Origin of the sequence: Micromonospora sp. WMMD964 (assembly GCF_029581455.1) — a bacterium.
In the GTDB taxonomy this organism is placed as follows: Bacteria; Actinomycetota; Actinomycetes; order Mycobacteriales; family Micromonosporaceae; genus Micromonospora.
This window is the reverse complement of sequence record NZ_CP120860.1, coordinates 1,479,148-1,536,818: the sequence shown is the minus strand read 5'-3', so window position 1 is coordinate 1,536,818 and position 57,671 is coordinate 1,479,148. Positions and strand designations below refer to the sequence as shown.

The 57,671-nt window shown below is 71.2% G+C and carries 52 protein-coding genes, 1 tRNA gene and 1 pseudogene (2 of these 54 only partly in view); 21 read left to right on the top strand and 33 right to left on the bottom strand.

Going from position 1 to position 57,671, the window contains the following annotated elements:
- Positions 1 to 64, bottom strand: the 5' portion of a protein-coding gene (locus O7616_RS07225) for an Hsp20/alpha crystallin family protein (protein WP_282306126.1). The gene continues 488 nt to the left of window position 1, outside the view; only the first 64 of its 552 coding nucleotides appear in the window; its start codon is at positions 62 to 64; its stop codon lies off the left edge, out of view.
- Positions 64 to 567 (bottom strand): DUF2231 domain-containing protein, encoded by a 504-nt coding sequence (locus O7616_RS07220; RefSeq protein WP_282306125.1) that lies wholly within the window; start codon positions 565 to 567, stop codon positions 64 to 66. Before O7616_RS07220 ends, O7616_RS07225 begins: the two co-directional genes overlap by 1 nt.
- Positions 568 to 734: 167 nt before the next feature.
- On the opposite strand from O7616_RS07220, the gene O7616_RS07215 reads away from it, so the two are divergent.
- Positions 735 to 1,352: a pyridoxamine 5'-phosphate oxidase family protein gene (locus O7616_RS07215; protein WP_282306124.1), complete on the top strand. Its 618-nt coding sequence runs from the start codon at positions 735 to 737 to the stop codon at positions 1,350 to 1,352.
- 1 nt (position 1,353) lies between these two features.
- Here the strand turns inward: O7616_RS07215 and O7616_RS07210 are convergent, their stop codons facing one another.
- The gene (locus O7616_RS07210; protein WP_282263027.1) at positions 1,354 to 1,671 is read right to left on the bottom strand and encodes an antibiotic biosynthesis monooxygenase; all 318 of its coding nucleotides are present in this window, start codon (positions 1,669 to 1,671) and stop codon (positions 1,354 to 1,356) included.
- A 76-nt stretch (positions 1,672 to 1,747) separates the two neighbouring features.
- On the opposite strand from O7616_RS07210, the gene O7616_RS07205 reads away from it, so the two are divergent.
- On the top strand, positions 1,748 to 2,392 hold the full coding sequence (locus tag O7616_RS07205) for a class I SAM-dependent methyltransferase (protein ID WP_282306123.1): 645 nt from the start codon (positions 1,748 to 1,750) through the stop codon (positions 2,390 to 2,392).
- A 26-nt stretch (positions 2,393 to 2,418) separates the two neighbouring features.
- Here the strand turns inward: O7616_RS07205 and O7616_RS07200 are convergent, their stop codons facing one another.
- Together O7616_RS07200 and O7616_RS07195 are read right to left on the bottom strand one after the other, a co-directional pair.
- Complete coding sequence (locus O7616_RS07200) at positions 2,419 to 2,745, bottom strand: hypothetical protein (protein ID WP_282306122.1); 327 nt, start codon at positions 2,743 to 2,745, stop codon at positions 2,419 to 2,421.
- A gap of 483 nt (positions 2,746 to 3,228) precedes the next feature.
- Positions 3,229 to 4,071, bottom strand: coding sequence for an SGNH/GDSL hydrolase family protein (locus tag O7616_RS07195; protein WP_282306121.1), 843 nt, complete (start codon positions 4,069 to 4,071; stop codon positions 3,229 to 3,231).
- Positions 4,072 to 4,482: 411 nt separating this feature from the next.
- Here O7616_RS07195 and O7616_RS07190 point away from each other — a divergent pair, with 411 nt between their 5' ends.
- The 4 genes from O7616_RS07190 (at position 4,483) to O7616_RS07175 (ending at position 6,751) form a co-directional block, all read left to right on the top strand.
- Positions 4,483 to 4,878, top strand: coding sequence for a helix-turn-helix transcriptional regulator (locus tag O7616_RS07190; RefSeq protein ID WP_282306120.1), 396 nt, complete (start codon positions 4,483 to 4,485; stop codon positions 4,876 to 4,878).
- Positions 4,879 to 5,070: 192 nt separating this feature from the next.
- Positions 5,071 to 5,397 carry a hypothetical protein gene (locus O7616_RS07185; RefSeq protein ID WP_282306119.1) on the top strand — a complete coding sequence of 109 codons (327 nt, stop codon included), beginning with the start codon at positions 5,071 to 5,073 and terminating at the stop codon, positions 5,395 to 5,397.
- Positions 5,394 to 6,488 (top strand): hypothetical protein, encoded by a 1,095-nt coding sequence (locus O7616_RS07180; protein ID WP_282306118.1) that lies wholly within the window; start codon positions 5,394 to 5,396, stop codon positions 6,486 to 6,488. Before O7616_RS07185 ends, O7616_RS07180 begins: the two co-directional genes overlap by 4 nt.
- A 2-nt stretch (positions 6,489 to 6,490) precedes the next feature.
- Entirely contained in the window at positions 6,491 to 6,751 is a 261-nt protein-coding gene (locus O7616_RS07175; RefSeq protein WP_282306117.1) for a hypothetical protein, read from the top strand.
- Positions 6,752 to 7,085: 334 nt separating this feature from the next.
- Here O7616_RS07175 and O7616_RS07170 read toward each other — a convergent pair.
- Positions 7,086 to 7,162 (bottom strand) — tRNA-Thr (locus tag O7616_RS07170).
- 144 nt (positions 7,163 to 7,306) lie between these two features.
- On the opposite strand from O7616_RS07170, the gene O7616_RS07165 reads away from it, so the two are divergent.
- Positions 7,307 to 9,058 carry a metallophosphoesterase gene (locus O7616_RS07165; RefSeq protein ID WP_282306116.1) on the top strand — a complete coding sequence of 584 codons (1,752 nt, stop codon included), beginning with the start codon at positions 7,307 to 7,309 and terminating at the stop codon, positions 9,056 to 9,058.
- Between the two features lie 172 nt (positions 9,059 to 9,230).
- Here O7616_RS07165 and ricT read toward each other — a convergent pair whose 3' ends face one another.
- The 6 genes from ricT to tmk all read right to left on the bottom strand — a co-directional run bounded on the left by ricT (position 9,231) and on the right by tmk (position 15,176).
- On the bottom strand, positions 9,231 to 10,070 hold the full coding sequence (ricT, locus tag O7616_RS07160) for a regulatory iron-sulfur-containing complex subunit RicT (protein WP_282263042.1): 840 nt from the start codon (positions 10,068 to 10,070) through the stop codon (positions 9,231 to 9,233).
- A 309-nt stretch (positions 10,071 to 10,379) separates the two neighbouring features.
- Positions 10,380 to 11,060 (bottom strand): hypothetical protein, encoded by a 681-nt coding sequence (locus tag O7616_RS07155; protein WP_282306115.1) that lies wholly within the window; start codon positions 11,058 to 11,060, stop codon positions 10,380 to 10,382.
- Complete coding sequence (locus tag O7616_RS07150; RefSeq protein WP_282306114.1) at positions 11,060 to 11,365, bottom strand: type VII secretion target; 306 nt, start codon at positions 11,363 to 11,365, stop codon at positions 11,060 to 11,062. Before O7616_RS07150 ends, O7616_RS07155 begins: the two co-directional genes overlap by 1 nt.
- 1 nt (position 11,366) lies before the next feature.
- Positions 11,367 to 11,696 carry a YbaB/EbfC family nucleoid-associated protein gene (locus tag O7616_RS07145; RefSeq protein WP_007454690.1) on the bottom strand — a complete coding sequence of 110 codons (330 nt, stop codon included), beginning with the start codon at positions 11,694 to 11,696 and terminating at the stop codon, positions 11,367 to 11,369.
- 121 nt (positions 11,697 to 11,817) lie between these two features.
- Positions 11,818 to 13,086: a DNA polymerase III subunit delta' gene (locus O7616_RS07140; protein ID WP_282306113.1), complete on the bottom strand. Its 1,269-nt coding sequence runs from the start codon at positions 13,084 to 13,086 to the stop codon at positions 11,818 to 11,820.
- On the bottom strand, positions 13,086 to 15,176 hold the full coding sequence (gene tmk / locus O7616_RS07135) for a dTMP kinase (RefSeq protein ID WP_282264692.1): 2,091 nt from the start codon (positions 15,174 to 15,176) through the stop codon (positions 13,086 to 13,088). Before tmk ends, O7616_RS07140 begins: the two co-directional genes overlap by 1 nt.
- Before the next feature lie 317 nt (positions 15,177 to 15,493).
- Here tmk and O7616_RS07130 point away from each other — a divergent pair, with 317 nt between their 5' ends.
- A complete protein-coding gene (locus O7616_RS07130; protein WP_282306112.1) occupies positions 15,494 to 16,702 on the top strand; it encodes an amino acid deaminase/aldolase in 1,209 nt (402 codons plus the stop codon).
- A gap of 53 nt (positions 16,703 to 16,755) precedes the next feature.
- Here the strand turns inward: O7616_RS07130 and O7616_RS07125 are convergent, their stop codons facing one another.
- Positions 16,756 to 17,352, bottom strand: a complete 597-nt coding sequence (locus O7616_RS07125; RefSeq protein ID WP_282307553.1) for a TetR family transcriptional regulator — start codon at positions 17,350 to 17,352, stop codon at positions 16,756 to 16,758.
- A gap of 226 nt (positions 17,353 to 17,578) precedes the next feature.
- Here O7616_RS07125 and O7616_RS07120 point away from each other — a divergent pair, with 226 nt between their 5' ends.
- Entirely contained in the window at positions 17,579 to 18,895 is a 1,317-nt protein-coding gene (locus tag O7616_RS07120) for a D-arabinono-1,4-lactone oxidase (protein ID WP_282306111.1), read from the top strand.
- A gap of 69 nt (positions 18,896 to 18,964) precedes the next feature.
- On the opposite strand, the gene O7616_RS07115 is transcribed toward O7616_RS07120, so the two are convergent.
- The 10 genes from O7616_RS07115 to O7616_RS07070 form a co-directional block, all read right to left on the bottom strand.
- Positions 18,965 to 20,065 carry a GDSL-type esterase/lipase family protein gene (locus tag O7616_RS07115; protein ID WP_282306110.1) on the bottom strand — a complete coding sequence of 367 codons (1,101 nt, stop codon included), beginning with the start codon at positions 20,063 to 20,065 and terminating at the stop codon, positions 18,965 to 18,967.
- Between the two features lie 18 nt (positions 20,066 to 20,083).
- Entirely contained in the window at positions 20,084 to 21,064 is a 981-nt protein-coding gene (locus O7616_RS07110; RefSeq protein ID WP_282306109.1) for an NADPH:quinone reductase, read from the bottom strand.
- Positions 21,064 to 21,363, bottom strand: a complete 300-nt coding sequence (locus tag O7616_RS07105; RefSeq protein ID WP_282306108.1) for a hypothetical protein — start codon at positions 21,361 to 21,363, stop codon at positions 21,064 to 21,066. The genes O7616_RS07110 and O7616_RS07105 overlap by 1 nt, the downstream gene beginning before the upstream one ends.
- A 6-nt stretch (positions 21,364 to 21,369) precedes the next feature.
- Positions 21,370 to 21,993, bottom strand: coding sequence for a TetR/AcrR family transcriptional regulator (locus tag O7616_RS07100; protein ID WP_282306106.1), 624 nt, complete (start codon positions 21,991 to 21,993; stop codon positions 21,370 to 21,372).
- A gap of 235 nt (positions 21,994 to 22,228) precedes the next feature.
- Positions 22,229 to 25,084, bottom strand: a complete 2,856-nt coding sequence (gene topA / locus O7616_RS07095) for a type I DNA topoisomerase (RefSeq protein WP_282306105.1) — start codon at positions 25,082 to 25,084, stop codon at positions 22,229 to 22,231.
- A 381-nt stretch (positions 25,085 to 25,465) separates the two neighbouring features.
- On the bottom strand, positions 25,466 to 26,188 hold the full coding sequence (locus O7616_RS07090) for a hypothetical protein (RefSeq protein ID WP_282263051.1): 723 nt from the start codon (positions 26,186 to 26,188) through the stop codon (positions 25,466 to 25,468).
- Positions 26,179 to 26,721, bottom strand: coding sequence for a hypothetical protein (locus O7616_RS07085; protein ID WP_282263053.1), 543 nt, complete (start codon positions 26,719 to 26,721; stop codon positions 26,179 to 26,181). Before O7616_RS07085 ends, O7616_RS07090 begins: the two co-directional genes overlap by 10 nt.
- 102 nt (positions 26,722 to 26,823) lie before the next feature.
- On the bottom strand, positions 26,824 to 29,184 hold the full coding sequence (locus tag O7616_RS07080) for a sodium-translocating pyrophosphatase (protein ID WP_282263054.1): 2,361 nt from the start codon (positions 29,182 to 29,184) through the stop codon (positions 26,824 to 26,826).
- 317 nt (positions 29,185 to 29,501) lie between these two features.
- On the bottom strand, positions 29,502 to 29,939 hold the full coding sequence (locus O7616_RS07075; RefSeq protein ID WP_030334228.1) for an ATP-binding protein: 438 nt from the start codon (positions 29,937 to 29,939) through the stop codon (positions 29,502 to 29,504).
- Positions 29,936 to 30,292: an STAS domain-containing protein gene (locus O7616_RS07070; RefSeq protein WP_282263055.1), complete on the bottom strand. Its 357-nt coding sequence runs from the start codon at positions 30,290 to 30,292 to the stop codon at positions 29,936 to 29,938. The genes O7616_RS07075 and O7616_RS07070 overlap by 4 nt, the downstream gene beginning before the upstream one ends.
- A gap of 188 nt (positions 30,293 to 30,480) precedes the next feature.
- Between O7616_RS07070 and O7616_RS07065 the strand changes: the two genes are divergently transcribed.
- From O7616_RS07065 to O7616_RS07055, 3 genes are all read left to right on the top strand, one after another.
- Positions 30,481 to 32,865 (top strand): DEAD/DEAH box helicase, encoded by a 2,385-nt coding sequence (locus O7616_RS07065; protein ID WP_282307552.1) that lies wholly within the window; start codon positions 30,481 to 30,483, stop codon positions 32,863 to 32,865.
- Positions 32,866 to 32,961: 96 nt separating this feature from the next.
- Positions 32,962 to 33,171 carry a hypothetical protein gene (locus O7616_RS07060; RefSeq protein WP_282306104.1) on the top strand — a complete coding sequence of 70 codons (210 nt, stop codon included), beginning with the start codon at positions 32,962 to 32,964 and terminating at the stop codon, positions 33,169 to 33,171.
- Positions 33,172 to 33,307: 136 nt separating this feature from the next.
- Positions 33,308 to 33,886, top strand: coding sequence for a hypothetical protein (locus O7616_RS07055; protein WP_282263057.1), 579 nt, complete (start codon positions 33,308 to 33,310; stop codon positions 33,884 to 33,886).
- A 309-nt stretch (positions 33,887 to 34,195) separates the two neighbouring features.
- Here the strand turns inward: O7616_RS07055 and O7616_RS07050 are convergent, their stop codons facing one another.
- From O7616_RS07050 to ssd, 7 genes and pseudogenes are all read right to left on the bottom strand, one after another.
- Positions 34,196 to 34,603, bottom strand: coding sequence for an Rv3654c family TadE-like protein (locus O7616_RS07050; RefSeq protein WP_282306103.1), 408 nt, complete (start codon positions 34,601 to 34,603; stop codon positions 34,196 to 34,198).
- Positions 34,603 to 34,959 (bottom strand): TadE family type IV pilus minor pilin, encoded by a 357-nt coding sequence (locus O7616_RS07045; protein WP_282306102.1) that lies wholly within the window; start codon positions 34,957 to 34,959, stop codon positions 34,603 to 34,605. Before O7616_RS07045 ends, O7616_RS07050 begins: the two co-directional genes overlap by 1 nt.
- Before the next feature lie 116 nt (positions 34,960 to 35,075).
- On the bottom strand, positions 35,076 to 35,243 hold the full coding sequence (locus O7616_RS07040) for a DUF4244 domain-containing protein (protein ID WP_076470820.1): 168 nt from the start codon (positions 35,241 to 35,243) through the stop codon (positions 35,076 to 35,078).
- A gap of 21 nt (positions 35,244 to 35,264) precedes the next feature.
- Entirely contained in the window at positions 35,265 to 35,864 is a 600-nt protein-coding gene (locus O7616_RS07035; RefSeq protein WP_282306101.1) for a type II secretion system F family protein, read from the bottom strand.
- A gap of 146 nt (positions 35,865 to 36,010) precedes the next feature.
- A pseudogene (locus tag O7616_RS07030) lies at positions 36,011 to 36,577 on the bottom strand (hypothetical protein); the annotation flags it as partial.
- Positions 36,578 to 37,260: 683 nt separating this feature from the next.
- Complete coding sequence (locus tag O7616_RS07025; protein WP_282306099.1) at positions 37,261 to 38,472, bottom strand: TadA family conjugal transfer-associated ATPase; 1,212 nt, start codon at positions 38,470 to 38,472, stop codon at positions 37,261 to 37,263.
- Positions 38,469 to 39,572: a septum site-determining protein Ssd gene (gene ssd, locus O7616_RS07020; RefSeq protein WP_282306098.1), complete on the bottom strand. Its 1,104-nt coding sequence runs from the start codon at positions 39,570 to 39,572 to the stop codon at positions 38,469 to 38,471. Before ssd ends, O7616_RS07025 begins: the two co-directional genes overlap by 4 nt.
- A gap of 380 nt (positions 39,573 to 39,952) precedes the next feature.
- Here ssd and O7616_RS07015 point away from each other — a divergent pair, with 380 nt between their 5' ends.
- From O7616_RS07015 to O7616_RS06995, 5 genes are all read left to right on the top strand, one after another.
- Positions 39,953 to 41,002 carry a hypothetical protein gene (locus O7616_RS07015; protein ID WP_282306097.1) on the top strand — a complete coding sequence of 350 codons (1,050 nt, stop codon included), beginning with the start codon at positions 39,953 to 39,955 and terminating at the stop codon, positions 41,000 to 41,002.
- 737 nt (positions 41,003 to 41,739) lie between these two features.
- Entirely contained in the window at positions 41,740 to 42,546 is an 807-nt protein-coding gene (locus tag O7616_RS07010; RefSeq protein WP_282263075.1) for an HAD-IB family hydrolase, read from the top strand.
- Between the two features lie 269 nt (positions 42,547 to 42,815).
- Positions 42,816 to 43,712, top strand: a complete 897-nt coding sequence (locus tag O7616_RS07005) for a hypothetical protein (RefSeq protein ID WP_282306096.1) — start codon at positions 42,816 to 42,818, stop codon at positions 43,710 to 43,712.
- Positions 43,709 to 45,073: a methyltransferase gene (locus O7616_RS07000; protein WP_282306095.1), complete on the top strand. Its 1,365-nt coding sequence runs from the start codon at positions 43,709 to 43,711 to the stop codon at positions 45,071 to 45,073. Before O7616_RS07005 ends, O7616_RS07000 begins: the two co-directional genes overlap by 4 nt.
- A complete protein-coding gene (locus O7616_RS06995; RefSeq protein WP_282263079.1) occupies positions 44,968 to 45,600 on the top strand; it encodes a TetR/AcrR family transcriptional regulator in 633 nt (210 codons plus the stop codon). The genes O7616_RS07000 and O7616_RS06995 overlap by 106 nt, the downstream gene beginning before the upstream one ends.
- 104 nt (positions 45,601 to 45,704) lie before the next feature.
- Here the strand turns inward: O7616_RS06995 and O7616_RS06990 are convergent, their stop codons facing one another.
- On the bottom strand, positions 45,705 to 46,451 hold the full coding sequence (locus O7616_RS06990; RefSeq protein WP_282306094.1) for an oxidoreductase: 747 nt from the start codon (positions 46,449 to 46,451) through the stop codon (positions 45,705 to 45,707).
- Positions 46,452 to 46,794: 343 nt separating this feature from the next.
- Here O7616_RS06990 and acs point away from each other — a divergent pair, with 343 nt between their 5' ends.
- From acs to O7616_RS06970, 4 genes are all read left to right on the top strand, one after another.
- On the top strand, positions 46,795 to 48,816 hold the full coding sequence (gene acs / locus O7616_RS06985) for an acetate--CoA ligase (protein ID WP_282306093.1): 2,022 nt from the start codon (positions 46,795 to 46,797) through the stop codon (positions 48,814 to 48,816).
- 221 nt (positions 48,817 to 49,037) lie between these two features.
- Positions 49,038 to 51,833, top strand: a complete 2,796-nt coding sequence (locus O7616_RS06980; RefSeq protein WP_282306092.1) for an immune inhibitor A domain-containing protein — start codon at positions 49,038 to 49,040, stop codon at positions 51,831 to 51,833.
- A gap of 332 nt (positions 51,834 to 52,165) precedes the next feature.
- Positions 52,166 to 54,607 (top strand): immune inhibitor A domain-containing protein, encoded by a 2,442-nt coding sequence (locus O7616_RS06975; RefSeq protein ID WP_282307551.1) that lies wholly within the window; start codon positions 52,166 to 52,168, stop codon positions 54,605 to 54,607.
- Between the two features lie 167 nt (positions 54,608 to 54,774).
- Positions 54,775 to 55,707, top strand: a complete 933-nt coding sequence (locus O7616_RS06970; RefSeq protein ID WP_282263084.1) for an alpha/beta hydrolase — start codon at positions 54,775 to 54,777, stop codon at positions 55,705 to 55,707.
- A 4-nt stretch (positions 55,708 to 55,711) separates the two neighbouring features.
- Here the strand turns inward: O7616_RS06970 and O7616_RS06965 are convergent, their stop codons facing one another.
- Both O7616_RS06965 and O7616_RS06960 read right to left on the bottom strand, forming a co-directional pair.
- On the bottom strand, positions 55,712 to 56,077 hold the full coding sequence (locus O7616_RS06965; RefSeq protein WP_282263085.1) for a hypothetical protein: 366 nt from the start codon (positions 56,075 to 56,077) through the stop codon (positions 55,712 to 55,714).
- On the bottom strand, positions 56,074 to 57,671 hold the 3' portion of the coding sequence (locus O7616_RS06960) for an SseB family protein (protein ID WP_282306091.1). It continues 1,240 nt past the right edge of the window; the window shows 1,598 of its 2,838 coding nt (coding positions 1,241-2,838); the start codon falls outside the window, past its right edge; it ends in the stop codon at positions 56,074 to 56,076. The genes O7616_RS06965 and O7616_RS06960 overlap by 4 nt, the downstream gene beginning before the upstream one ends.

Below are 57,671 nucleotides of genomic sequence, written 5' to 3'. Positions count from 1 at the left end.
CCCAGCCCTGCTGCCGGCCGCCTCGCCATCCCCGGCCGAAGCCGCCGGTCTGCTGCTCGCTCATCACACGTCTCCGATCCGCTGAGCGGCCGCAGGCGGCCGTAGTGAACTGGGCGCGTCCAGGTTGGCGTCGCGGTCGACGCCGACACCGAGCCGGTCGACCAACTCGCCGCCGAGCCAGGCGCTGATGCCGAGGATCGCCACCGCGACCACCTCGATGGCGATCAACGCGCCGCCGGCAGCCCGCGAGTCCGCGTTGAGCCGGACCGCCCAGACGGCCGCGAAGAGCAGCACCACTGCCACGTTGGCGCCCGCGTGCAGCAGCCCCACCCGCTTGGCGCGGGTGCCGGTCGGGATCGCCAGCAGGTCGAACGAGCCGGCCGCGGCGGCGAGGAGGCCGCCGATCAGACCCACCGTGATGTTCCAATACGCGACCTCACCCAGGAAGTCGGGGCCGCCGACGGTGTCCACCACGTCGAACAGCACCGCCGTGACCAGCAGCGCGACCGGGAACATGACCAGCATCGGGTGGACTGGGTGGCCCAGCACCTTGAGTCGGCTCTCCATCTCTCGGCCTCCACTGGTCGGCGTCCTGCGGAACGGTCTCGTTGCGGCGGGCGCTCAGATCAGGCCCTACCCCCGACAACCGGGCACAAACCTCGTGCTGGTCAGGGCGGCCTAGGCTGGCGAACGGTGCTACCCGCCAACGGGTCAACGCCTGAGGGAGGAGCAACGTGACGGTGGAGATCACTTCCCACGAGGAGTTGCGCGCCCTGCTCGGTACGCCGAACGCACGGGCCGCCGACAAGGAACGCACCCGCCTGCACGAACGGGACCGCGAATGGCTCGCCGCCTCGCCGTTCTGCCTGGTGGCCACGGCCGGCGCGGACGGCAGCTGCGACGTCTCCCCCAAGGGCGACCCGGCGGGCTTCGCCCTGGTGCTGGACGACACGACGATCGCGCTACCCGAGCGGCCGGGCAACAAGCGGGCCGACGGTTATCACAACATCATCGACAACCCGCACGTCGGGCTGCTCTTCGTCATCCCCGGGCGGACCGACACGCTGCGGATCAACGGGCGGGCCCGCCTGGTCAGCGACGCGCCGTGGTTCGACGACATGGTGGTCAAGGGGCACCGGCCGGTGCTCGCCGTGGTGGTGGAGATCGAGCAGATCTTCTACCACTGCGCGAAGGCGTTCCTGCGGTCCGCGTTGTGGAAGCCGGACACCTGGCAGCCCGACCTGCTGCCGTCCCGCGCACGCCTGATCAAGGAGGTGGAGGCGCCGTCGGAGAGCCTCGAAGACCTGGAACGACACTACGGCCCCGACTACGCGCAGACCATCTACGCCTGAGTCACGGGCGCACACCCCCGTCCACGCCCAGGCCGCCCACCACTGTGGTCTCCTGACCCGTGAACTCACCGGTGAGCATCGGCATGGCGCGGCCGATGGCCGCCCTCGTCTCGGGAAGCCGCAGGGAGGCGGCGTGGTGCTCCTTGCTCTGCCACACCTCGCTGACCCAGATGGTGGCGTCGTCGGTCGCCGAGACACTCACCAGGTAGAGGTCACAGCCCGCTTCCCGAAGGCCGTCCGCGCCACTCATCAGGATGGCCACGACGTCATCACGGCGACCTGGCTTCGCCTTCATCGAGGCGATGTACCCGTACGACACGACAACTCCCCGTTCTCGGTGACTCTCGTGAGGTCACCGTAGAACGCAGGAGGTGCCGTGATCTAGCGTTGCCGCCGTGGACGGTGACGACTGGTTGGCAGACACCCGCACCTCGTACGACAGGGTCGCGGTCGACTACGCCCGTCTGGTGCACGACCTCCTGGCGCAGTCACCACACGAACGGGCGGCTCTGGCGTTGTTCGCCGAACTCGTCGGCGCGGCCGGAGGCGGGTCGGTCGCCGACGTGGGCTGCGGAACCGGGCGCATCACCGCCCACCTGCGCACACTCGGCATCGACGCCTTCGGGATCGACCTCTCACCCGGGATGATCGCGGTGGCCCGCCGGAATCATCCCGGCCTGAGATTCGAGGTCGGCTCGATGACCGACCTCGACCTGCCCGACGGTTCGGTCACCGGCCTGATCGCCTGGTACTCACTGATCCACATCCCGGACGACCAGCTCGGCGCGGTCTTCGCGCACTTCCGGCGGGTGGTGCGTCCCGGTGGTCCACTGCTGCTCGGCTTCCACGTGGGCGACGAGACGACGGTCAAGACGGAGGGCTACGGCGGCCACCCGATGAAGGTCGACGTGCATCGTCGCCAGCCCGCCCAGCTGGCAGGCCGGCTGCAAGCGAGCGGTTTCCGGGTCGAGTCGCAGACGACTCTCACCTCGCCCGAGAGCAGACTCGGAGGGATCGTCCTCGGGCGGCGCGAGACCTGACCCGGGCACTTCCTCCGTCGGTCAGATCAGGAACTGATGCCCATCAGGTCGGGAGCGTCGTCGTCCCCACCGGAGCTGACGTCGGTGCCGCGATCGTGGTAGCCACGCCAGTACGCCTGCTGCGGTGCCCGCGCCACCGATACCACCACCACCCTGATGCCGCCGGCCAACTGTCGGCTGTTGACGATCAGGGCGGCCACCGAGGCAGCGGCGGCGATCGCACCGACGGCGAAGGCCCGACCGGACACCGCGCCGTCCCAGTCGATCGCGGCGACCAGCACGGTGGCCAGCCAGCAGAGTCCGGCAACGGCGATGACGAGATTCGCGGCCTTTGACTGAATGCGAGTATCCACGAGGGGCTCCGATCTGTGCTGGGCGGCGTTACGAGGGGATCTGGGCCGGGTCACCTCTGATGTCGCCTGCGGCACATCCGAACGGGGCAGCAGTTGGTCAAGGCGGTCGTTGACAAGACGGCACGGTCGCGGCGGTCCGGACACCCGGCACCGTGACGAGACCGCCACATGGGCAAGGACGGCGTGGGCGATGCCCTGCTCGAGCCACACAAAGCCTCCCCCCGGTAGGCGTCGTTCCGATCCGAATGCGGTTGTGGGCTGCCGCGCTGACCTGCCGGCGTTCGGCCGGAGGAAGATCGGCAGAGGGACATGATCTCGCACCGATCGGGCTGATGGGTGCCCGCCGTACAGGCAGACGCTTTCCTGTGAGGGTTGGTTGCGACCGCCCGTGGACGACAAGGCCGGCCCCGCCCGGGACGGGCGGAGCCGGCAGGAGGAAGTCGCCTGTTGGCGCGCCGGATCACTCCGACGACCGGACGCGCCTCACGGATTGAGGTTCATCGTCGCGCAGGGGACCCAGTGCCCGACCGAGTAGCCCGGTCGACGGCCCACCAGTCCGCACGGCAGCGGTGCCAGCGGAACACCCAGCTTGGGCGCGATGGTGTTGTACGCCAACCGACCCATCACGTCGTAACCGCCGGGTGTCGGGTGCACCCCGCACTGGTCGAGGTAACCCTCCGGGATGGACTGATAGTCGATCCAGGTCGGTACGCGATCGCCGTACTCGTCGATGACCAGCATGCTGCGATAGATCGCGTCGTTGACCTTGGCCTCGCTGGCGGGAAGCCAGCTCGGGCTCGGGCCCGGCGGTGTCGTGCAGCCATTGGTGCCGTGCCCGGAGCTGTACTGCACCCAGGACGGATACATGATCACGTCCGGGTCCAGGTCCAACGCCGTGTCGAAGAGTGCCCGGTAGGTGCCCTCGAAGGCGCTGATCTGCGCGGCCGTGGCGGTCGACAGGTTGTTGTTGGTCCCGCAGTTCAAGAGGATCAGGTCGGGTTGGTGGGTGGTCACCAGCCCCGCCATCCGCGATGACCAGTAGTTGCAGGTCACCCCTCCGACGGCCGCGACGGCGAACTCGTGGGGGACGCAGCTCTGGTCGAGCAGGCGCCCCAGCTCGGCGCGGTAGCTTTCGCTCACCGACCCGGTCATCGTGGCGCCCGCGGTGATGGAGTCCCCGACGGTCAGGATCTTCATCGTGGGTCGCCCCGGCGTGGGGCAGGCGGCGGCGGCCTGGGCGGCGACAGGCGCCCGGTCAGGGATAGACAGGCCGATCGCCACGAGAGCGACGAGAACGGCACCCGACAGCACGGGACGCAGCTTCATCATCAGCCCTCCACCGCCACCGAGACGGCACCTTGCTCGTCCGGGATCGCGGCGGCGCCGGTTGGTGTGGCCACACGCGAGCGCAGGGAAGCCCCGGAACGACCGTGCAGCGGACGGCGGGCCTCGCCCGGCGGGCGGGCGTGCGCAAGGAGCAGGGGAGGAAGACCATACCTGGCACTACCGTTGCCATTCATGGCACTGACGGTATCGCGCTCGTCGCTCAGTGCCAAGGATGGCAACGGTAGTTACTTTCGGCTCATGATGACGATCCCGGCAAGTCGCGCAGGCCGGGGTCATTCCACCCGGGTCGGCGGGACGATCGGCCCTCTGGCCGGGAAAGCGCGAAGCCATATCTGGCACTGAGTGCGAGTCTGGCAACGGAGTCCCACGAACGGCACTTACGATCAGCCGGTGCCACTCAGTGCCAGCCAAGACCCCCGAGTCATCGCGTTCGCGCGATTCATCAAACGTGCTCTCGACGAGGCCGTACGAGAGCGCGCCATGTCCATCGAGGACGTCGAGCAACGCACCGGCATAGGTCGCTCCACGATCTACCGGTGGCGCCGCGCCGAGATAGCCAATCCGCAGCGCACCCAGGTCCAACAGTTCTGCGACGGTCTCGGCATTCCGCGTGCGGTCGCCGCACAGATTCTGGGCTGGGACGGCGCGCCACCCTCACCCGACCCGGACCCGAGCACGGACCCCGACCTGAGGGCGATCGCGCGCATCCTGATGGACCCCGGCGTCGCCGAGGAGGAGAAGACGGTCATTCGCGCGACCCTGCAACACCTGGCCCGCCGGAGGTAGCCCCGCCAGACCGACGGAAGGCCCCAGGTCGCGTCACGTGGCGACCTGAGCCGGCCGCCCGCCCCGGTCCTCTCTCGCCGTCATTGTCGATCAGCTGATACTACGGAGGGCGTCGATATCGTGACCGTCATTGGTATCTTCGCCGACATGAGTCGCAGGGTGCGAAGTGGCGGTCGGTTGAAGCGGCGGCCGGTGTCCGAGGCGGAACGCGCGAAGGCGGTGGAGGGGTACGGCGAAGCGGTCGGTCGCCTGCAACATTCGGCCTTCCGAAACCTGCGTACCTCGATCGCGAACGTCGCGATCTTCTTCGGAGTGGTGTCGGGCTGGATGATCGTGACCGGCGACGCCGAACCTGCTGCGCTCGTGCCCATGTCGGTGTCCATCCTCGGCGGCGTACTCGGGGCGGCCACCTACGCCGTGAAGCGGCAGCCTCTCGCTCGGCATCTACTCGTCGGCGCAGTCGTGCTTGCTCTGGTGGGCTTGGCCGGCACCGTCATCGCGTCCCAGGTGTCGCCGTGACGCTCGTCGTGGAGCCCACCGCCCTGGCCGACTTCGCGCGGCAGGTCAGCCGGGCGGCCGGAGACGTCGGTGAGGTTCGTGGATACTTCCGCCGGTACGCCGAGGCCGGCACCGGCGGCGAGGTCTACAACGTCGCCAAGGCGGGCCACGAACACGCCGTGAACGTCATCGATGGCGCGCTCAAACGCCTGGCCGGTCAACTGGAAGCCTCGGCCCCGGAGCTGTTCGCCGCTGCCCACTACTACCGCACCACTGACCTGAACGCTGCCACATCCCTCGACCGCGCTCTCCCCGCTGCGCCTGACCGGTGTATCACCCGACTGGAACTGGAGATCGCCGAGAATCCCTGCACCCCGGCGGACTTCATCGACGCCCGCGACACCACCTGGCACCTGAAGCCGCCCGGCGAGCCGGGCAACCCAGCGAACGCGCTGGCGTTCATGGACTTCCTGAGCCCTTCGGCGTGGGCCAACATGGCCTTCGACACGGTGTTCGGCTTCGACCCGATCGGCGAGATCCAGAACCGTGTCTTCGGCGACTGGGAAGCCCTCGCGGTCATGGCACCCGTCGTCGGCAACATGGCCCGCGCGCTGCACGACATGGCATACAACCTCCAGTCCGGGGCCACCACCCTCCACGGCCAGTGGCAGGGCACGGCGGGTGAATCCGCGTTCCGCTACTTCACCACCACCGCCAACAGCGTCTCCGACCTGCGCGGCCCCCTGGACGCCATCGGCAACGGATACACAGAGATGGCAGACGCCGTGTGGGCCACCGGGGAAGCCCTGGGCGGCACCGTCAAAGCCCTACTGGATGCCGCCATCATCGCCGGCATCAGCATCGCTGCCGGAACCGCCACCTCCTACACCGGCGCGGGTGCCCTCGCCGGTTACGGGCTGGCCGCCCTGGAGGTGGCCAACATGCTCCGACTCTGGGGCACCGCCACCAATCTGTGCCAGAACCTCTCCGCGGTCGTCAACACCTTCCGGGCCATGCTCGTCCGCGAACTCAGCAACCTCGACTCCGTCGCACTACCGTCGCTACCGAACGGCCGGCGCTACGACCACCCTCTCGTCGGCCTGCCCGGCTAGCCATGAGCGACCTGGACGACATCGCCGCCGGCGACCCCCAGCGGAGCCGGGCCCTCCGCGACGCCTTGACCCGCCTTGCCGACGGGCCCAACGAACTACTGCGGGAGATGGCCACAGCCGTCCTCAACGCAGAGATCAGCCTTCGTGACGCCGTCGCGACCGATACCTACGCCGCTGAACTGACCAGGCCGTTCCAGGAATTCTGGGTGCGATACGAACAGCTGACACCCGAGGAACGCGAACAACTAGGGACTGTTTCATAAGGGCGGTCGAGCCGAGGCGGAGTCCCGGGCGGCGATCCGGCAAGGCGTGGTTTCGTCCGGATACCGGTGTTGTATCCGGACGAAACCGCAACGCCGCCGGGCGTCGTCCGGGCCCGCCGCAGGCCGGCCAGTTCTTATGAAGCAGGCCCTGGCAGCCCATGGCTCGGCCGATCTCGGCAAGGCGCATCAGTAGCGGCCGCGGGCCACCCCCGTCGACGCACGGCTGGACGAGGCGCTGTGGGTTTGGCGAGTAGATTGGCCGCTCGCCCTGGCGACGGCAGTCGAAAGGCCCAGGTCATGATCGGCGATCTCGCCGATGACCTGGGCCTTTCCGTGGAGCCGCCTGACGGAATCGAACCGTCGACCTACGCATTACGAGTGCGTCGCTCTAGCCGACTGAGCTAAGGCGGCAACGATCAGCAAGTGTACGGCACCCCGGCGACGCCAACCGAACGGGATACCCCCATCTCGTCCGCGCGTACCAACCGGACATCAACCGCCATCTGGACGCTTACCGGACAGCAGATGATCGCGACCGGGACTACGCTGCGGCGGGTGAGCGACGAACGCGACCACCCCGGCCCCCCGAACGACGCCACCGAACGCCCTGATCCGGTCCCGGCCGAACGCGCCGCCCACCGGCCGAGCAGCACCGACCCGCTTGAGCTGGGCTTCACGCCCCGCAAGCCGGTGCCGTGGCTGGCGCCGTTCCTGCTGATCAGCACCGGCATCCGTACGTTGTTGGCGGTGCTCTTCGGGGCGTACCTGGACAAGCGCGAGTTGCAGAACGCGTTCGACGACGGCGTCTTCCGCCAGGTCGGGCCGGACGGCGGGCTGTGGCTGGACTACGTGGCGGACCTGGGCGACGGCTTCAACGCCACCTACTCGGTGGCGTACCTGCTGGCGCAGCCGGAGTTGACGGTGGACGGGCACCGGCTGCCCCGGGCGCAGACCCTGGTGATGGGCGGCGACCAGGTGTACCCGTCGGCGGCCTACGCCTCGTACGAGGACCGCTGCAAGGGCCCCTACCAGGCCGCACTGCCCGTGCCGCCACCCGAGAAGCCCACGCTCTTCGCGGTGCCGGGCAACCACGACTGGTACGACGGCCTGACCGCGTTCCTGCGGTTGTTCGTCCGCTCCCGGGACCGGAACTTCGCCGGGTGGGGCACCGGCCAGTCCCGGTCGTACTTCGCCGTGGAACTGCCGGCGGGCTGGTGGCTTCTCGGTGTGGACGACCAGTCCGGCTCGTACCTGGACGACCCGCAGTTGGCCTACTTCGACGAGGTGGCCCGGCGGCTCGGCCCGGAGTCCAAGGTGATCATCGCAGCGCCGGCGCCGACCTGGGTCAAGGCCGCCGACAACCCGACGGCGTACGACTCGATCGACTACTTCATCCGGACGATCATCGATCCGACCGGTGCTCGGGTGCGGCTGCTGATCTCCGGCGACCTGCATCACTACGCCCGTTACTCCGGGCCGGACCGGCAGCTGATCACGTGCGGCGGAGGCGGCGCGTACCTCTACCCGACCCACAAACTGCCGGAGCGCATCGAGGTGCCGCCGCGGGACACCCTGGCTCGCCGGGCCAGCTCGACCCAGCCGTACGACCTGGTGGCCCGCTATCCGGACGCGACCCGCTCGCGTCGCTACGGCTGGGGGATCTTCCCGAGGCTGCCGTTCCGCAATCCGGGCTTCACCACCCTGCTGGGCATTCTGCACACCCTGCTGATGCTGGCCATGGCGGGCGCGACGGCGAACTGGGCGGACAGCACCGATCAGCGGCTGTTCACCGTCCCCCTGGTGTTGATGGTGCTCGTGACGATGCTGGCGGCGATCCTCTTCGCCAAGCCGCCGAGCGCAAGCGGCAAGCGCCACGTACGGCACGGGATCCTCGGCGTCAGCCACGGCGTGGCTCAGGTGGCCCTCGCGGCGGCCGGCACGTGGGCGTGGCTGGCCCTGCCGTTCTACGACTGGCCGTGGCCGCTGCCGGCGGTGGCCGCGGCGGTGCTCTACGGCCCGGTGATCGGTCTGGTGGCCAGTCAGTTGGTGGCCGCGTACCTGCTGGTGGCGGCTTCGTTCGGGGTGAACGTCAACGAACTCTTCGCCGGTCAGGGCATCGAGGACTCGAAGGTGTTCCTGCGGATGCGCATCGACCCGGACGGCACGCTGACGCTCTTCCCGATCGCCGTCGACCGGGTCTCCCGGGACTGGCAGGTGAACCCGGACCAGTCCCCCACCGCAAGCTGGCTGACCCCGAAGACCAACCTGACCCCCCGCCTGGCCGAACCCCCCACAGTCCTGCCCTGATCCCACCCCACCCCACCCCACCCCACCCGCAGAGCGAAGTTGATCAAGAGGTTTGCGTCAAAAATCGAGCCGCACATGACGCAAACCTCTTGATCACCGCGGGGGGCGCCGCGGGGGGCGCGGGGTGGGGGGTGGGGGGTGGGGGGTGGGGGGTGGGGGTTAGGGGTCGGGGTTAGGCGGTGTAGTGCTGGTCGTGGGCTTGGCGGGGGGCACAGACGGAGGCGCGGGAGCAGGAGCAGCGGGAGCCGTCGGCGTCCAGTCGGACCGTCACCGCGTCGCGGGGGACGCTGTGGCCGACCACCCGGCCGTCCCCCTCGGGCGTGGAGACCCGGCTGCCGACCGCCGGGGCGGTCTCCTGGAAGCGCTGGTACAGCGGATGCTCGTACTTCAGGCAGCACATCAGCCGGCCGCACGCCCCGGAGATGCGCAGCGGGTTCAGCGGCAGGTCCTGGTCCTTCGCCATCCGGATGGTCACCGGCTCGAAGTCGGTCAGGAAGGTGGCGCAGCACAGGTCGCGACCGCAGGAGCCGATGCCGCCCTGCACCCGCGCCGAGTCACGGGCGGAGAGCTGACGCAGCTCGACCCGGCAGTGCAGGGTGGCGCCCAGGTCGCGGACCAGGGAGCGGAAGTCCACCCGGTGCGGGGCGGTGAAGTACACCGTGCTGCGTTCGCCGCCGCCCTCGGCGGAGCCGAGCACATGGTCGACGGCCACCACCTTCATCGGCAGGCCATGCGAGCGGATCAGCCGTTTCGCGGCCACCTTCGCCTCGGCCTTGCGGCGACGCAGCGCCTCGTCCCGCCGCAGGTCGTCCTCGGCGGCCAGCCCCACCAGCCGGGGGAAACCGTCGGTCTCCTCGGTCACCCACTGCGCGGCCCACACGCACTCCGCCACCTCGGGCCCGTCGTCGGTGGGCACCAGCACCTTGTCGCCGACCTGCGGGCGCAACTCGCCGGGGTCGAGGTAGTAGAGGCGCCCGTACCGGTTGAAGCTGACCGCGCAGAGCATGCCCATCCCCCCACCCTACGACGCCCCCGCGTCGGACAGCACCTCAGCCGACGACGCCCCGCTCGCATTCATGACCGTCGACTCGTCCTATTGCCCGACGGCCCGTCGTGCCGTTGCCCCTCGCCCGGACGGTTGAATCCGGGCCCCGGCAGCAGACAAGACCGCCTCGACAGCGTTGAGTGGAGGCATACCTGCGGGGGGTGCAGGGGGAAGACCACGGCGTCGCCCGGGAAGCCGACTCAGGTCGGGATGCCCGCGAGCGACGCCGTGGTCTGTTCGGGACCGGTGCGGCGACGGCCGGGGCAGCGGGCCCGGCTACCAGCCGACCCGGGTGGGCTGGTCGTAGCGGGGCCGCCCCTCCGTCGGCGGCCGCCACGACACCTCCGCGAGGCTGGGCGCCCACTGACGCAGCAGCGTCTCCGCACCGTCGTACGCGACGCAGAGCACCGCCAGCACCCGGGCGGCGATCTCGGCGGCGTCGGCCACGCCGGGCCCGATCGGCCCGGGCCGCGTCGACACACCCGTGGCGGTCGCGGCGACCACGGCCACCGCTTCGGCCGAGCGCAGCACGTCGGCGAGGGTGCGGGCGAGGGCGAGTCGGCTGCCCTCCACCCAGTCGGCGAGCGCGTCGGCGTAGCCGGCTGTGGATTCGAGCCGCCCGACCAGGCTGTCGGGGCCCTCGTCGAGGTGGTGCAGCAGTGCCGCCCGCTGCTGTCCGTACGCCGTGGCGGCCGGACCGGACCAGAGCACCTGGTCGGTGAGCGCGGCGGAGACGTCGTCGTACCCCCGGACGAGCCGGCGCACCGCGTGCCCGGCACCGGCGAGCGGCGCGGGGTGGAGGTCGAGGAAGCCGCGCACCGCCTCGCCCGGCAGCACCTGCATGCGGCGCAGCAGCGGCCAGACCCGGTGGCCCTCCGGGACGCCCGCGGCGATCAGTGCGTCGACGCGGCGCAGCAGGTCGAGGCCGGGCTCGGCGAGCCGGTCCAGTGCGTCCATCACGCTTCCCCGGCGAGCCGGCGGCGGGCCGCCCGGTCGACCTCGGCGTAGCGGTCGGCCGCCTCCCGCACGGCGGCGGCGGCGGTGGCCAGCCGACCGGCGGCGGCGCGGGCCTCGCGGGCCCGGTCGTCGGTGGCGGTGGTCCACTGCCTGTGCAACGCGCGACCGATCTCGCCGGGCCGACCGGGGGTGTCGGCGCCGAACGCGGCCTGGGCCGGATCGGTGGCGGTGACGGTGTGCGAGACGGCGGTGAGCGTGGCGCTCGCCTCGTCGAGCCGGGCGGAGAGCGCGCGCAGTGTGTCCATCTCAGGCTCCCGCGAGCGGTCGGTAGGCGGCGAACGTCTCGTTGTGCAGCTTCTCCCGGGCCCATTCGGCGGCATCGGCCGCCGCGGTGACCGCGGCCTGCACGGAGCCGGCCACATCCCGTGGGCTGCGGGTGTGCAGCGGCCCGAGGAACCGGACGTCGGTGATCCGCCCACCGGCGGTGACCACCACCTCGACCAGACCGTCCGGCGACCGGACGGTCACCTCGACGGTCGACACCGCCTGGTCGAACTCGGCCTGCAGCGACTCGATGCGGCGGTAGCGCCGCACCGCCTCCTCGATCCAGGCTTCGTCGATCTCCCCCCGCGGCATCGGCCGACTCCTCCCGGGTGATCCCTCACTCAGCGTGCCGTCACCGTCACCACGGCACAGGGACCGTACCGCACAGCAATCGGGCCTGTCGATGCCTGTGGACAATGCTGGAAGCCGCGGGTCAGCCCTTCCAGAGGGCGAGCATCATCGCCTCGACCGCGATCCGCGGCTTCACGTTCGCCTCGATCGCCGACCGGCAGGCGAGCACTGCCTCCAGCCGGCGCAGCGCCCCCTCGGCGTCCCACTTCTGCGCGCCGGCACCGGCCAGCGCGGCCGTGTCGGTGTGCACCGGGGCGACGGGCGCGCGCAGCGCCATGGTGAGCGCGTCCCGGTAGAAACCCGCCAGGTCGACGAGCGCCCGGTCCAGCGCGTCCCGCTGGGCCCGGGTGGCCCGGGACTTCTGCCGCTTCTCCAACTCCTTGAGCTGACCGGCGGCACCCCGGATCGCGCCGGACGCGCCCCGGCCGGTGCCACCCGCGCCGAGCGCGGTCTCCAGCGCCGCCCGCTCGGCCGCGTCGGCCTCGGTGACCGACGCCTCGGCCTCCGCCTCGGCCGCCTCGATCAGCGCGGACGCCGCGTCGAACGCCGCACCGACGCCGGTCAACCGGCGCGGCACCGCGAGCACCGCCTCCCGTCGCTTGCGCGCCTCCGGGTCGCGGGCCAGGCGGCGGGCCCGACCCACGTGCCCCTGCGCGGCCGCCGCCGCCCACTGCGCCACGTCGGGCGCGATGCCGTCACGACGGACCAGCACCTCGGCCACCGCGGTGGCCGGCGGCTGCCGCAGGGGTACGACGCGACAGCGCGACCGGATGGTCACCGAGACGTCGTCCGGGTGGGTGGACGGGGCGCAGAGCAGGAAGACCGTACGCGGCGGAGGTTCCTCGATCGCCTTGAGCAACGCGTTGCCGGCGGCCTCGGTGAGCCGGTCGGCGTCCTCGATGGCCACCACCTGCCAGCGCCCGCCGGAGGGGGTGGTGGCCGCGCGCAGCACCAGCGCGCGCATCTCGTTGACCCCGATGGAGAGCCCTTCCGGCACCACCAGCCGGACGTCGGCGTGGGTGCCGCCCATCGTGGTGCGGCAGCCGGGGCACTCACCGCACCCGGTGCCGTGCACGCACTGGAGCGCGGCGGCGAACGCCCGGGCGGCCACCGAACGGCCCGAGCCGGGAGGGCCGGTGAAGATCCAGGCGTGCGTCATCCCGGCAGCCGGGTCCACCCCGCCGGGCCCGGTCTCGTCGGCGAGCGCGGAGTCCCCGTCGCCGACGGCGATCAGCGCGGGCGCCCGGTCGGCCGCGCCCGCGCGCAGCACGGCAGCCGCGGCGGCGGCGGCCCGACGCAGCTCGGCCACCGCCTCGTCCTGACCGACCAGGTCGGCGAAGACGTCCGGCATCAGGTCTTGTGCTCCATCGTCACCAGCTCCGCGTCGGATAACTCGGGCTGCACCGAGGTGTCCGGACCCTGCGCCGGACGGGGGTGCACGATGCCGCCCGGGCTGCCGAGCATCTCCTCGACCCGGCGGACCACCTGCCCGGTGATCTCGTCGGCCGGTCGGGACGCGTCGAGCACCAGGTAACGCTTCGGATCGGCGGCGGCGAGGTCGAGGAAGGCGTACCGGACCCGCTCGTGGAAGGCGACCGACTCGGCCTCCAGCCGGTCGGTGCCGGCGCTGCGCGAGACCACCCGGGACAGGCCGGTCTGCGGCTCGACGTCCAGCAGCACCACCAGGTCGGGCTTGAGCCCGCCGGTGGCCCAGGAGGAGAGCCAGGAGACCTCGTCGACGGGCAGGGTCCGGCCCGCACCCTGGTACGCCAGGGACGAGTCGACGTACCGGTCGCTGATCACCACACCACCCCGGACCAGCGCGGGCCGGACGACGGTGGCCACGTGGTGCGCGCGGTCGGCGGCGTAGAGCAGGGCCTCGGCCCGTGGTGAGGGCGCCTCGTCGCCGGAGGTGTCCAGCACCAGCGACCGGATCCGTTGGCCGACTGCTGTCGCCCCCGGTTCCCGGGTGACCACCACGTCACGCCCCTGGCCGCGCAGCCGCTCGGCGAGCGCGGCGAGTTGGGTGGACTTGCCGGCGCCCTCGCCGCCCTCGAACACCACGAACAGCCCGGTGGAGACGAACGGCTCGGAGGGCATCAACGGGCGGCCCCGGATCGAGCCCCAGAGGTCGGCGAGGACGGGGACGCCCTTCTTGTCGTCCATCTGGCCGAACGCGCTGATCCCGGCGAAGATGCCGGCCGCACCGGCGGCGAGCAGCAGCAGTCGGGTCGAGGAGATGGACACGCCCAGGTCGGCGATCTCCAACTTGCGGGAGCCACCGACACCGGCGAGCAGACTGCTCAGCGCGATGGCCAGGATCAGCACCAGCCGGGTGCCGATCTGCACCACGGCGAAGACCCGGCCGCGCACCTCGTCCTTGATCTCGCCACCGAGCAGGGTGGTGCCGGCCAGGAAGGCCATGCCGGCACCGGCACCGACCAGCACCGCGCCGACGATCGCCATGGACAGGTGGATGGCGAAGGCGAGGGTCATCACGGCGGCGCTGGCCAGCACGATGCTCATGCCGAACCAGCGACGCCGGGACATCTCCTTGACGATCATCGGACCGAGCCCGATGCCCAACGCGAGGCCGACGAAGATGGCACCGAAGAGCAGGGAGAACGCGGCGTCGCCGGCACCGAGTGAGCTGGCGAAGAACTTCGCGGTGCCGATGACGATGCCGCCGCCGGCGAACGCGCCCAGGATGCCGAGGACCAGGCCACGCACCAGCGGGGTCTGGCCGATGAACTGCCAGCCCTCCTTGAACTGGCGCAGCATGCCCTGCTCCTGGCGGTCGGCCTCGGCGGTCTGCCCCTGGCTGATCTCCTTGATGCCGAACGCGACGACCAGGGCGGTGGCCAGTCGGGAGAGGGCGTTGAACCAGAGCGCCAGCTGGGCCGGTTCGGCCCAGTCCGGGAAGTTGCCGCCGGTCACGCCCCGGACGCTGCGGTCCAGGCCGGCGCTGACGGCGGCGGCGAGCACCGGGGTCAGGCCGTAGGTGGTGATGAGCGTGAGCTGGTTGGCCGCCTCCAGCCGGGCGCGCGGGATCAGGTTGGGGACCGCGGCCTCCTTGGCCGGGATCCAGATCAGCGTGATCGACTCGATGAGGAAGGTGGCGACGGTTGCCCACAGGACCACCACGGCGCCGCTGGCGCCGACGAGCGCGACCATCGGGATCGAGGCGAAGAGCACGAACCGGAGCAGGTCGCAGATGACCATCGTCCAGCGTCGGTCGAAGCGGTCGGCGAGCACGCCGGCGATCGGCCCGAGCACCAGTGCGGGGAGCAGACGGATCGCGATGACGCCACCGAAGACCGCGCCCTGGGCGGTGCTGCCCTCGACCTGGGAGGAGGCGAAGACCGAGGTGGCCAGCAGGCCGAGCCAGTCACCGAAGGAGGCCGCGCCGAGCACGATCCAGAGGCGGCGGAACGGCTGGATGCGCAGAACCGACCGGATGGCGGCATAGCCGGACGGATCGACCTGACCGCCGCTGGGCTGATTGGCGGCGGTGCCGGACCGGCCGCCGGAGCGCGACACGCCGGGCGACTCGCCGCTGTTCTGGCTTTCGATGGCCGTACCTCCACGTGCCGGCCCATCGCTGGGCGCCTCCGGTGCAACACTCTAGACCCGGTGGGGGGCCACCCCACCGGCGACATTCTCCTGCTCGCTGAGCCTAGGCCGCCGGAGCCACCGACCGCAGCCCGGACGTACGCGAGGGTATTTCGCATTTACCGTCGGACAGTTAGCGTGCACACGTGGCCATCGAAAGCGACAAACTTCGCGAGCGCCTGGATCGGGCGACCGCCCACCTCGACCCGCCCTATGCCGTGGTCGACCTCACCGCCTTCGACGCCAACTCGGCCGCCCTGGCCGAGCGCGCCGCCGGCAAACCGGTCCGCCTGGCCAGCAAGTCGGTACGCAGCCGAGAGTTGATCAGTCGGGCCCTCACCCGGCCCGGCTGGCAGGGGATCATGGCGTTCACCGTGCCCGAGGCCATCTGGCTGGTCCGTGCCGGTGTGAGCACCGACGTCCTGGTCGCGTACCCGAGCGCGGACCGGGCGGCGCTCGCCGAACTGGCCGCCGACCCGACCCTGGCCGCCGCGATCACCCTGATGATCGACGGCACCGGGCAACTCGACCTGATCGACGCCGTCCGGGCTCCCGGGCAGCGCGCCGAACTGCGCGTCTGCCTCGACCTGGACGCCTCCTGGCGGCCGATACGGGGGCGGGTGCACGTCGGTGTCCGCCGCTCACCGGTGCACAGCGCACGGGCGGCCGGCGCGCTCGCCGCCACCGTCGCCGGCCGGGCCGGCTTCCGACTGGTCGGGCTCATGTCGTACGAGGCGCAGATCGCCGGCCTGGGCGACGCGCCGCCGGGGCAGACGCTGCTGGCCGGCGCGATCAGGCTGGCCCAGCGCGGGTCGTACCGCGAGTTGCTGGCCCGCCGGGGTGCGGCGGTGGCCGCGGTACGCGAGCACGCCGACCTGGAGTTCGTCAACGGAGGCGGCACCGGCAGCGTGGCGGCGACCAGCGCCGATCCCGCGGTGACCGAGGTCACCGCGGGATCGGGTCTGTACGGGCCGACGCTGTTCGACGCGTACCGCGCCTGGCGGCCCACTCCGGCGGCCTTCTTCGCCTGCGCGGTGGTCCGCCGGCCGACGCCGGAGCTGGCGACAGTGCTCGGTGGTGGCTGGATCGCCTCCGGCCCGGCCGCCGACAGCCGGCTACCTCGGCCGTGGCTGCCGGCCGGGCTCAAGCTGGTCGGCACCGAGGGCGCGGGCGAGGTGCAGACCCCGCTGTCCGGCGCGGCCGCGGCCACCCTGCGTGTCGGCGACCGGGTGTGGTTCCGGCACGCCAAGGCCGGTGAGTTGTGCGAGCGGGTCAACGACCTGCACCTGATCGAGGGGGACGCCGTCGTGGCGACGGTGCCCACCTACCGGGGGGAGGGGCAGGCATTCCTCTGATCCGCCACCCGCCCCGAGCGACCCGTCGCCCGCCCCGGCCCACCGAGCCCGGGTCAGGCGGGCTGGGCCTGCTGACCGGCGGCGGGCAGACCGCTGTCCGAGCCGTCGACCTGCCGATGCAGATACTCCCGGATCAGTGCCTTCGCTTCGAGCAGCACTCGCTCGTCGCCGTCGGAATTGCGCCGGAACGCGAGCTTGATCAGCGCATCCGCCGCCTCGACCGCGATCTCCAGGACGAAGCGCAGCTTCGGCACGTCGGTGAGCCCGAAACGCTCGGTGAGCACCCGGGCCAACTGGTCGGCGATCACGCCGTTGTTGTCCCGCTGCTCGTCGAGCAGGTGCAGGTCGACCACGTCGCCGAAGTGCAGGGTGCGGAAGCCGGGGACGGTGCGGTGCATGGTGATGTACTCGTCGATCCCCGCGTCGACGCCGTCCCACCAGTGCGTCATCTCGTCGGAGGCGAACCGCTCGTCGAGGCGCTGGAGGTAGGACTCCATGGTGCGCAGGGTCAGCGCCTGCACGATCGCCCGCTTGTCCGGGAAGAACTGGTACACCGACCCGATCGCCACCTCGGCCCGCTCGGCGAGCAGGGTCGTGGTCAGACCCTCGTACCCCACCTCGTCGACGAGTTCGGCGCAGGCATCCAACATGCGCTGTACCCGCGCGACACTTCGACCCTGCACCGGTACGCGGCGCAGCGGACCGGTCGTGGCGGCTGGTGTGGACACTCTGCGCCACCCCCCTTCGACGGATGAACATATCTCCACGTCACGAGTCCGTGACTACCGGTACAACGAGCGGATCGCAATTGCGGTATTTACCAGGTACAACGTTCCTGATATGAAGTCAGTTCATATTCATGAATGAGGAGTGCGCATGGTCGGCACCGCACCGCTCACCGCCACCTGGTCCAACTGGGCCGGCAACCAGCGTGGCAGCGCCACCGCGATCCTGCGCCCCGGCTCGCCGACCGACGTCGCAGAAGCCGTGACCGACACCGCCGCCGCCGGTGGTCGGATCCGCGTCACGGGCAGCGGCCACTCGTTCACCGCCGTCGCACTCGCCGACGACCGCCGGATGGATCTGTCCGAGCTGCACACCCCGGTCAGCGTCGACGTCGCACGCCGACTGGTCACCGTACCGGCGGGAATGACCCTGCACACGCTCAACAGCCTGCTCGCCCGGCACAACCTCGCGCTGCCCAACCTCGGGGACATCGACGCGCAGACGGTCGCCGGGGCGATCTCCACGGGCACCCACGGCACCGGCGCCGGCTACGGGTGCCTGTCCACCTTCGTCGAGGCGGTCACAGTGGTCACCGGCACCGGCGAGGTGCTGCACTGCTCCGCCGACGAGAACCCGGACGTCCTGGCCGCCGCCCGGGTGTCGCTCGGCGCGCTCGGCGTCCTGGTCGAGGTGACCCTGCGCTGCGTGGACTCCTTCGTCCTGCACGCCCACGAACGCCCGGCCGAGCTGGCCGACGTGCTCGGCGAACTGCCCGCGCTGATCGGCCGGCACGACCACGTCGAGTTCTACTGGTTCCCGTACACGTCCCGGGTCCAGGTCAAGGCCAACGACCGGGTACCGGCCGACGACCGACCACTGTCCCGCTGGCGCGGCTGGCTGGACGACGACTTCCTGTCCAACCGGGTCTTCGCCGGGGCCTGCCGACTCGGCCGGGCCGTGCCCGCCCTCGCGCCGGGAATCAGCGCGGTCTCCGCCCGCGCCCTCACCGAACGCCGGTACACCGGCCGCTCCGACCGGGTGTTCTGCACCCCACGCCGGGTCCGCTTCATGGAGATGGAGTACGGGCTGCCCCGCGAGGCGCTGCCCGAGGCGCTCGCCGCCCTCCGGCGGATCGTGGACGGACTGCCCTTCAAGGTGCTCTTCCCGGTCGAGGTGCGCTTCACCGCCGCCGACGACATCTGGCTCTCCCACGGCTACGGGCGGGACAACGCCTACATCGCCGTGCACCAGTACGTCGGCATGCCCTACGAGCCGTACTTCCGGGCCTTCGAACAGGTGGCCACCGGGCTGGGCGGCCGCCCACACTGGGGCAAGATGCACTACCGCGACGCCGCCTCGCTCGCCGACGCGTACCCCCGCTTCGCCGACTTCCAGGCCGTCCGCGACCGCCTGGACCCGAACCGCGTCTTCACCAACCCCCACCTGACCCACGTCCTCGGCGCGTAAGAGGCTCCCCCGCCACGCCGCCCCCGCGCGGCCCCGCCACGCCGCGCCGACCCCCCGCGGGGGCACACCCTAGAGCGCGAGGTCGTCCAGGTTGACGGCACCGGCCATGGCCTCGGCGCCCCTGTCGTTCAGGTGCATGCCGTCGCCGCTGTCCAGCGCGGGGTGGATGTGGTCGAGGGCGTGGGGGTTCGCGACGGCGCGCGCCACGTCGAAGACGGCGTCGAAGGTGTGGGTCGTCCGGATCCAGTCGTTCACCTCGCGTCGGATCGCGAGACCCTCCGGCGTGCTGATCTCGGGGCCGGCACCCGCGAACGGGCCGATGGTGGCGGCGAGAATCCTCAGGCCGGCGCGGTGGGCGCGGTCGGCCAGCGTGCGGAAACCCTCGACCAGGTCACCGGCCGTGACGGGAGGCTCACCCAGCATGCTGGGTAGACCCAGGTCGTTGATGCCGAAGTGGACCAGGACGTGGGTCACCGCCGGTATCGAGAGAACGTCCCGGTCGAAACGGGCCAGCGCGTGTTCGCCGGCCGTGTCGCGCAGGAGCCGGTTACCGGCGATGCCCTGGTTGACGACCCAGCCGCGCTTCAACCGCCGGTTGAGGAAGTCGACCGACCGGCGGTTGGCGCTGGTCGTGGTGCCGACCCCCTCGAACCAGGAGTCACCGAAGGCCACGCCGACCGTGGTGTCAGGCGGGACGAGCACGTCGACGCCCGAGATGTAGAACCGTGCTTCGACCTGTTCCGTCCACGGCGGCCGGGAAGTCGTGACCTGGTTGCCGTCGGCTACCCGGGTCAGTTCCGCAGGCTTGTGGGAGTGGGTGGCCAGGTCCGTCCGCTCCGGGAGGTAGAGGCTCACGACCAGGTCCGCGCCTGCGGCCACGGGCGTGCTGACCGGGTCCGTGACGGCCTCCCCGCCCGCCGGGATGACGCGATGCGCGGCACCGTCGAAGGTGAGCGCAACCGACCGGTCACCGACCACGGCCGCGGCGGCCCCGATGGTCAACGGGGTACGCCCGTAGCGGTTCGTCAGGCGTACGCGGAAGGCATCCCCACCGCCGGCCAGGTGCAGCACCTGACGGACGGTCTGGTCGGCGAAGCTACGGGGTTCGCTGAACTGGAGCCGCTCGTACGGGCTGATCACCGCGGTCCGGAAACCCGCTGTCCAGATCATGGATCGTTCCGTGCCCCTTCAGATGTCCAGGACGATCCGGCCGCCGGCCGAGCCGTGCTCGACCAGTTCGTGTGCCTCGGCGATCTCCGCCAGGGGCAACCGGGCGGCGATCGGGTAGCGCAGATCCCCGGCGACCAGCGCGGCTGTCAGCTCGACGGCGGCGGCCTCGTTCGCCGACTCCGGGAAGTCGTCGTTGCTGAGGAAGCGCACGGTGATGTTCTGGAAGCCGAGCGGCCAGTACGGGATGGTCGGCTCGGCGGCGACCGTCGCGTACGTGGCGATGACGCCACCGTTGCGGAGGATCTCCAGGTTGGTCGCCAGGTTCGCGTCGAAGGCCAACTCGGCGACCCGGTCGACGGGTTCCCCACCGGTGCGGTCGAGGATCCTGGCGGCGACATCGCCACCGGCGGTGTCGACAGCGTGGTGCGCGCCCGCCGCCAGTGCGTGCTCGACCTGGTCGGGCGTGCGTACTGTCGCGATCACGAGGGCACCGGCCCGGCGGGCGACCGCCAACGCGGCCCGGCCGACCGCGCCGAGGGCGCCGGTGACGACGACCCGTTGCCCGCTCACCGGACCGTCGGCGAAGATCGCTCGATGGGCGGTGATGCCCGGGATGCCGAGCCCGGCCGCCTGCTCGTACGGCACCTCCGACGGCAACGCCACGGCGTGCCGGGCCGGCACGACCGTGTACTCGGCGGCCGTGCCGAACGGGCGGTACGACTGCGCGAGATAGACCCAGACCCGCTCGCCGACGCGGGACGGATCGACACCCGGCCCGACCGCGTCGATCACCCCGGCACCGTCGCCATGCGGGACGACCCGGGGAAACGACATGGTGGACCCCCACCAGCCCTGCCGTTTGCCGAGGTCACCGACGTGGATCCCGGAAACCGCCACCCGCACCCGGACCTCGCCCTCACCCGGCTGCGGCTCGGGCAGTTCACCGACCTGGAGCACCTCGCGCGGCGGGCCCTGCCGGTCGTACCACGCGGCGCGCATCAGGCGCCCGCCGCTTCGGTCGTGGTGCCCTCCTCGACGCTGATCACCGACTCGATCAGCGAGAAGAAGGTCTGGATACCGGGCCGGTCCGCGCCCCGACGGCGCGATTCGGCGAAGTCCTCGGAGGAGGCCCAGAAGACGATGTCGACCCATTCGTCGGCCGACACCCGGACCAGTCGCGCTTCGAGGAAGCCGCCGCGGTCGGCCTGGAAGTCGCGCAGCATCGCCGGTCGCGCGGCCAGCAGAGCACCGGCGCGCTCAGCGGGCACGCGGAAACGGGTCATCTCGACGGTGGTCATCGTTCCTCAACTCTCGGTGCGGGGCTCTACGCCGTCGACGCCCAACATCAGCCTGAGCTGGGCCAGGAGGATCACCCGAAAATCCGCGGGTGTCGGCGTGGGATGGTGCTGGACGCGGGAGACGATCAGACCGGCCAGGGCCGAGAGCAGGAAATCCGTCACCGCTGCGGCGTCGTGGGTCAGGGTGAAGTCCCCCCGCCGCGCGCCTTCCTGCACGGCGGCCAGGAAGGGCGCCCGGTAGCGGGCCCACACCTGGGCGCCGTGGTCGCGAAGCTCGTCGTCGCGCATCGCCGACCGCCAGAACTCGACGAGCACCTGCCGGGTGCTCTCCGAGTTGCCCAGACTCCGGTCCACACATGCGACGAGTCGTCGCCACGGGTCGGCTTCGGCCGCGGACACCGCCCGCAGGGCTTCCACCTCCCGGTCGGTGAACACCTGCATCGCCTCGACGACCATGTCCTCGCGCGAACCGAAGTAGGTCTGCAGCGTGCTGATCGCGACGCCCCCGGCCGCCGATACATCCGTGAACCGGGTGTTCTCGTAACCGCGGGCGGCGAGCACGTCGATCACGGCGTCGAGGACGGCCGTCCGCTTCTCCCCACCCGCACGCCTCTTCCGCGTCGTCGGCATGACCATACGGTACGGCGGTACCGATCGAACGGCGAACGTCTCCCCGGCGAGGGTGACACGAAACACCTGGCCGGAGTCGCCGAACAGCGCGCGGGCCAGCCGGCCGTGCCGTCGACGCACCGGCGGACAGCCGGACGAGCGCCGAACACCGGCAGACGTAGATCTTGGACAGTTTCCGTCCCGGCGGCGGAACGGAAACTGTCCAAGATCTGCGGTGAACCAGGCTGGCGTGGCCCTACTCGGTGCTGGTGGCGGCCTTACGCGGGGCGGCCTTCTTCGCCGGGGCCTTCTTCGCCGTCGTCGCCTTCGCGGTGGTGGTCTTCTTCGCGGCGGTCGACTTGCTGGCGGCGGCCGTCTTCTTGGTGGCCGCCGTCTTCTTCGCCGCCGTGGCCTTCTTCGCCGGGGCCTTCTTCGCCGCCTTCTTCCGAGGCGCCGGACCCTTGGCCCGCTTGTCGGCGAGCATCTCGGAGGCTTCCTCGATGGTCAGCGCCTCCGGCGTCTGCCCACGTCGCAGCGACGCGTTGACCTCCCCGTCGGTGACGTACGGACCGAAGCGACCGTCCTTGATCACCAGCGGCTTCTCGGTCAACGGGTCGACGCCCATCTCGCGCAGCGGCGGTGCGGCGGCCCGCCGTCCACGGGTCTTCGGAGCGGCCAGCAGGGCCAGCGCCTCGTCCAGACCGACGGTGAACATCTGGTCCTCGGACTCCAGCGAACGGAACTCCTCGCCCCGCTTGACGTACGGGCCGTAGCGGCCGTTGTTGGCGAAGACCTCGACGCCGTCCGGCGCGACACCGATCAGCCGAGGAAGGCTGAGCAGCTTGAGTGCCTCATCCAGCGACAGCGATTCCGGTGTCTGCGTACGCAGCAGCGACGACTTCCGCTCGCCGCTGGACACGTACGGGCCGAACCGGCCGGACTTGAGCACGATCGGCTCGCCGGTGGCGGGGTCGTCGCCGAGCTTGCGCTCGCCGCTGCCGCCGAGGAACAGCTCGTGCACCTTCTCCGGGGTCAGCTCGTCCGGGGCCAGGCCCTCGGGGATCGGCGCCCGGTCCCCCTGGGCACCGGCCTCCTCGCCCTCGGCCGAAGCCGCAGCCGGCGCCGCCGGAACCTCACCGGGCACCGCCCGCTGGAGGTATGGCCCGTAGCGGCCGACCCGGACGACGACCTCACGGCCCTCGTCGTCGGTGAAGAGCGGGATCGAGTTGACGCTACGGGCGTCGATGTCGCTGAGGTTCTCGGTGACCAGCTTCTTCAGCCCACCGGAACGGGCGATGTCCTGGTCACCGGCACCGTTGGCGCTGCCGAAGTAGAACGCGGTGAGGAAGTCGACGGCGGCGTGGTCACCGCCGGCGATCTCGTCCAGCTCGTTCTCCATCGAGGCGGTGAAGTCGTAGTCGATGAGGCGGGGGTAGTGCCGCTCCATCAACCCGATCACGGCGAAGGCCAGGAAGGTCGGGATCATCGCCTGGCCGCGCTTGGTGACGTACCCCCGGTCCTGGATCGTCTGCATGATCGACGCGTAGGTGGACGGGCGGCCGATGCCCAGCTCCTCCAGGGCCTTGACCAGCGACGCTTCCGTGTAACGCGACGGCGGCTGGGTGTGGTGACCCTGCGCGGCCAACTCGTCGGCGGTCAGCGGCTGGTCCTTGACCAGGGTGGGCAGGCGGCGCTCGGCGTCCTCGGCCTCGGCGTTCTCGTCGTCGCTGGACTCGACGTACGCGCGCAGGAAGCCGGGGTCGGTGATCGTCTTACCGGTCGCCCCGAAGTCGGCCTCCTCCTGCGAGGTGGAGACCGCCCGGATGCGCACCGAGACACTGGACCCGACGGCGTCGGTCATCTGCGAGGCGATGGTCCGCCGCCAGATCAGCTCGTAGAGCTTGAACTCCTCGGCCGACAACTCCTTGGCGACCTCGCCCGGAGTGCGGAAGTTGTCCCCCGCCGGGCGGATCGCCTCGTGCGCCTCCTGCGCGTTCTTCACCTTGCCGGTGTAGCGGCGCGGCTCCGGCGGCACGCTGCGCTCGCCGTACAACTCGACGATCTGTCGGCGGGCCGCGGCGATGGCGGTCTCCGACAGGTTCACCGAGTCGGTACGCATATAGGTGATGTAGCCGTTCTCGTACAGCCGCTGGGCGAGGCGCATCGTCTGCTGCGACGACAGGCGCAGCTTGCGGGCCGCCTCCTGCTGGAGGGTGGAGGTGATGAACGGCGCGTACGGGCGACGACGGTAGGGCTTCTCCTCGACCCGGGTGACGGTGAACGGCCGCCCGTCGAGCCGGGCGGCGAGCCCCCGCGCGCCACTCTCGTCGAGGTGCACGACCCCGGCACCGGCCCGGACCCGGCCCGTGGTGGGCTCGAAGTCCTTACCGGTGGCGATCCGGTCGCCGTTCAAGGCGATCAGGGTGGCGTTGAAGGAGCGCGGCCCCTCGCCGGCGTTCGCCACGGCGAGGGTGGCCAGGATGTCCCAGTACTCGGCGGTGCGGAACGCCATCCGCTGGCGCTCCCGCTCGACCACGATCCGGGTCGCCACGGACTGCACCCGGCCGGCCGAGAGCCTCGGCATGACCTTCTTCCACAGCACCGGGGAGACCTCGTAGCCGTAGAGCCGGTCGAGGATCCGCCGGGCCTCCTGCGCGTCGACCAGGTCGCGGTCGATCTCGCGGGGGTTGGCGACCGCCGCCTGGATCGCCGGCTTGGTGATCTCGTGGAAGACCATCCGCTTGACCGGGACCTTGGGCTTGAGAGTCTCGACCAGGTGCCAGGCGATCGCCTCGCCCTCGCGGTCCTCATCCGTCGCCAGGAAGATCTCGTCGACCTCCTTGGCCAGCTTCACCAGCTTGGTGATCTGCTGCTTGCGGTCGGCGGAGACGACGTAGAGCGCGTGGAAGCCGTTGTCCACGTCGACCCCGAGCCGGGCCCAGGGCTCACCCTTGTATTTGGCCGGCACGTCGGCGGCGTTGCGCGGCAGGTCGCGGACGTGACCGAAGCTGGCCTCCACGACGTACCCCGGGCCGAGGTAGCCCGAGATCGTCTTGGCCTTCGCCGGTGACTCGACGATGACCAGACGGGTGGTTCCAGCGTTGCTAGGCACGTCTCTCCCCGACCTCACTCCTGCTCGTGGCCTGCCGGCGCCCGGGCAGCGACCGCTTTCGACCCCGCCGTCGCGCCGACGGTCCGGATGTCCAACGTAACGCGCCGCCCGCGTTTCGGGTTTCGGGGGCGGTGAACCGCTTCGGCACTGCCGGACGGCGCCACCGTACACCGTGGGTAGGGCTCTGAGAGGGTCACCGTGACGATCCCGGCCCCACAGCCAAGGTCCAACCCGCCCCTTTCCCGCCCGGATCCCCCCGCCGGATGTCCAACACCAGACACCCCCGAGCCCGTCGATCATGGACGTGTGGTGGGCGTTTCGACCCCGGAAGGGGGAAAGGTCCCCACCAGAACTCCATGATCGACGCGCTGGGGAGGTGGCTTACGGGCGCATGGGCCAGGCGTCGGGGGGTGCGGTGGGCGGTGGGGTGCCGACCAACTCGGCCAGCCGCGCCAACGGGCGGCGGCCGGTGATCCGGTACGCCGGGCCGCCCTCGTCCGGGCCGAGCAGCGCCCCCGCCAGCCCCGCTGCGTCGAGCGCGACCCCGACCGGCCCCCAACACTCCGGCCCGTCGGCGCCCAACCGCAGCAGGAAACCGTCGGGAGGCTCCGGCGTACCGGCGGCGGCCAGCCACAACCGCAGCCTCCGGCCGGTCAGGTGGAAGGTGGCCGGCGGGCGCTTCGTCGCGCCGTGCAGCCAGGCGACCGCGAGCGGCTTCAAGACCCTGGTGTACGACGTACGGACGGCGTGCCGCTCACCCTCGGTCGGCTCCCAGCTCGCCGCCAGACCCCGCGCCGCCAACTCGGCGACGAGCACGTGCACCCGCCAGGCGGCGTCCACCCGCACCGAGAGGCGGGCGGTGCCACCCATCCGGACCACCTCGCCCGGCCCGGCCAGCAACCCGGCCAGATCGGCGACGGTCGGTTCGGCCGCCTCCGCGCCGAAGAAGACGAGTTGCCGACCCGCGTCGCCACCCTGCGGGGCACTGCTGCGGGGCGGGTTGCCGCGCCGCCTCCCGGGTGCGGGGGCGTCCGCCTCGGGCGCGGGGAACAGCGCCGGGGGCGGTTCCGCCTTCGGAGTGTCACCGAGCCCGCTCAGCGACACTCCGGCACCTCGTCGAAGGCTTGTTTCAACTCCTCGGAGTTGAGCTTGCTGGTGTCCAGCGCGCTGGCGTCGTACTCCTTGTTGAGGGTCTCCACCGCGGCCCGCACGCCGTCGTAGAAGGCTGTCGGCTCGCCGGTGCCCAACCCGTCGATGGTGTCCCGGGCCCGACCGTAGGCGTCCCGCATCTTCCCCAGCGAGCTGCGGAATCCGGCGGAGATGGCCTCGCCGTTGTCGGTCTCCGGCACGCCGGCCTGCTCGACCTTGCGGCGTGCGGCCTCGCTGGCCTGCTCCGCCCCACCGAAGAGCCGCACCAGGTTCTCCTTGGCCTGCGCCGGTGTGGTCTGCGCGGTCATCTGCTCGTCGGTGCTGCTGGTCAACTTGCTGATCTCGGAGCGCCACGGGGTGAGCGCCCCGCAGACCGAGGCCGCCCAGGCACGCGGGCTGGGGCCTCCGCCACAGCCGGCGAGCACGACGACGATCGTGGCCAGGACCACCGTGAACCTTCCGGCGGCAGACGCCCGGCACGTACGCATGCGTTGCAGCGTACGGCCTCCGGCACGGTGTGGCACCGGGCCGGACGGCCGGGGTCCCCGGTCGACGCGTACGTCGACCGGGGACCCCGTGCCCGTGCCGGGTCAGGCGTTGACCGTCTCCGGGCGGTGGTCGGTGCTGCCCGCGCCGGTGTTGCCGTCGGCGTCGGAGTCGGACATCGCGATGCCCTTGCGCTTGCTGAACACCACCGACGCCACGATGATCAGCGTCGCGACCAGCGCGATGCCGATCCGCAGGCCGACGTTGCGGTCGTCGCCGACGCTCCAGGCCACCACGGCGGGTGCGATCAGCAGCGAGACCAGGTTCATCACCTTGATCAGCGGGTTGATCGCCGGACCGGCGGTGTCCTTGAACGGGTCACCGACGGTGTCGCCGATGACCGTGGCGGCGTGCGACTCGGAACCCTTGCCGCCGTACGCGCCGTCCTCGACCAGCTTCTTGGCGTTGTCCCAGGCCCCACCGGAGTTGGACAGGAACACCGCCATCAGGGTGCCGGCACCGATCGCACCGGCCAGGTACGCCGCGAGCGCGCCCGGGCCGAGGCCGAAGCCGACCGCGATCGGCGCCAGGATGGCGAGCAGGCCGGGGGTCATCAGCTCGCGCTGCGCGTCCCGGGTGCAGATGTCGACGACCTTGCCGTACTCCGGGCGCTGGGTGCGGTCCATGATGCCGGGCAGCTCACGGAACTGCCGGCGGACCTCCATCACCACAGCACCGGCCGAGCGGGACACCGCGTTGATGGCCAGACCGGAGAAGAGGAAGACCACCGCCGCACCGATGATCAGGCCGACCAGGTTGCGCGGGTTCGCCACGTTCAGCGCGTTGAGGATCTCGTTGCCGACGTCGTTCACCCCGGCGGTCGCGTACGCGCTGCTGAGCGTGTCGGTGTACGAGCCGAACAGCGCGGTCGCGGCGAGCACCGCCGTGGCGATCGCGATGCCCTTGGTGATCGCCTTGGTGGTGTTGCCCACCGCGTCCAGCTCGGTGAGCGTGCGCGCGCCGTGCTCGTCGATGTCGCCGGACATCTCGGCGACGCCCTGGGCGTTGTCGGAGATCGGCCCGAAGGTGTCCATCGCCACGATCACGCCGACCGTGGTGAGCAGGCCGGTGCCCGCCAGCGCCACCGCGAACAGCGACAGCGTGATGGAGCTGCCGCCGAGCAGGAACGCGCCGAAGACGCCGGCGCCGATCAGCACCGCCGAGTAGACCGCCGACTCCAGACCGACGCTGATGCCGGCCAGGATGACGGTGGCGGCACCGGTCTGCGAGCTCTTGCCGATGTCCTGCACCGGTCGCTTGTTGGTCTCGGTGAAGTAGCCGGTCAGCGCCTGGATCGCGGCGGCCAGCACGATACCGATCACCACCGCCCCGATGGCCACCAGTCGCGGGTTGCCCGGAGCGTCGGTCAGCCCGCTGTCGAACTCGCCGAAGGTCGCCGGGAGGTACGCGTAGGCGGCGATCGCCACCAGCACCGCGGAGAGCAGCGCGGAGAGGTAGAACGCCCGGTTGATCGCGGTCAGGCCGTTGCGGTCGGAGGCGCGCAGCCGGGTGATGAAGACGCCGACGATCGCGATCAGCACGCCGATGGTGGAGATGATCAGCGGGAAGACGAGGCCCTCCTCGCCGAACGCGGCGCGGCCGAGGATCAGTGCGGCGACCAGCGTCACCGCGTACGACTCGAACAGGTCGGCGGCCATGCCGGCGCAGTCACCGACGTTGTCGCCGACGTTGTCGGCGATGGTGGCGGCGTTGCGCGGGTCGTCCTCGGGGATGCCCTGCTCGACCTTTCCGACCAGGTCGGCGCCGACGTCGGCGGCCTTGGTGAAGATGCCGCCGCCGACCCGCATGAACATCGCGAGCAGCGCGGCGCCGAAGCCGAAGCCCTCCAGCACTGTCGGCGCGTCACCCCGGTAGACGAGGACGACGAGCGCGGCACCGAAGAGGCCGAGGCCGACGGTGAGGAAGCCGACGACACCACCGGTCCGGAACGCGATCCTCATGGCGGCCTCACGGCCACCTTCGCGCTCTCTCGCGGCGGCGGCCACCCGCAGGTTGGCGCGGGTGGCCAACCACATGCCGGCCCCACCGATGAACGCGCTGAACAGCGCGCCCACCACGAAGAACGCCGACCGGCCGATCTTCACCGCCAGCTCGCTGCCGTCGGTGTCGTGCACCGGCAGCAGGAAGAGCAGCACCACCGCGACGACCACGAAGATCGCCAGAGTGCGGAACTGGCGGAGCAGGTAGGCCGAGGCGCCCTCCTGGACCGCCCCCGAGATCTCCTGCATGGTGGCGGTGCCCTTGCCGGCGGCCAGCACCGTCTTTGTGAGGGCGGCCGCGAAGGCGAGCGCCACCAGCGCGATTGCCGCGGCGATGACGACGTAGGTGACATTGCTTCCGGTAAGGGAAAGCCCGCCGCCGTCGGCGGCAAAGGTCTCGGACATCTGTGTCCTCCTGTTACCGAACACTCGCGTCGGTGAGTGGAGACGCACTGACCGACGCCTGGATGCGGACTCGCAAGCGTGCGCCAACCCACCCCGGCGGACCAGCGATGAACACCCATACCCGCTGGCTGCGGGATGGATCACTTGCTGACAACCCGGGTACTGTAGCCCTCCGCAGTGTCGGAGGTCACACGCAGGTCCCACCGTGTCGCGATGATCTTCGTCGCTGTGTTATGAAACGAAATCTGATATAGGGCCCGATCCATGCAGGAAGGCCGCACCCCCGACAGGGGATGCGGCCCGGAAACCGGAACGGGTCAGCGGCCGACCGGCCACACCATCCGCACCTCGGTGCCGATGCCCTCGTCGACCGGGCGCACCTGGAGGTCCTCGACGAACCCGGCCAGCAGCGCGAAGCCGACGCCGGTGGTCAGCGCCTCGTCGGTGAGCGACTCGTTGGCCAACTCGTCCGGCGGCAACGCGGTCAGACCGATGCCCGCCTCGATCGGCGCCCGGTCCACCACCCGCACCGCGTACGAGCCACCGTCGGACATCTCCACCAGCACCGGGTCGGCCAGGCCGTACTGCCGGTGCAGGGCCACCGCCCGGGTGCACGCCTCACCGATGGCCAGGCGCACCTCGTCCAGCAGGTCCTCCCGGACGCCGGCACGCCGGGCGACGGCGACGCCGACCAGCCGGGCGGTGCGCACGTGCACCGGGGCGGGCGAGAACGAGAGCTTGACCGTCGCCATCACGCGCCGGCGCCCGCCGGGTCGGCGCCGATCGCCGCGTCGACCGTCGGGTGCAGCGGGAACACCTGGTCCAGTGCGGTGATCCGGAAGATCTTGAGCAACGGCTCCTTGTCGCAGACCAGGGCGAACGAGCCGCCGGCCGAACGGAGCCGCTTGAGCGCGCCGACCAGCACGCCCAACCCGGTGGAGTCGAGGAAGTCCACCCGGCCGAGATCGACCACCACGTGACGGGCGCCACCGTCGATCAGCTCGAGGAGTCGTTCGCGGAGTCGGGGCGCGGTGTAGACGTCCACCTCACCACCGACCTCGAGCACCGTGTGCTCACCCACGGTGCGCGTCGCCAGCGACAGCTCCATCGGTCCTCCTCGCCAGAGCCGTAAACTCTCGTGGGCATCTAACCACTACCGCCGGTACGGCCTGCGAACGCCAGCGGAGGCTTCCCCTTACCCCGGTGTCCGACTTTTCATCTCCGAACACCAGTGCGAGAGTGCAGGGCGTGACCACCAACGACTCCAGCTCGGCGCGTCCCACGCCGCGCCACGACCTGGAGTCGTCGTCGCCGGCCACCGTATCCGCTGGTCCCGGCCCCGGGCCAGCGCCGGCCGACCTGCTGCGCCGGCTCCGCGCCCGGGGCGCCGGCGACCCGGTCACCCACGTCGAACGGGTACCGGCCCGAGCCGGGGTGCCCGCGCCCTGGCCGTCCTGGGCACCGGCGGAGCTGCGCGACGCGTTCACCCGACGCGGCGTGGTCGCGCCCTGGCAGCACCAGGCCCAGGCGGCCACCCTCGCGTACGAGGGTGAGCACGTGGTGGTCGCCACCGGCACCGCGTCCGGCAAGTCGCTGGCGTACCAACTCCCGGCCCTGGCCACAGTGCTCGCCGACCCCCGGGCCACGGTGCTCTACCTGGCGCCGACCAAGGCGCTCGCCGCCGACCAACTGCGGGCCGTCGCCGCGCTGGAACTCGAGGGGGTACGCCCCGCCTGCTACGACGGGGACACTCCGCGCGCCGAACGCGAGTGGATCCGCCGGCACTCCCGGTTCGTGCTGACCAACCCGGACATGCTGCACCACGGCATCCTGCCCGGCCATGCGCAGTGGTCCGGTTTCCTGCGCCGACTCGCGTACGTGGTCATCGACGAGTGCCACACCTACCGTGGCGTGTTCGGCTCGCACGTGGCGCACGTGCTGCGTCGACTCCGCCGGCAGTGCGCCCGGTTCGGGGCCACCCCGGTCTTCGTGCTCGCCTCCGCGACCTCCGGCGACCCGGCCACCGCGGCCGGACGGCTGACCGGCCTGCCGGTGACGGCGGTCACCGAGGACGCGTCGCCACGCGGCGGAGTGACCTTCGCGCTCTGGGAGCCGCCGCTGCTGCCGCCCGACTCGGGCACCGTTCCCCCCGACCCGTCTTCGGTGCCCGCCCAGGGCAGCGGTGACCACGACGACCTTCGGCAGGTCCGCCGGTCGGCGCTGCGCGAGACCGCGGACCTTCTCGCCGACACGGTCGCCGAGGGGGTACGCACCCTCGCGTTCGTCCGCTCCCGCAAGGGCGCCGAGGTCGTGGCGGCCAACGCGCGCCGGTCGCTGGACGACGCGGTCCCGGGGCTCGGCGACCGGGTGGCCGCCTACCGGGGCGGTTACCTGCGCGAGGAGCGGCGTGAGCTGGAACGGGCGCTGCTGCACGGCGACCTGCTCGGCCTGGCCTCCACGAACGCGCTGGAGCTGGGCGTGGACCTGGTCGGGTTGGACGCGGTGCTGATCTGCGGCTACCCGGGCACCCGGGCGTCGCTGTGGCAGCAGGCGGGTCGCGCCGGGCGCTCCGGGCAGGAGGCCCTGGCGGTGTTGGTGGCCCGGGACGACCCGCTGGACACCTACCTGGTGCACCACCCGGAGGCGATCTTCGGCGCGCCGGTGGAGGCCACGGTGCTCGACCCGGCCAACCGGTACGTGCTGGCACCGCAACTCGCCTGCGCCGCGGTCGAGGCCCCGCTCACCCCGGCCGACCTGGCGCTCTTCGGCGACGGGGCGAAGGAGGCCGTCGACGAGCTGGTGGCGGCGGGCGCGCTGCGGCAGCGGCCCACCGGCTGGTACTGGCGGCACCGGGAACGCCCCGAGGTGGACCTGCGCGGCGAGGGCGGCGCACCGGTCTGCGTGGTCGAGTCGGCCACCGGCCGGCTACTGGGCACCGTCGACGGCGGTTCCTCGCACTTCCTGCTCCACCCCGGCGCGGTCTACCTGCACCAGGGCGTCTCGTACGTGGTGGACGAGCTGGACCTGGCCGACGGCTGCGCACTGGTGCACGTCGAGGAGCCGGATTGGTCCACCCACGCCCGGGACGTCACCGACCTGTCCGTGGTCTCGGTGCGCTCCTATGTGGACGCCGGGCCGGTCGGCATGTTCCTCGGCGAGGTGGACGTGACCAGTCAGGTGGTGTCGTACCAGCGGCGGCGCATCGCCACCGGTGAGGTGATCGACACCCGGCCGCTCGACCTGCCCACCCGGGAGCTGCGCACGGTGGCGGTCTGGTTCACCCTGTCACCGCAGTCGTTGACCCAGGCCGGGGTGCAGGCGGCGGACGTGCCGGGCGCGCTGCACGCCGCCGAACACGCGGCGATCGGCCTGCTGCCGTTGATGGCCACCTGCGACAGGTGGGACATCGGCGGGCTCTCCACCGCCGTGCACCCGGACACCGAGGCGCCGACAGTCTTCGTGTACGACGGGCACCCGGGCGGTGCCGGGTTCGCCGAGCGGGCGTACGGGACGGCGTCGGCGTGGCTGCGGGCCACCCGGGACGCGATCGCGGAGTGCGGATGCGAGACCGGCTGCCCATCCTGCGTACAGTCGCCGAAGTGCGGAAACGGCAACAATCCGCTCTCCAAGCCGGACGCGATCCGGGTGCTCGACGTGGTGTTGGCGAACCTGCCCGAGTAGCCGGTTGCATGAATCGGCTCGGCGCTGGGCACAATGGCATGGGAGCGCTTCCATCGATGTCCATGCTGTTGATTCCCCCGTGCCCGAGGAGAAGCCGTGGCCGACACGATCGCCGAGACCGTCGACCTGCTCTACACCATCGACCAGGACCACCTCACCCTCGACCAGCAGATCGCGCTCGGGTCGGCGCTGGCCGCCCTGGCTCAGGCGGAACGGCTGGAGCTGATCAACGAGCGGCTGCGCGTGATCCATCAGGTGCTCAACACCTGGGCGATGCGCGCCGCGACCACCCCTGACGGCCGCTGATCCTTCTTCGCGCGGCGGCCCTCCTTCTTCGCGTGGCGGTCCGACCGTTCCGCTTTCGGTGACCGTCGATGGCGGGGAGCGCGACGTTTGTCGAGCTGTGCGAGACTCCGGCGCACAATCCCCCTGAGGAGATCAGATGCAGCTCGACAACTTGCAGAGTCAGAACCAGTTCCACGTCCGGCAGCGACTGCGCATGATGGTCAACCAGTACGAGGTCCGGGCCGTGGCCCCGGACGGCACCGAGGGTGAGCTGCTGGCGTTCGCGCAGCAGAAGCGCCTCGCCTTCAAGGAGCAGGTGACGATCTACACGGACGACTCCAAGCAGCAGCCCTTGCTCGGCTTCAAGGCCCGCCAGCGCCTCGACCTCGGTGCCACGTACGACGTCACCGACGCCGCCGGCAACCCGATCGGCCTGTTCCGCAAGGACTTCGCCCAGTCCCTGCTCCGGTCCACCTGGCACGTGGAGCAGAACGGCCTTCCGCAGGTGACCGGCCAGGAGCGCAGCATGCCGGTGGCACTGTTGCGTCGCTTCGTCGACTCGCTGTCCTGGCTGCCGTACCACTTCGACTTCACCGCCGGCGGCCAGCCGGTCTTCACGGTGGTCAAGAAGTGGGGCCTTCGCGACAAGTACGTCGTCGAGGTGCAGCACCCCCAGATCGACCGCCGTCTGGTCATCGCGATGGCCGTCGCCCTCGACGCGCTCCAGGCCCGTTGACCGACCCGGCCACACATTCTCGGGCTGTTGGCCGGGAACACGGGGCATCGCCCTGTTCCCGGCCAGCGGGCCCTGGGGCGCTCCCTCGCCCGGTGGCCGTCGCTGGCCCTTTCTCGGTCGGCGGCCCCGCAGGCTCCATCACCGGCTGGGCCAGGTAGGTCTCCTGTCTTCTTCCTTTGGAGCTGATGTCGTAAACGCATCGCGTCTGATGTCGTATGCGGTTCAGCTCCACAGCGTTGCGCGAGCTGAACCGAGCCCGAGTTCTTGTGGAGCTGCCCGGCGGCGCCCGCAGCGGCGCGGGTTGCTCGTTCAGCCGCGCACGGGGCCGGCACGGGCTGTCGACGTGGCGACCCGGGTCAGTCCGGGAAGTGCAGTGAACGCGACCTCGACTGTCACCAGCACGTCGAGCCCGTCGAGGTGACAGGCGACCAGTCGACCAGCATTGCGGCCGACGATGTCGGCAGCGGACGCGCAGACCGTCGCCTCACCGTCGAGCGCTTGGGCGGCTCCGGCCAGCGCGCCGAGATCGGCTGCCACCATCGCCCGCTGACCGGCCATCCCGGCGACGGTGATGGCAGCGCCGAACGTCCCGAACAACACGAGGACCAGGCCGATCGCCAGCAGTAGAACTGTGGCACCACCGCGCTGCCCCTCCGGACTGCCCCGATCGACCGGCTCGGCGTCGGCTCCGCACCCGAGGCGGACTGACCGCCGCATTACCGGGTCCCCTCGGCGACGCCCGGTTCCACGGCGGCGACGGCGGTCGCGACGACGGTGACCCGTGGTAGCCGACCACCGAGCGCGCGGACGGGCGCCCGTACCGTCGTCTGCACCCGTCGGCCCTCGACGGACACCGACACCTCCGCCCCCTGCGGTGCCGCGCGTCCGGCGGCCGCAGTGCCGTCCTCGCCGCGGGCGGCGGCCAGCGCCGCCTCCCGGGCCGCGTGGAGGCAGCTTGCCTTCGCGGTGACAGCGTTGACTGAGGTCAGGCCAGCCAGCAGGAGCAGGAGTAGCGCCGGCAGGCCGGCCGCCAGTTCGGCGGTGAACGACCCTCGGTCCCCGTCGGCGGCCACCTCGGCGGCTTCCCACCCGCCTCGACCAGCCCGCCTTGGAGCGTCAGGCCGTAGACCGCGACCGGCCTGCCCTAGGCGGTCAGGCTGTGGACCGCGACCGACCTGCCGGCGCCCGCTCACTTCAGCGCCCGGTCGATGACGGCGGTCAACGCCGACTGGACGTTGCCCGAGGTCAGCACCTTCAACAGGATGCCGGCGAAGGCGACCGCCGCGAGCGTACCGACCGCGTACTCGGCCGTGTTCATCCCGGCGTCCCCGCGCAGGCGGGCGAGCAGTTTGCGCATGGCTGTTCCTTTCTCGTTGGGTCAGAGCACGTCGCCGAGAACGGCGACGATCACCGGCACCAGACCGGCGAGAATGAACGCCGGCAGGAAGCAGAGCCCCAGCGGCAGGACGATGAGCACGCCAGCCCGGCGTGCCGAAGCCTCGGCAGCGGTGGCCCGATCGGCGCGCAGGTCGTCGGCGAGCCGGGTGAGCGCCCCGGCCAGGGCGGCACCGCTGTCGGCCGAACGCAGAGCCGCTGCCGTCAGGCGTTCCGCGCCTGGTATCCCGTCCAACCCGGACCACGCCTCCGCCGGACCGCCGCCGAGCAGAAGCGTGCGGCCGACCCGGGCCAGGCGGCCGGCGAGAGGTCCGTCCAGCGTCTCGGCGACGGCCAGGATCGAGCGGTCCACCGGGGCACCCGCACGCATCGCCGCAGCGAGGAGGTCGGCGGCGAGCGGTAGGTCGGCAGCTTCCTGCATCCGCTGCCTGCGCACGGTCGGCGACTCGATCCGCCGCAGGAGACGATCCAACAGGAATGCGGTCGGGACCGCGCCGAGCCACCCGAGCCAGCCCTCGACGACGACGGCCACGGCAAGCCCACCCAGCGCTGCCGCGAGCCGGATCGCATCCGGCCGTCGCATCGAGGGGGCGCTGCGCTGACTCTCCGCGCGGCGTTGGCCTGCTGCGCTGTGTTGACGTGCGGCGCTGCGTTGGCTTGCGGCGCTGCGTTGGCTTGCCGCGCTGTTCGGGCGCGCTGCGTTGCCGTGGCTCGTCGGCACCCGGGGCGTCATCCGGTGCGTCCCGGTGCCGCGCTCAGTCGTTCTGCCCAAAGAAGGCCGACGACCTGTAGGGCGACGGCGAGAACCGCGCAGGCTCCGCCGACCCTGCTGTGCAGGAGTACCGCCACCGGGTCGACGCCTATCCCGTACCCGAGCCCGATCCCTCCGACCGGCAGCGCCGCCAGCAACCACGCCGTCGCTCGCGCGCCGGCCGCCTGTGCCGCCGCTGCGGCCAGACCTCGGTCGGTCGCCCGGGCGTCCGCCTCGATCCGCTCGACCAGTTCCGCGAGCGGTGCGCCGGTCCGGTCGGCCAGGCGTACCGCTGCTGACGTCAGCCGACGCAGACGGTCCGGCCCGTCGGCGACGACATCGAGCGCGTCCGGGACGGGCAGGCCGGCCCGGAGGTCCGCCGCGAGGCCCCAGAGTTGGTCCAGCCCGCGTCGTCGGACCTGTTCGGAGCTGCGGTTCGTTCGCCAACGCAGCAGGGCACGCACGGCCAGCGTGCCGTAGCCGGCCAGCGCGACAGCCGCCACCGGACCACCGATCACGGCGCCGACGCCACCGCCCAGGAGGCCCACCAGCGGCAACACGCGTGCCGTCGGCCGGAAGGCCCGCGCCCTCGCGACCACGCTCGGCCCGTTGATCATCAAGTTCGCCGCCCGCTGATCGGCGGGCTCGACGTCGCCGCGCTCCTCGGCGGTAGCCGGGTCGAACGGCACGCCCCGAGGACCGACTGCCGTGTCTCGGCGCTCGACGGTCGGCGCTGGACGTCGAACGTCGACGCAGCGGTCCGCTTCCACGCCTGCGGCTTCGATCGTGATCGCCGCCACCGATGTGCCCGGGGCTGCGCCCTCCGGCCTCGCGGTGCCGGCTGGACGCCGAGGGTCGCGGCGGGTCGGCGGACGTGTCGGACCCGCAGGACCCGTCAACCCCTCCGACCCGTCCGACGCCCCGGGCCACCTAGGCCTTCCGGCGGCGTCCCGAGCGGGCCAACCGAGGGAGGTCGGCATCGCGCTGGGCTGCGGCTGGGACACGCCACCGACTCCGGTCGGCACGCTGCCGGACCCGTCGACCGGCCCGTCCGGTGTGCTACCGAGTTCCCGGATCCACTCCACCAGGGCGGCATCCGGATCGGCAGCGGCCTTCGCCCGTCCCGTCGCCAACACGCGACGTCGGCGGGCCCGGATGCTCCGCACCGGCCACGCCACCAGGGCGGCGGCGACCAGGAGCAGCGCCGCCACCACGGACGCCCCGGCGGTCACGACGGACCTGCCGATCCGGGCCACGGCTCGCTGAGGATCGGCGGCACCGTCACCCCGCGCTCGCGCAGCAGCGCCCCGAGCGCGCGGGCCGCCAGCCCGAGGCCGCTGCCGCGTACCCAGGCGGGGACCACTGTCACCAACCGCTCGGGCCCTTCCGGAAGCAGCAGGCAGACCGACTCCAGGACACGCCCCCGATCGCCACGCCGCACCTGGAACAGCACCTGCAACGCGGCCGCGACCTGGGCATGCAACGCGGCACGGGGCAGACCGCCCAGCATGCCCAGTGCCTCCAGTCGGGCCGGCACGTCGGACGGGGTGTTGGCGTGCAACGTGCCGGCGCCCCCGTCGTGGCCGGTGTTGAGCGCGGCCAACAGGTCGACCACCTCGGCGCCCCGGCACTCCCCGACCACCAGACGGTCCGGCCGCATCCGCAATGCCTGCCGAACCAGATCACCCAGGCTGACGACGCCCGATCCCTCCACATTGGCGGTACGCGCCTGGAGCCCCACCACGTGCGGGTGCCCCGGGCGCAGCTCGGCGGCGTCCTCCACCAACACGATCCGTTCGCTGGCGGGGACCATGCCCAACAGCGTGTTGAGCAGGGTCGTCTTGCCTGACCCCGTGCCGCCGGTCACCAGGTACGCCAGTCGGGCCGCGACGACGGCGGCGAGCAGCGGTGCCACGGGTCGCGGCACAGTCCCCTGGCGTACCAGCTCGTCGAGCGTGAACGGCCGGTGTCGGAAGGTCCGCAGGGACAGGTACGGGCCCTCGGTCGCCACCGGCGGCAGCACGGCGTGCAAGCGGGTGCCGTCAGACAGCCGGGCGTCCGCGTACGGTGACCCGTCGTCGAGCCGCCGACCGGCACTGCCGATCAGCCGCTGCGCCAATCGGCGTACGTCCTCCGCCGAGCCGACCGGCACCGCGACCTGTTGCAGCCCCGAGCCACGGTCGACCCACACCCGCGTGCCGTTGACCAGGACGTCGGTGACCTCCGGATCGACGAGCAGCGGGGCCAGCGGCCCAGCGCCGACGAGGTCGTCGCGCACCCGGTCGGCGATCCGCAGCACGGCGGTGTCGCCGAGCACCGCGGCGTTCGGCTCGGCCCGTACCGCTGACACGATCGCTGCCGGTGTCACGGGAGTGGTGGCGGCGGCGATGCGCTGTCGTACGCGGGCGGCGAGGGTGCCGTCCTCGGATCGGCCGGTCATGCCGCACCCAGCGACGGCGCACCGGTGAGGTCGGTGATGATCCGTTGGCAGAGGGCGGCCAACGGTCCCTTGCCCGCGGCGGCCGGCGCCTCACCTCGTTCCAGCCCACGGCACAGCCCTGGCTCGGGCCGCAGCGTGCCCGCCAGCGGCAGGCCGAGGGCCCGTGCCACCTCGGCTCCGCGGAGCCGACCGGGGGCCGGCCCGCGCACCACCACCGACAGCGCCGCGCAGTGCGGGGCTGCGGCGGCGACGACCCGCGCCGCCGCCGCGGTGGCACGCAGCTCGGCCGGGACGACGACGAACGCCTGGTCGGCCGACTGCAACGCCACCACTGCCGCGTCGTCCAGCTGTCGGGGCAGGTCGACCACCACGAAGTCCCGCCCGCGCCGGGCGGCGTCCACCGTCGCCGCCATCGCCGCCGCCGGCAGGGCCAGCATCTCGCCGCGATCCCAGGAGAGCACCACCAGGTCGCCCCGGCTGGGTAGGGCCTGGACCAGTGCCGGGGCGTCCACCCGCCCGTCCGCGCCGGTGAGTGACGGCCACCGCAGCCCTTCCAGTTGCTCCCAGCCCAGCACGAGGTCGAGGCCACCACCGAGTGGGTCGGCATCGACCAGCAGAGTGCGCAACCGGGCCCGCGCGGCGGTCACGGCCAGGCCACCGGCCAGCACACTCGCCCCGGCACCGCCCCGACCCCCGAAGACCGCGACGACCCGGGCACCGGCGCCGTCCGGACGGTCCGAACCCTGCTCGGCGAACCGGTCCACCAGCCACGACTCCGCGGCGGGCAACATGGCTACGTGCTCGGCTCCGACCAGCTCGGCGATCTGCCAGCCGGGGTCCAGCTGACCGGCCCGGCCGACCAGCACCAGCCGGGGCCGCTGCGGCAGCCGGGCGCGCAGACACGCCTGCGCCTGATCGACACCGAGCAACACCAACGGCGCGGGAACCCATCGGGTACGCGCGGCCGCCGGATCGCGGGCAAGCTCCACTTCGGTCCCACCCGCGGCGGCGAGCCGGAGCACGTCATCGAGCAGATCGTCGTCGCCGGTGACCACCAGCGGGAGCCGGCGGATCGGCGGGACGGAGGTACGGGATGGCATCGCGGCCTCCAGCGGTCGGGCTCTGGTATGCCGACGACCCTGCTCGGAAACCGCACCGCGAACGGCCCCGATCGCGGTGCCTGTGGACAACTTCGTGTGCTGTGGACAACGCCCGTCGAAACGGTTGATCTGCTATGCCCGAAGATCCCCCCGCAGCTCCTCGGCCTGCCCACGACAGTGGGGCCTGATCCGTCGGATGCCGCGATTCCGATCCGTCCTGCCACGGGTCCGCTTCCTCCATGGATGGCGGGAAGCACCTGCCAGGGATGGCAGAAGGCAACTGCTGCCGGGATCGAGAGGGCTCGACGAGACCGGGTCGTGGCAGTTGACCATGTCCAGTACCGTCCGAGCCGCACGTCTCGACAACACGGGGGAAGACCTTGACCAGTTCGTTCAGTTCCCGCCGCGTGCTCGCCTGGACCACGCCGGTGGCGCTCGCGCTGACCGCGCTCGCCCCGGCACTGCCGGCCCAGGCCACGGCGAAGCCCACATCGGCAGTCATCAGCGGCCCGGTCGACAAGGACCTCAATGGTGACGGCATCCCAGACCTGGTCACTGTCGGCGGCCCCGGCACCGGGCTCGACTCCGGCGTCTGGTCCGCCCTCGGGGTGAAGTCTCGCAAGACCGGGTTCGGGACCGGTCAGGTGCGGACTCCGGCCGCCAACATCGGCCTCGGCGGCACTGGTGTCTCCAGCGACCCCGGAGGGGAAGACTTCGACGGCGCCCAGATTCTCACCGGGCGCTTCTTCGGCGTGAACCGTGAAGACTTCCTGTACTACTACCCGACTGGCGCCGCCGCCGGCATCGGTGGTGTCCTTCGTGGCGCCGGGGACGGCACGTTGCCCAGCCCGTACAACAACCAGGTCACGATCGGATTCGAGAACCTGATCGACGCCAACGGCAACATCCCCCTGCAGTTGGTCAACGCGTTCCAGGCTGACGGTGTCGACAGCGCTGTTCCGGATCTGCTCGGCATCGCTGGTGATGACACCAACGGTTACCAGCTCGGTTATCACCCCAGCTTCTTCGCGCCGGGCCTCTACTACGGCGTCACCGGCCTCACCAACTCCACGCCGACCGGTGGGACCGACTGGCAGAACTGGACCCTCGCCAGCACCGAAACGGCCTCGGGGATCGCGCTCTTCCTGCGTAACGCGGGCACCGGCGCGCTTTACCTGTGGACCGGCGTCACCATGGTCGACAACGGTGATGGCACCGGCACGCTGACGCACAGCCAGTACCAGGTGGCGGCGAACTGGAACACCGGCGTCGCGATCAACACGCTCCACGCCGCCGACATCAACTCCGACGGCACTGCGGACCTGTGGGCGGTGTTCCCGAACGGCACCTACCGGGCGTACCTCGTTTCCGGGCTGTCCGACAACGGCACCGCCACGGTCACCGCGACCCGCAGTCGGCGGCTTGTCTGACCTTTCCGCCCGGCGCTGAATCGAACCTGCCGACCTTCCGACTGGAAATGGGAAGGTCGGCAGGTCCGCCCTGACGTGACCACGTGGAATGGAATGGTGCGGCTCCAAAGGTGGGCACCACTGGCTGGTACACCGTCATCCGGCAGCTGGACGAGACGCGACGGGTCCTCCTCACGCCGACCGACGCAATGCCGTCCTGACCGAGGCCGAGGGTTCCGGCCGGGCGCCCACCGCGTTCCGATCAACCCCGTGCAACGCCCGTCCGACACACCCGAACTCCGGCGACTACGCCACCCGCGCCTTGACGGCCCGTGACAGCCCTGGCGTCCCCGACCGGGAAAAGGCCCTCGACGTGAGCCTTCGACGGGGACGGAGACGGCTGTGGCCTGCGACGGAGTAGCGCTCCCAGAAAGGGACGACCCCCGTCGGGGGGAGACGGGGGTCGTCGAAGGTTCGGCTCCGGGGGGGTCGAGCCGAACCACTCAGCGGTCACGGGGGGTGCAACCGCCGAGCGTCTGCCTGTTTTTCGGGTATGTGAAAGCTCGTCGTACGGACAAGTTTGCCTGAGCGCGCCCGTCACGTCGAGTGGTGCTTGCTCCACTCACCGCGAAAATCTCCTCGCAGAGTGTGAGCGCGGTCACGCGGAGCGGTGAAGGTGGTGCTTGCCCGCAGGTGTGAGGGGTGGCCTGACCCCGGGCACCCGCCGACGATAGACCATCCGGCTAGACTTTCGCGCCGTGGGCCGAAGTGCCGCTTTCTTCGATCTGGACAAGACCGTCATCGCCAAGTCGAGCGCCCTGGCGTTTGGTCGGCCGTTCTACCGGGACGGCTTGATCACCCGGCGTGACGTGGTCAAGTCGGCGTACGCGCAGCTGATGTTCCGGCTGGGCGGCACCGACGAGCAGACCATGGCCCGAACACGGGACTACCTGGCCGCGCTCTGCAAGGGCTGGCAGGTGGAGCAGGTCCGCCAGATCGTCGCGGAGACACTGCACGAGCTGATCAACCCTTACGTGTACGCCGAGGCTGCTGCCCTGATCGAGGAGCACCAGGCGGCGGGGCGGGATGTGGTGTTGGTGTCGGCGTCGGGCGAGGAGATGGTCCGGCCGATCGGCGAGTTGCTCGGGGTGACCGACGTGATCGCCACCCGGATGACGGTCCGCGACGGCCGGTACAGCGGTGAGGTCGAGTTCTACGCCGCCGGCCCGAGCAAGGTCGAGGCGGTCAGCGAGTTGGCGGCCATCCGGGATTACGACCTGGCCGACTCGTACGCCTACTCCGACTCGTACAGCGACCGCCCGTTGTTGGAGTGTGTCGGCCACCCGAGTGTGGTCAACCCGGATCGGCAGCTCCGCAAGCTGGCCTCGGAGAACGCGTGGCCGGTGCTGGAGTTCCGACACCCGATCCCGCTGGGCCGCCGCCTGCGGGAGCGACCCGCGGTACCGGTGGCCGCGGCCGCGCTCGGCGTGGGCGTCGGCGTGGCCATCGGCATCGCCTGGTACGGCCGACACCGTCGCACCCGAGCAGCCACCACCACCGCCTGACCAGGCCCGATCGGGCGCGCGCAAACACCACCAGCGCCTGAGCACCGCCTGACCAGCCCCGCTCGACCGCACACGGTCGCGGTCACCGCCTGACACGGCCAGGCCGGCGGTCCCTACGGCTACCACCAGCCTCTTCGGCCCACCCTGGCCGACGTCGAGTGTCATCTATCCGACTCAGCGCCGCACCCCTGCCTGAACACCGTATTGAGCGATCGCTCAAACAATCGTACCCTCTGTTTGAGCGAACGCTCAAGACGGGGGGAGATCGCATGACCGACGACGACGAACCGACTCCACGCCGGGCGACGGCAGGTTGGATCCTCGCCGGATTGATCACGCTTTTCGGGGTGGTCCTCTTCATCGGGGTGGTCAACCAGGGCCGCGCCGACAGCGCGGTGCTCTTCGTGGCGCTCCCGGTGCTGCTGGCCGCCGGGCTCACGCTCGCACCGCACCGAACGGCACACGGTCAGGTCTTCGCGGCCACCACGGTGGCCCTGTTGCTGGCGGCGGTGGCGCTGCACGAGGGTGCGATCTGCGTACTCCTGGCCGCCCCGCTGGTCTACGCGGTGGCGCACGGCACCGTCGCGCTGATCCGCGTCCTGCGGCGCGCCAACCGTCCGTACGTCATGGTGGCCGTGCCGCTGCTGCTCCTGCCCGGCCTGGAGGGCAGCGGCATCGCGCCCCGGGTGACCCCGCAGCAGACGGTCGAGGTGAGCCGGGTCGTGGGGCTCCCGGTGGACCGGGTGGCGGAGCGTCTCGTCGCCGGCCCCCGCCCGACGGACGTCCGGTCGGTGCCGCTGCGACTCCTGGGCGTGCCCACCCCCGGGCAGGTCACCGGCGACGGGCTCGACGTCGGCGACAGGTGGATGTTCGGCTACCACGGCAGCGCGCACGGGCCGGGTGGCCACCTGCTCGCCGAGGTGGACAGCGTCGCGCCGGGGCGGGTCGCCTTCCGCTTCGTCGAGGACAGCTCGATCACCGCGCGCTGGTTCGCCTGGCGGCACGCGGAGGTGAGCTGGCGGGCGGTCGACAGCGAGCACACCGAGGTCCGGGTCCGGGTCGACTACACGCGGGGCCTGGACCCGTCCTGGTACTTCGGTCCGATGCAGCAGGTGCTGCTCGGCGCCGGGGTCGGGCACCTTCTCGACATGCTGGCGTTGCGGTGACCGTCGCCCGCTGGCTGAGCCTGGCGCTGCCGCTGGCCGCCGTGCTGGCCGTCGGCGCTCGGGAGCGGGACCGGTCGGTCCGGGCCGCGGGGCTGCTGGCGTTCCTGACGGCCGGGATCGGCATCGCCGCGCTGCACGAGGTCGCCCGCCGGGCTGACTGGTACGCCTTCGCGCCGGTCGACGGCGCGTACCGGGGGATGCCGGTGGACCTGTGGATCGGCTGGGCGGTCCTCTGGGGCCCGCTGCCGGTGCTACTGCGCCGGGTGCTGCCACTGCCGATCGCGCTGGGTCTGCTGCTCTGGGTCGACGCGGTGGCGATGCCGGCGCTGCACCCGCTGGTCGGCCTCGGGCCGCAGTGGCTCGTCGGGGAGGTCGTCGGGCTACTCGTGGTGGCGCTGCCCGCCCAACTGCTCGGCCGGTTCTGCGCCGACCGCCGGCACCTGGGCGCGCGGACGTCACTCCAGGTGGGAGTCTTCGCCGCGCTGCTGCTGTGGTTCGTCCCCACGCTGGCCTTCGAGGTGGGCGACGGGTCGTGGACCGGGCTGACCGGGCTGGACCGCACCGGGTTGCTGGTCGTCGCGCAGCTGGCGCTGCTGGTGGCCGCACCGGCGCTGGCCGCCGTTGTGGAGTTCGCGGTCCGGGGTGGCGGCACGCCGTACCCGTGGGACCCGCCGCGTCGCCTGGTCACCACCGGCCCGTACGCGTACCTGGCGAACCCGATGCAGCTCGCCGCCGTGGTGCTGCTGCTGCTCACCGCGGCGGTCACCCGGAGCGTCACACTCGTTCTGGCGGCGGTGTCGGCTGCGGCGTTCGGCGCGGCGGTGGCCGGTCCACACGAGCAACACGACCTGCGGACGCGGTACGGCGACTCCTGGCGGTCCTACCGGCGGCAGGTACGCGACTGGTGGCTCCGCTGGCGGCCGTACGCCCCCGGGCCCCCAGCGGTGCTCTGGCTGGACGACGACTGCGGCCCCTGCGCGGCCACCTGGCGGGCGCTGGCCCGGCGTCATCCGGTCGGGTTACGGATTCGACCGGCCCGGGAGCACGAGCACGTGTTGTGGCGGGCGGAGTACGTGGGCGGTGACGGCCACCGGGAACGGGGGGTGGCCGCAGTCGCCCGTGGACTCGAACACGTCCACCTCGGCTGGGCGTTCGTCGGCTGGACCCTACGACTGCCCGGGGCCGCCTGGCTGGCCCAACTGGTGACCGATGCGATGATCGCACCGCCGCATCCGGCCCGTCCGAGAGGAGAGCCATGTCCGACACCAAGCAGCGTCTCCTCGACGGCGCCATCGCCGCCATCCGCGAGCACGGCATCGCCGGCGTCTCCGCCCGTACCATCGCCGCCGCCGCCGGGGTGAACCAGGCGCTGGTCTTCTACCACTTCGGCACCGTGGACGACCTGCTCGCGGCGGCCTGCCGGGCCAGCACGGCCGAGCGGGTCGAGCACTGGTCGGCACGCCTGGCCGAGACCGGGTCGCTACGCGAACTGCTCGCGGTCGGGCGGGCGCTGCACGAGGAGGAGCGTCGACTCGGCAACGTCACGTTCCTGGCCCAGATGTTGGCGGGGGCACAGGCGGACCAGCGCATGGCGGCGCCCACCGCCGGAGCGCTCCAGCTGTGGGTGGACGAGATCGAGGCGGTCCTGCGGAGACTGCTCGCCGGTTCCCCGTTCGCCGAGGTCGCCGACGTGCCCGGTCTGGCCCGTGCCGTGTCGGCGGCGTTCATCGGGCTGGAACTCTACGACGGGGTGGACCCGGCGGGTGCCGACCGCGCGATGGCCGCGCTCGACCAACTCGCGCTCCTCATGGAGATCGTCGACGACCTCGGGCCGATCGCCCGCCGGGCGCTGCAAGCCAAGGTCAACCGGGCGACGCGGCGGGACTGATCTCCGACGGGGCCGCACACGCATCGACCGCCGCACCCGGGGCAGGGACTCCGCACCACCCCGCACACCGGGCACCGGCCACCCACGAGCCGGACCGCCATCGCTCAGGCGGAGGCGAGGATCTCGTCGCCGATGGCGGTGAGCTGGTCGGCGCCGACCTCGACGGCCGCCATGTAGTGGCGCAGCCAGGAGCGCAGCCCGTCCGGGGTGCCGGTGGCGAACGCGCCCGCCGAGCCGACGTACTCCGGTTCCCGCTCGCGATGCCCGACGTCGACGGCGAGCAGGCCGCGCGGGTCGAGGCCGCTGGCGAGCAGCACCAGCCGGGCCGCGCCCCGGGCCACCACGCCGGACGGCCCGGCGAACGGGCGCAGGTTCAACAACTCCCCGTGTACGACGGCGGCGAGCACCAGCGGGGAGACCTTCGTGCCGCCGGCGACGAGCCCGGCCAGCCCGTCCAGCCGGGTGGCGACTACGGGGTCGGCCACCGGACGGCCCAGTTCGGCCTCCGGCACCAGATCCCGGGCGGCGAGGACGTGCAGCTTCGCGAGTGCCTGCCGGGGGGCCTTCGGCCAGAGTTCGCTCAGGCCGGGCAGTGCTCCGGCGACCCGCAGCGCCCCCTGGAGCACCGGGTCGGTGACGGTACCGGCGCGGACCGCCTCCCGTTCGTGCCCGGCCCCTTCCAGGGCGGCGCTGGCCACCGCCGAGCGAAGGCTCACCTCGGCCGCGACCTGGCCACCGTGCCGACGCAACGCGCGGTGGCCGAGCGCCTGGTCGAACCGCGTACGCGCCTGCTCGACGGCGGCGGCGATGTCGGCGAGCGCGAGCAGCGGTGCGAGCGGGTCGGTGGTCACCCCGTCACGCTAGCGACCCGTCCCGGCCTGGCGGACCACACCCGGCCGCAACGCGAGCCGCGCCACCGAATCCGCGCGGCTCACCGCGCGGCATGATCAACTCGACATCGACGATACGGCGGTGTCCCAGCGCCGCGATACCCCCCATATCGGCGAACTTGTGTCGATCATGGCCAGGCTCACCGCGCCCGGACAAGGCCGCGTACGGGACGCGCCCCGCCGCCGGGCGCGTCGCGAGGGCCGCTCGGCGCGACGGGGCGGGCAGCCCTCGCTGGCCGGGGGCCCGCCGACTACCCTCGTGGCCAGCGAGACCCAGGTCACCCGAGCGACGAGGAGTCACGGCATGAGCGAGGCATTGGCCAATCTGCTGAACGAGACGCGCCAGTTCCCCCCGCCGGCCGAACTCGCCGCGCACGCCAACGTCACGATCGACGCGTACGCCGAGGCGGAGTCCGACCGGCTCGCCTTCTGGGCGAAGCAGGCCGACCGTCTGGCGTGGTCGAAGAAGTGGGACGAGGTTCTCGACTGGTCGAACCCGCCGTTCGCGAAGTGGTTCGTGGGTGGCCGACTCAACGTGGCGTACAACTGCCTCGACCGGCACGTCGAGGCGGGGCTCGGCGACAAGGTCGCGATCCACTGGGAGGGCGAGCCGGGCGACACCCGCACCATCACGTACGCCGAGCTGCACGAGCTGACCTGCCGGGCGGCGAACGCGCTCACCGACCTGGGGGTCACCGCCGGCGACCGGGTCGCCATCTACCTGCCGATGATCCCGGAGGCGGCGGTGGCGATGCTGGCGTGCGCCCGGGTCGGTGCCGCGCACAGCGTGGTCTTCGGCGGTTTCTCGGCCGACTCGCTGAGCAACCGGATCCAGGACGCCAGCGCCAAGGTGGTCATCACCGCCGACGGTGGTTACCGGCGGGGCAAGCCGTCGGCGCTGAAGCCGACGGTGGACGAGGCGGTGGCGAGCTGCCCGTCGGTGGAGCACGTGCTCGTCGTCCGCCGCACCGGCGAGGACGTGGCGTGGTCGGACAAGGACCACTGGTGGCACGAGACGGTGGAGACCGCGTCGGCCGAGCACACCGCGCAGCCGTTCGACTCCGAGCACCCGCTGTTCATCCTCTACACCAGCGGCACCACGGCCCGCCCGAAGGGCATCCTGCACACCACCGGCGGCTACCTCACGCAGGCGTCGTACACGACGCACGCGGTCTTCGACCTCAAGCCGGAGACGGACGTCTACTGGTGCACCGCGGACATCGGCTGGGTCACCGGGCACTCCTACATCGTCTACGGCCCGCTCTCCAACGGCGCGACCCAGGTGATGTACGAGGGCACGCCGGACACCCCGCACAAGGGCCGGTTCTGGGAGATCGTCGACAAGTACGGGGTGAGCATCCTGTACACCGCGCCCACCCTGATCCGGACGATGATGAAGTGGGGCGAGGACATCCCGGCCGGCTTCGACCTGTCGTCGCTGCGGCTGCTGGGCAGCGTCGGTGAGCCGATCAACCCGGAGGCGTGGATCTGGTACAGGCAGCACGTCGGCCGGGGCGAGCTGCCGGTCGTGGACACCTGGTGGCAGACCGAGACCGGCGCGATCATGATCTCCCCGCTGCCGGGGGTCACCGCGGCCAAGCCGGGTTCGGCGATGGCCCCGCTGCCGGGCATCGTGGCCGACGTGGTGGACGACCAGGGCCAGTCGGTGCCGAACGGTGGCGGCGGTTACCTGGTGCTGCGCGAGCCGTGGCCGTCGATGCTGCGCACCATCTGGGGTGACGACGACCGGTTCATCGAGACGTACTGGTCGCGGTTCGGTGCGGGCGCCGGAGGCGTCGAGTCCGGGCGGGAGGCGGGGGCCGAAGGCCACCGCGGGTGGGTGTACTTCGCCGGGGACGGCGCGAAGAAGGACGACGACGGGCACATCTGGCTGCTCGGCCGGGTGGACGACGTGATGCTGGTGTCCGGGCACAACATCTCGACGACCGAGGTGGAGTCGGCGTTGGTGTCGCACCCGTCGGTGGCCGAGGCGGCGGTCGTCGGCGCGACCGACCCGACGACCGGTCAGGCGATCGTCGCGTTCGCCATCCCGCGCGGCAGCACGGACATCTCCGGTGAGGCGGGCGAGCAGCTCATCGCCGACCTGCGCAACCACGTGTCGAAGACGCTCGGGCCGATCGCCAAGCCGCGTCAGATCATGCTGGTGCCGGAGCTGCCGAAGACCCGCTCCGGCAAGATCATGCGCCGGTTGCTGCGGGACGTGGCGGAGAACCGCTCGCTCGGCGACGTGACCACGTTGCAGGACTCCTCGGTGATGGAGCTGATCTCCTCCGGGATGAGCGGCGCGAAGTCCGACGAGGACTGACGAGAGGCGTACCCCGCGGTGGGTGGCGGTCCGGGCGGACCGTCACCCACCGTCGTCTTTTGTGGAGGTACGACCGGCAGCGCTCCCACCGAACGGGTAACGCATCGATCACGAACCTGCCGTACGGGTTGTTCGTCATTTAGTTTCACGCTCGTCGGACGGTCTCGACGCGCCCGGCGCACGGGTCCCACCGACGTCCTTTGCCCGAGAAACGGAGTGGCATGAACAGAAACTCCCGTCCGGGGTCGCGCCGACGACTACTCGTCGCGCTGCCCGTCATCGCCCTCGCGGCCACGTCACTGACCGTGACCGGCAGCGCGGCCGCCCAGTCGTCGTCCCCCACCCCCAGGGCGGTGATCGGGGCCGACGAGCACTACATCAACTACGCCGAGCCCGAGGTGCAACCGGACACCAACGGCCGTGAGGTCAAGGGCAAGGGCGGCGTCTACACCCCGGCCGCCGAAGCGGCGCGCGCCTTCGACCGCAAGCACGCCCGGGGCAACCCGGTGGCGGCCCGGCAGTTGGCGAAGGCCGAGGCCCAGTCGCTCAAGACGGGCCAGAACCCCCGTAAGTTCAAGAAGGCGCCGACCACGCAGACGGCGAAGCTGCTGACGCTGCTCGTCGAGTTCAACGACAAGGCGAACGACGACTTCACCGGCGTGATGGTCCCGAAGACGGTGTTCGAGGACCGGACGTGCGTCCCGGGCACCGTGCAGAACGGCCCGAAGCACAACAAGATCCCGGACCCGGCGCGACTGCCGCACGAGGACAACAACTCGATGTGGGTGCCGGACTTCTCGCCGCAGCACTACAACAAGATGCTCTACAGCAAGAAGGGCATCACCGAGCGGGTCCGCACCGACCTGAAGGGCCCGGACGGCAAGAAGGGCATCGACCTGTCCGGTCGCACGATGCACAACATGTACCTGGAGATGTCCAAGAACGCGTACACGGTGGACGGGCAGGCCAGCCCGTGGATCACCGTGCCGCACTCGGAGGGCTGGTACGCCGCCAACCGCTGCTTCCAGGACGAGACCGGCGCCTGGGTGCCCGGCCGTGAGCAGTCGATGAACGGCCACCCGGACAACCCGGCCGGCGCGGGCCGCCTGGCGACCGACGCGATCGACGCGCTCGCCGCCAAGGACCCGACCTTCCCGTGGGCCGACTACGACATCGAGGACCAGGCCGACCGTGACGGTGACGGCAACCTCTTCGAGCCGGACGGCGTGATCGACCACCTCGTGCTGGTGCACGCCGGTCAGGGCAAGTCGCGCGGCGGCGGCGACCAGGGCGTGTACGCCGTCTGGGCACACTCCTCCACGGTGGCCGGTGGCTACAGCATCCCGGGCACCGACCTCAAGGTCTCGAACTACATCGTGCAGCCGGAGGACGCCGGCGTCGGCGTCTTCGCCCACGAGTTCGGCCACGACCTGGGCCTGCCGGACCTCTACGACACGTCCGGCAACGCCGACTCCGACGTGGACTTCTGGGACCTGATGGCCTCGGGCTCGCACTCGGGTGAGATCTTCCAGGCGCTGCCGACGCACATGGGCATCTGGGACAAGTGGGTGCTCGGTTGGGCCGACCCGCTGACCATCCGGCCCGGCTCGAACCCCCGCGAGGTCAAGCTCGGCCAGACGTCGCGTACCCCGATCGACGCCGAGGACGGCATCAAGGTCGACCTGCCGGACAAGGTGACGACGCTGGCCACGCCGCACAGCGGCACCAAGATGTGGCACAGCAACAACGACCAGGAGTGGGCGGACGTCAAGCTGAGCCGCTCGGTCGACGTGCCGGCCGCGGCGGACTCGAAGTTCTGGATGTGGAACAACTACATCATCGAGGAGGACTGGGACTACGGCTTCGTCGAGCTCTCGACGGACGGCGGTACGACCTGGACCGAGCAGAAGGTGTACGACGAGTCCGGCACCGTGGTCACCACGCCGGACGGTTACGCCGACCCGAACGGTCGGATGAACGACTTCGGCGGCAAGAAGTACGGCCTGACCGGCAGCACCGACGGCTGGCGGCACGACTACGTCGACCTGTCGGCGTACGCCGGGACGACCGTCCAGGTGCGGCTGCGGCTGGCCACCGACGAGGCGTTCGAGGAGCGCAACTGGTTCGTCGACGACTTCTCGGTCACCGGCGGCGGCGCGACCACCTGGAGTGACGACGTCGAGGGCGGCGCCAACGGCTGGACGGCCACCGGCGGCACCTTCGTCGACACCACCGGCGCGGGCTGGGAGATCTCCACCGGCACCGAGGTGCACGCCCAGTACTACCTGGCGGAGTGGCGCAACTTCGACGGCTTCGACAAGGGCCTCCAGTACGCCTACGACACCATCTACTCGCACGAGGCGTGGAAGGTCGACCGGATCTCCTACAACGCGCCGGGCATGTTGGTGTGGTACCGGGACACGGCGCTCGGCGACGTCAACCACGTCACCGGGCAGATGACCGCGCTGCCCAGCTACGGCGCGAAGGGCGGGTTGCTCATCGTCGACTCGCACTTCGACCCGCTGCGCCGCACCGGCGAGGCGGCCGTGAAGGACCCGTCGGTGACGGACAACCTGCCCAGCCGTCCGCAGTCGTCGAACGCGGCGTTCTCGTTGCAGCGGACGTACCCCTTCACCGAGTGCCTGGAGGCGGCGGACGAGCCGTACAGCGCGTACTGCACGAAGTTCAAGGGGCTGCCGCCGGTGAAGTCGTTCACCGACGCCAAGGGCTGGTACCCGGGCATCGAGATGCGCGACGGTGCCGCGTACGCCCGGGACAACGACGCGTCGGTGGTGCTGCCGTCGCGTGACAACGCTCCGTACACCACCCGGGTCACCAACCCGGACGGCAGCCCGGCGCCGGAGTTCTACGGCGTGACCCTGGGCGGCGGCGCGATCGTGCTGGGTACCGGTAACCCCGGCGACCAGGGCGTGAACTACGGCGTCTCGCTCACCATCAAGAAGGCGGCGAACGACAACTCGTCCGCCACGATCTTCGTCACGCCGGCGAAGAAGTAACGGTTTCTCGGTTCGACAACCGACAGTGGGGCCGGTGACGGAGACGTCGCCGGCCCCACTGTCGTACATCCATCGAATTGATCGAAATGGGTCGCTGTATACGGGATCGGGCCAATCACCGCTGGTCACCGTGGCTGATGAAGCCCTGGTGTGTGACGGTGAAAAGCGTTCCCAACAAAATCTTGCAACAAATCGACGCGTCCGTCTTCCCACCCGTCCCAGCAGTGTCTATGTTCACCATTGGTCCCACTAGTGGGATCGATCTCCCACCGGCCCGTACCCCCGTTGGGCCGGTTCCCTCACACCGGAGGTACCACGTGCGCAAAGTCGCAGTGGGTCTGCTCGGGCTATCACTGACGGCGACGGGCCTGGCGTTCGGCCCGTCCGCCTCGGCGGCCCCGCAGCCCAAACTGCCGGCAGCAGCACCGGCCGCTGCCGAACCACAGGCGCTGAAGGATGAGCTGCCCGACAAGCTCGAGGACAAGCGCCGCGAGCTGCGTGAGCAGGGTCTCGCCGACGTGCTGAGCGGGCGCAGCAAGCCGATCGAGCGCAACGGCAGCACTGTCGTCAAGGTCGGCCAGATCGGCAAGGCGGGCACCAACGCCAAGTCGCGCTCGGCAGCGGGCGCTGCGGCGACGAAGGACCAGTACGTCGAGCTCAAGCGTGAGCGGACCGACAAGATCTTCGTGATCCTGGCCGAGTTCGGTGACGAGCGGCACCCGTCGTACCCGGACAAGGACCTGAACCCGGACGTCGCCGGACCGACGACGTTCGACGGGCCGTTGCACAACAAGATCCCCGAGCCCAACCGGGCCGTGGACAACTCCACCATCTGGCAGCCGGACTTCAGCCCGGACCACTTCCGCCAGCTCTACTTCGGCACCAACCCGGGCGACGAGTCGCTCAAGCAGTACTACGAGGCGCAGTCCTCGGGTCGCTACACCGTCGAGGGTGAGGTGACCGACTGGGTCAAGGTCCGGTACAACGAGGCCCGCTACGGTCGCTCCGACGACCCGATCGCGGACGACGACGTGAACAACCCGGCCAACGACCCCGCCGTCTGCGCGGACAGCGTCTGCTCGAACACCTGGGCGCTGATCCGTGACGCCGCGAACCAGTGGGTCGCCGACCAGAAGGCCAAGGGCCGGACGGACGCGCAGATCGCCGCCGAGATGAAGTCCTTCGACCAGTGGGACCGGTTCGACTACGACGGCGACGGCGACTTCAACGAGTCGGACGGCTACATCGACCACTTCCAGATCGTCCACTCCGGCGGCGACCAGGCCGACGGTGACCCGCATCAGGGTGAGGACGCGATCTGGAGCCACCGTTGGTCGGCGTTCAACAGCTCGCCCGTGGGCCCGCCGAACTTCCCGATCGGCGGCACGCAGATCGGCAACACCGGCGTCTGGATCCGCGACTACACGATCCAGCCGGAGAACGGCGGTCGTAGCGTCTTCTACCACGAGTACGGCCACGACCTCGGTCTGCCGGACGACTACGGCCCCAGCGACAACAACAACGAGCACTGGACCCTGATGGCCCAGAGCCGGCTCGGTGCCAAGAACGACGTCGGCATCGGCGACCGGGGCGGCGACCTCGGTGCCTGGAACAAGCTCCAGCTCGGCTGGCTCGACTACGAGGTGATCGTGGCGGGGCAGAAGCGCACGCTGGAGCTGGGCCCGCAGGAGTACAACTCGGCGAAGGCACAGGCCGCCGTGGTGGTGCTGCCCCAGCGGGAGTACACCTTCAACTACGGCGCACCGTTCGAAGGCTCCAAGCAGTACTTCTCCGGTAACGAGGACAACCTCGACAGCAAGATGACGAGGACGTTCGACCTCACCGGCAAGTCCTCGGCGGCGCTGTCGCTCAAGGGCAAGTACGCCATCGAGGCGGGCTACGACTACCTCTACTTCGAGGCGTCGACGGACGGCGGTCAGACCTGGACCGACCTGGACGGCACTGTCAACGGCCAGCCGATCGGCGTCGACGGTGCCGGTCGCCCGGCCCTCGCCGGCACCAGCAACGGCGTGTGGGCGGACATCAACATCCCGCTGACGTCGATCGCCGGCAAGACGGCGCAGGTCCGCCTGCACTACGTCACCGACGGTGGGGTCTCCGAGGGCGGCTTCTTCGGTGACGCGATCACGGTGACCGCCGACGGCCAGACCGTGCTCAGCGACGGTGCCGAGACCGACGCGGGTTGGGCGCTGGAGAAGTTCCAGGTGGTCGGGGCGACCTACACCCGGCTGTTCGACAACTTCTACATCGCCGGCAACCGGTCGTACGTCTCGTACGACAAGTACCTGAAGACCGGCCCGTACTTCTTCGGCTACGCGAACACCCGTCCTGACTACGTGGATCACTACGCGTACCAGGAGGGCCTGCTCATCTCGTACTGGAACACCCGGTTCTCCGACAACAACACCACCCCGGCGTCGGCGTCCAACCCGGGTGGTCACCCGGGTGAGGGTCGCAACCTGTACATCGACTCGCGCCCGCGTCCGATCTACAACCTGTCCGGGGCTCCGTGGCGCGCCCGCATCCAGGTGTACGACGCACCGTTCAGCCTGAACAAGGCCGACTCGTTCACCCTGCACCTCAACAGCCAGCCGCAGTACATCCGTGGCCAGGCTGCCGAGCCGCTGTTCGACGACACCAAGAAGTACTTCTACGAGGAGCTGCCGAACCACGGCGTCAAGCTCCCCGCCACCGGTGTCAAGATCAAGGTTCTGGAGCAGGACGGCACCTCGATGAAGATCCGGGTCAGCTGACCACTGGTCCACCAGCACCAAGCGACGCCCGGGCAGGCCACTGCCCGGGCGTCGCCCGTTCCGCGCCGGGGAACCCCCGGCTCGACTCCGGGTCGAACCCGGGGCTTTCCCCTGTTCAACACGACCACCGGGGTCGGTGGCGGCAACCGGGTCCTAGGCTGTCTGCCATGACCGACCAGCGCGGCGGAACCGTCGACGAGTCCTGTGTCCTCACCGAGGGGCCGTGGACGCACCGCTTCGTCGGCGCCAACGGCACCCGGTTCCATGTGGTCGAGGCCGGCACCGGGCCGATGGTGCTCTTCCTGCACGGCTTCCCCGAGCACTGGTGGGCGTGGCACCAGATGCTGCCGGCCGTCGCCGACGCCGGCTTCCGGGCGGTCGCCGTCGACCTGCGCGGTTACGGCGCCAGCGACAAACCACCCCGGGGGTACGACGGTTACACCCTCGCCGCCGACATCGCCGGCCTGATCCGAGCGCTCGGCGAACGGTCGGCGACGATCGTCGGCAGCGGCCTCGGCGGCATGGTGGCCTGGACGGTGGCCTCGTTCCACCCGTCGCTGGTTCGTCGGCTCGTGGTGCTGGGAGCACCGCACCCGTTGCGGCTGCGCGCCGCCATCTTCGCCGATCCGCGCGGGCAGTTCACCGCCTCCACACCGGCGTTGAAGTTCCAGCTACCCCGCTACGAACACGTGCTGACCCGGGACGGCGCGGCAGGCGTCGCCGAACTCCTGCGCCGCTGGGGCGGGCCACGGTGGGTGGCGGGGCCGGACTTCGCGGCGTACGCCGAGCGGTGCCGGGAGGCCATGCGCATTCCACAGGCCGCGTTCTGCGCCCTGGAGGGATACCGCTGGGCGTTCCGCTCGCTGCTGCGGCTGCACGGCTACCGGTTCGTCCGCCTGATGCAGAAGCCGCTGTCCACCCCGACCCTGCAACTGCACGGCGCGCTGGACGCCGCCTCGCTACCGCGTACCGCCCTGGGCTCCGGCCGCTACGTCGTCGCCCCCTACGAGTGGCGGCTGCTCGACGGGGTGGGGCACTTCCCGCACCTGGAGGCGCCCGATCTGGTGCTCGGTGAGATCCTGCGGTGGGCCAAGACCTGACCGCTCACACCCGCTGCTCCCGGAGATCGGTGACCTCGGCGGCGGGCGCCCAACCCTGGTAGACGCCGAAGTCGAAGACCTCCAGCCGCATCGCCTCCGCCACCGGCCAGCGCCCACCCGTGTATTCCACCCGCAGCCAGGCGTCGTGCTCGCCGAGCACGATGAACGGCTGCCCCTGCCAGGTGCAGGTGGTCCGCACGTACGCCAGATCCTCGATCTCACTCGCCGGCAGCACACGGACGTAGCGGCCCGCGCGGACCTCCTCGAAGCCCTCGCCCGGCTCGGGCTGGTAGAGCCGGATGTCGTCACCGTCCGGGCTGGCCTGGTATTCCCGGCCCTGCCAACGGGCCACGTAACCGTCGCGCTTCACGCCTCACCGACCCGTCGCCAGACCACCGTGTCGGTGTCCAACTCGGCCACGACCCGCTCGGTGCCGTCCGCGCCGATCCGCCAGAGCTGCGCGCCGTGTGGGAGGCGCGCGCTGTCCACCTTGAACTCCGCCACCACGTCGCTGCTCTCGCCCGGGGCGAAACCGTTGCCCCGGAACGGGGGACGCTCGATGACCCAACCCTCCATGGCACGCATCGCCGACTCGTTCTGACCGCCGTAGGGAATCCGGTAGAGGCTCGGCCGGTGCGCCGGCCACCGCAGCACGTAGATCTCCTCGGCGTCCCGGGAGAACGGCGAACCGGGGTAGCTGAGGCCGAGCGCGTCGTGCACCTGAGCCGGCGTGGTGAGGTGCGCCAGCTCCCCGGCCCGGTGCACGAAACCGGAGACCCGGTCGTACCCCCGGTCGAGGTAGTAGGCGAGCTGAGAGGGCGCGATCGCCTTCTGCATGACGGTCGGTCGGGTCGGGTCGACAGCCGCCGGCGCGTACCGGGGGCGAGCGGTGGGCTCCGCAACGGCGGGCGTCTCCTCCGGGTCCACCTCCAGGTCGTCGCCGAGCCCCACCTCGGCGGCCCAGTTGGCCAACGCGACGATCTGCTCACCGGGCAGCTTGGCACCGACAGGTGTGCCCGGGTTGACGGCGAACGACCAGTCCTCGTCCGGCCAGCGCCGGATCAGTTGGGCGAACTTCACCCGTACCGTGTCGACGTCACCCTCGAAGTGGTCGGCGAGACGCTCCGGGGACGTGTAGACGACCACGTAGGTCTCGCCGTCGAGCTGCGCCGTACGCCAGACGAAGCCCGCGTCCCCGGGGCGGCTGCCCCGCAGCGAATCCGGTGCCGCCGGCAGCAGGACGCGGGCCAGCAGCAGGGTGGACAGGAACGTGTCGGTGCTGCCGGAGCCGGCCGCGCCGAGCAGGTCCTCCTCGACCGTGTTGGCCGGCTCGAAGTCGACCGCCGCGGGGTCTTCGGCGGGCGGGCGTCGTCCGTCGTCGCCCACGGTGCGGCTGTCGTCGCCGGCGAGCGGATCGGTGTTCGACAGGTCGACCGTCGGGCTGCTGGGGTACGCGTGGCCGCCACCGGCCGGCCCGTCGGCCCGGACACCGTCGGTCTCCGTCGCAACGGTGGGGCGCGGGGTGGGCGGGCTCGGCACCGGCTGGCTCGGGCTGTACGACTGCGGGCCGAACATGCTCGGCCCGGAGGGCGCTGCGCCGTAGGGCGGTGGAGCGGTGTCGGCCGGGCCGCTGGGCCGGTGGAAGGCGTCGGCCGGGCCGCTGGGCCGGTGGAAGGCGTCGGCCGGGGTGTCGGTCTCGACCGGACCGGTGAGGTCGCGGGACTCGATGATGGTGCCCTCGATGACGATGGGCGTGAAGCCACGGCGCGGCGCGGGTGGGCCGGACACCGGCTCCGCAGCCGACGTCGACCCATCGTCCACCTGCGCGTACGGGCTCGGTCGGTTGCGGGGGATCGCCTGGGTCTCCTCCGCCGGAGGGGCGGGCCGTTCCGAGGCCCGGGTCAGCGGCGGCTCGGCGGTCATCCGGAAGGCGCGGGTGGGCTCCTCCGCCGACATGTCGGGTC

Bases quoted from the DNA above. Each gene is read 5' to 3' on its own strand.
- O7616_RS07040 (WP_076470820.1), bottom strand. From the start codon at position 35,243: ATGCGCAAACTGCTCGCCCGCCTGCGCGGGGACGCCGGGATGAACACG.
- O7616_RS07115 (WP_282306110.1), bottom strand. From the start codon at position 20,065: ATGATCTGGACAGCGGGTTTCCGGACCGCGGTGATCAGCCCGTACGAG.
- O7616_RS07050 (WP_282306103.1), bottom strand. From the start codon at position 34,603: ATGCGGCGGTCAGTCCGCCTCGGGTGCGGAGCCGACGCCGAGCCGGTC.
- O7616_RS07105 (WP_282306108.1), bottom strand. From the start codon at position 21,363: ATGACCACCGTCGAGATGACCCGTTTCCGCGTGCCCGCTGAGCGCGCC.
- O7616_RS07025 (WP_282306099.1), bottom strand. From the start codon at position 38,472: ATGACCGGCCGATCCGAGGACGGCACCCTCGCCGCCCGCGTACGACAG.
- O7616_RS06995 (WP_282263079.1), top strand. From the start codon at position 44,968: ATGTCCGACACCAAGCAGCGTCTCCTCGACGGCGCCATCGCCGCCATC.
- O7616_RS07120 (WP_282306111.1), top strand. From the start codon at position 17,579: ATGGTCGGCACCGCACCGCTCACCGCCACCTGGTCCAACTGGGCCGGC.
- O7616_RS07125 (WP_282307553.1), bottom strand. From the start codon at position 17,352: ATGTTGGATGCCTGCGCCGAACTCGTCGACGAGGTGGGGTACGAGGGT.
- O7616_RS07085 (WP_282263053.1), bottom strand. From the start codon at position 26,721: ATGCGTACGTGCCGGGCGTCTGCCGCCGGAAGGTTCACGGTGGTCCTG.
- ricT (WP_282263042.1), bottom strand. From the start codon at position 10,070: ATGGGCATGCTCTGCGCGGTCAGCTTCAACCGGTACGGGCGCCTCTAC.
- O7616_RS06980 (WP_282306092.1), top strand. From the start codon at position 49,038: ATGAACAGAAACTCCCGTCCGGGGTCGCGCCGACGACTACTCGTCGCG.
- O7616_RS07055 (WP_282263057.1), top strand. From the start codon at position 33,308: ATGCAGCTCGACAACTTGCAGAGTCAGAACCAGTTCCACGTCCGGCAG.
- O7616_RS07155 (WP_282306115.1), bottom strand. From the start codon at position 11,060: ATGGACGCACTGGACCGGCTCGCCGAGCCCGGCCTCGACCTGCTGCGC.
- O7616_RS07220 (WP_282306125.1), bottom strand. From the start codon at position 567: ATGGAGAGCCGACTCAAGGTGCTGGGCCACCCAGTCCACCCGATGCTG.
- acs (WP_282306093.1), top strand. From the start codon at position 46,795: ATGAGCGAGGCATTGGCCAATCTGCTGAACGAGACGCGCCAGTTCCCC.
- O7616_RS07035 (WP_282306101.1), bottom strand. From the start codon at position 35,864: ATGCGACGGCCGGATGCGATCCGGCTCGCGGCAGCGCTGGGTGGGCTT.
- O7616_RS07145 (WP_007454690.1), bottom strand. From the start codon at position 11,696: ATGCCGCGGGGGGAGATCGACGAAGCCTGGATCGAGGAGGCGGTGCGG.
- O7616_RS06970 (WP_282263084.1), top strand. From the start codon at position 54,775: ATGACCGACCAGCGCGGCGGAACCGTCGACGAGTCCTGTGTCCTCACC.
- O7616_RS07080 (WP_282263054.1), bottom strand. From the start codon at position 29,184: ATGTCCGAGACCTTTGCCGCCGACGGCGGCGGGCTTTCCCTTACCGGA.
- O7616_RS07110 (WP_282306109.1), bottom strand. From the start codon at position 21,064: ATGCGCGCCGCGTGGTACGACCGGCAGGGCCCGCCGCGCGAGGTGCTC.
- O7616_RS07140 (WP_282306113.1), bottom strand. From the start codon at position 13,086: ATGCCGGACGTCTTCGCCGACCTGGTCGGTCAGGACGAGGCGGTGGCC.
- O7616_RS07195 (WP_282306121.1), bottom strand. From the start codon at position 4,071: ATGAAGCTGCGTCCCGTGCTGTCGGGTGCCGTTCTCGTCGCTCTCGTG.
- O7616_RS07150 (WP_282306114.1), bottom strand. From the start codon at position 11,365: ATGGACACACTGCGCGCGCTCTCCGCCCGGCTCGACGAGGCGAGCGCC.
- O7616_RS07070 (WP_282263055.1), bottom strand. From the start codon at position 30,292: ATGGAGCTGTCGCTGGCGACGCGCACCGTGGGTGAGCACACGGTGCTC.
- ssd (WP_282306098.1), bottom strand. From the start codon at position 39,572: ATGCCATCCCGTACCTCCGTCCCGCCGATCCGCCGGCTCCCGCTGGTG.
- O7616_RS07100 (WP_282306106.1), bottom strand. From the start codon at position 21,993: ATGCCGACGACGCGGAAGAGGCGTGCGGGTGGGGAGAAGCGGACGGCC.
- O7616_RS07005 (WP_282306096.1), top strand. From the start codon at position 42,816: ATGACCGACGACGACGAACCGACTCCACGCCGGGCGACGGCAGGTTGG.
- O7616_RS07175 (WP_282306117.1), top strand. From the start codon at position 6,491: ATGAGCGACCTGGACGACATCGCCGCCGGCGACCCCCAGCGGAGCCGG.